We start from the raw sequence: 55,621 nt of genomic DNA, 5'->3' as shown, positions 1-55,621 counted from the left end.
AATTTCTTTTTACTACTTAAATAGGCTTTTACAATTGGTTTTAGTACTTCAATATTTGTCGTATTGTTTAGTCGCTCAATAAGTATATTGAAAGTGTTTATCTTCAAATTCTCATAATTTTTTGAAGAATTTTCTTTTTTTATCTCAATTATTTTTTCTAATTTGAGAGTTATTTTGCTTAAATCGTTATATTTTTGATGTTCAATTATAAAATGGGGCTTATTTTTGTAGTTTTCATATATTTTTTTAAATTCTGTTTCCAATTGTTTTGGATTATATCCGTTTTTTTCTAATTGTTTTTTAGTATTTTCTAGAATTTCTTTTAATTTGTTTTGCTTTTCTTTGAAAGAAATTTTGTTAAAATGTATATTTTTACTTTTTGTTGTTTTAATTTCAAATCTTTTTAAAGCTTTAATTAGTTCAATTTTTTTATCTTTACTAATATCTAAGTTTAATAAAACTAGAAGAAATTCTTTATTTTTAAAGTTACATTTATTGTAATAGTTTATTACTTGAAAATTTTCTATCTGCTTATTTCTTTCTTCTTTTTTATTATTATTTTTATTACTTAAACACTCCTTAAAATCTACACTCCTATTTTTAATAAATCTCTCTTTAAGGCCTATTTTAACCCTTTTTTCAAATCTTGATTGTTTTTTTTCTTCAAAGAATTTGTTTATCTTAAAGTAACACTCTTTTTTTGAAAAATTAAGTTGATAGTATATTTCAGTCCCACAATTTACTCCCATGTGTTTGTGATAATTAGTTGTGACTTTAAATTTTTTTTCTAATTCGTAAAGATAATTTTGCAGTGTTTTTAGCTTAACGGGCGCCAGACCATTTCGTTTTAGGTTTTTATTAAAGTAATAGAGTATGTTGCTTTGTGTATATTTCTTATATGTGGTGTTTATGTATTCTAGTGTTGAAATAAGAACAATTAATTTGTGCTGGTGTTTATTGTAGCAATTTGTGCTTTTTTTATTGGTTAAAACTTCTGTCATTTTAAGTTTTCTCCTTCTTATTGATATTAATAATTAATATTATAATGCAAAATTTTGATTTAAAAGTAAAGACTTTTCTAAAAAATATTAAATTTAATTATTAATTTTGTTAATTAAAGGCACTTTTTGTAATTTAAAGAAAATAATTTGATTTTAATGATAAGTTAGTCTATACTACAAGTATCGTGGTGAAACTTTTTATGGGTTTTCCTACCTTATTATTGAAATTTGCAAAAAATGTAATGTAAGGGTTTAGCTTAGTTCTTTGGTAAAGAGAATCTAGCTAAGCCCTCATTTTTTGTTGTAAGGCTTAAAATTGATTTTAATTTCAAATTGGGATACACTACAAATAACGTAGTTATTTGAACGTGTTTCAGTATGACTACCTTATTTTGTTAATTTACAAAAAAATAATTGAAAGGGCTTAGCTTAGTTCTTTTAGAAAGAGAATCTAGCTAAGCTCTATTTTTTTGCAAAAATTTTTGTAAAAAACTTGGTAAAAATAGTTTTTGCTATATAATGATTATTAATCAATAATAAGGAGTACATTATGAACAATGTGTCACACAAAAATAATAATTTAAATATTCAAGATATGCAAAATAATATTCAAGCAAAAATTCAATTCAGAAAAGATATGCAAACCCTAAGAATGAATTTGCCGGGTATTGACAAAAGTCTTATAAATAAAGGATATGGATACAAATATCAGAATTTCAATGACATAGTAGAAGAAATATACAACGTTATTAAAAAGCATAATTTGGAGCTTGATTTTGAGCAAAATCCAATTTCTAAAGAGGGTCAATACGGTATATTTGATTATATTAGGACCACATTCTACAGCACAAGTGCTGAGTATGAAGAGTCTTTTGATACACGAATTCATATAGATGGGTCTAAAAATAATTCAATACCACAACAAGTTGGCTCAGCTATTACTTATTTCAAAAGGTACGCTTTAGTGGGACATCTTAACATAAAAAGTGAAGTTGATACTGATGCAGCGCCTATTTACAATAATTATGAAAACAGAAATTCTATGCCCAACAAGCAAATTAATATTAATCAAGAACAAGAACAAAAAAAGGAACAAAAACAAGAGATTAATCAAATTCAAAAAAATAACACTATTCAAAATCAGAAAAAAGATATTAAGCAAGAACAAAAAAAAGATAGGTTTTATTATTATAGTGTTTTTAAAGAAGCGTTGTCTAATATAAAAAATTGGGTAAATAGCCCCACAACAAAAAATAATATAAACTCAATTATTCAAAAAATAAACTTTATTCAGAATATAGACCCCAATAATATTGATGATATCAAGAAAATTGAAGCCGATTTAATTGCGTATTTTGAGAAAAATAGTGATTTTAAGAGTATAAACTATTGGGCAGGGATTATAAAAGACTATTTCAAGAGAAATAATAGATTAAAGGATTTACAAGATTTTGAAAAGTTTATGTCGTTTAAGCAACCTATTTATGGTGCTAGCCCGCTAATATTCTTTAGTGTCTTGAAAAAAGATAAACAATTTGATTATATATTTGTAGCATAGCAATATGTTTAAAGCCCCCAAATAAGGGGGCTAGTATATTATTAATTGCCTTGTGCATCACATGTGCTACTTGAATTAGTTGTAAAATCATCTATACCGCCTTTAAGAGCCCCTTGAACCACTTGCTTGAAAGTAGTTTTCTGATTTTCTGCATTATCCCCAGTGCATTTATCAAGTTCACTTTTTATATGATTAAGTGCTGTTTTTATTTTACTTTCATCATATCCTAAAAATTTATCAAATTCTCCATCATCAGTTAAAGCGGTTTTTAACCAGTCAAGTTGTGTTTTTTGATCATCATCCAACTTTTCTCTAAGTAATTCTTCTTTAGATTTAGGCTTTTCTTTTTGTGTTTCTTGTTGGTCTAAATCACGCTTTTTTCTACCCTTTTGAAGTTGAGCATTATTTTTCTTAAAAGCATCATTATCACTAGAATTACAGCTATTTAGAACAAGTAAAAATAAACAAAATAATACATTGATAATTTTCATTTTTATTCCTTTTTTATTATTAACCACCATTGTTGCATGTACTATTTGTTTGATCTGTAAAATTATCTATACCCTCACCAAGCGCACCTTGAACCACGGTTTTGAAAGTATTTTTCTGTTGATCAGCATTATCTCCAGTACATTTATCAAGTTCACTTTTCATATGATCAAGCGCTGTTTTTATTTTACTTTCATCATATCCCAAGAATTTATCAAATTCTTCATCACCAGTTAAAGCGGTTTTTAACCAGTCAAGTTGTGTTTTTTGATCATCAGTTAGCTTTTCTCTAAGAAGTTCTTCTTTAGATTTAGGTTTTTCTTGTTGTGACTCTTTTTGTTCTAAATCACGTTTTTTTCTACTTTTTACTTGCTGAGTATGAGTATCATTAGAATTACAGCTATTTAGAACAAGTAAAAACAAACAAAATAATATATTTATAATTTTCATTATTACTCCTTTTTTTTATCTTCAGTACAATACATTAAGTTACAAAAAAGTTTATTCTTGTAAGTATATATCCTATTTTTTAAATATTACTAATTTATAAGGGTTAAAAAAGAGTGTTTAATAATTTCTGGTTTTAAGGGGAGTATTTAAAAATGAAAAATTATATATTATGAATTCTTGTTAAGTTTTATTTGAAAAACCGAGTAATTAGCGATAGAACAACGGTTGTTATGATAGATATAGCAATAGGGACTACTACTATTGCTGCAATAGTTATTATTCTATTGCTCACCTTTAGTTTTTCTGATAATAACTGATTGTTAATATCCATTTTTTCTAATAAAATTTGATTGTTAATTTGAATATCTTTTTTCAGATCTTGTGCCAAAGTAGACATATCTCTTTTTAGATCTTGTGCCAAAGTAGACATATCTTTTTTCAGATCTTGTGCCAAAGTAGACATATCTTTTTTTAGATCTTGTGCCAAAGTAGACATATCTTTTTTCAGATCTTGTGCCAAAGTAGACATATCTTTTTGTAAATTCTTCTCTACAGTATCTATCTTAAACTCAAGATTATCAAACTTTAAACCAAATTGTTTTTCTAAATTTTCTAAATCTCTATACGTGAGTTCATTGTGATAATATCTTTTAGATAAATCTTGTGCTATTAATTGTTCCATTCCCAATCTTATAAATTCGTTATATATTTGTTCTTCACTTACAGTATTTGTTAGCACGGGTTTCATAATATTTTTCCTTTATAGTTCTATTGTACACTATTTTGGGTTAATAGGGGTTGTCTATTAACAATATAAAGTATAATTTCTTGCAAGAAAAAACTTTTTGTAATTTACATTTTTAATCTTGAATACTGATTATAGACTTTTTTTGCTATGGGTTTTGTTTTTTGAATGTACTCTAAAAGTAGTTTGATATTATGTTTTACTGAAGTCATTGTGTGTTCGTCTTTTAGTGTTGATAAATCTGGATAAGTAAATTCTGGATAATTTGGATCATTAACTTTAACTTTTGTTTTAGCTAAAAATGTTACAAGGTACATAACATAATCTGATAATTGAGCCTCATATTTAGCTAAAGCGCCTAGTGTTTTAATAATTGGTGGTTTTGGCTCATCAGGTAGGCTAGCAATGGTACTACAACATAGTAGTAAAGTAAGTAATAAGTAGCTTACTAGTTTAAGCATTATCACCCCTTTTAAGTATATTTACGTATTCCCGCATGATTTTGTTGCGTTTTGCTTTTAATGAGGAGATAATTTTATTACTTTTACTGCTAGAGATAGCTTCTATTATCTCAAGATTGTATTTTAAGATATCTTGTATTTCTTCAAATATTTTCGTTGATTCGGCCGTTTCCATAGATTTTAATGTTCCAATATATGTTTTATAGAAAAAATCTATTACCCTATTAAAAGTATTAATGTAATTATGATCTATGTTTGTATCAGTTTTAGCTATGTTAGTTAAGTTGGATAGTAAATTAAGTCCTAAACCAATAGTGTTATTTTGCATTATTTGTTCTTTCCTTATAGATAGGTTTTCCTTCTTGATTGAATTTTAGATTATTAGATATTTTTAGATTTTTTTCATCAGAATTAACTAGATCAATACATTGATTGATTTTCTCATTTATTGGGGCCAGTGTTTTTAATATTGTTGGAGTTAATGCACTTTCAAGTCTTTCCATATTTGCTGTATATATTAATTGATAATGAGAATATAGTTCATAAACCAAAAAGAATCCCTTATGTGCCATTTCATCAAATTCATCTTCAAATTTAGAAAATATATCAATAAGGTTTGATAAAGACGTAAGTCCAAGCTCAACATTATCTTTAGATAATTTCATAAATTAATCTCGTTTTTTAATATGATTGTTGCCATTTCCATTTTTAAAAATCTTGCCTATTGCTATAGATAATATGTCTTTTAGCAACGGCTTGAGAAGAATTAACACCCCTAAAACTATTACTGTTACAAAAATCATTACGGCTATTAGTTTAATTTCATTTAGATTAATAAGAAGTTCGGTTATTTTAATATCCATTTTTCAATCCCTCATTTTAATTTTTGATATATATATTATATATCAAAACTGTAATTTTTGCTAAAAAATTTTACAGCTTTAATAGAACTGGGACGTTCACCCATCTTTTTTGGACATACCATCCTTTGTACAGTGAGATTACACCAGTGAAAGTTTCGCTTGAAAAAACTAAATTTCGGTTATTTGTACTATCAGGTTCATCTGAATATCTTAGATATAAGGATCTACCTTCTCCTTTGTTTTGATCTATGTCAAGTTCTATATCAAGATAAATGGGGGTATCGTCATAGCTTTTATAAAAAATAAGAGTTGCACCTCTTGATTGGTCCAAATCTACTTGCAGTCTTTGATTTTTGTAGTCAGACGGATACAGTATGGTGTCAACAGGAGTGCTCAGATAAGCACTAAAGTCTGACGGCACCCCAAGGAACTGTTTTGGAACAGGTGTTTTTTGAATAGTTGAAGAAGACATTATCAAAAGATCGTCATATTTAGATAGAGTGGCTGATGATATGCTACTTGTTAGGCGCGATTTAATTTTGCTAAAAAGGTTAGAAAGCTTATCAGAATCATTGCCAATTAGCTTGTCTATTACTTTAGCGTAAATTTTTTTTACAAACTCTTCATCAGCTGCAAGTTCAGTAGCGATTGTGGACTTAATTATCTCTTTAAACTCGCCCAGCTCTTCCCCTTTAAATGTTTGATGGTTTACGGTTTTCAAAAAGTTTTTAAAGGTGATAGCGTTGCTACTTGCAACTCCATCATCAAGTAGTAAAAGATCAGTGTTTTTAACAGTCGTAACCTTATTTAAATCTTTGATTTGGACTGTTTCTTCCTCATCAATTAATAATTTTTCTTCTTCTCCAGCCATATAACCTCCTTAATTGTTAAAAGTAATAATATTGTTACCAGTTTCATTATTAATTTTGAGAACTCTACCAATAGGAATAATCCCCTTTATAAAAGCATAAATTGAATGATCATAGCCTTTGGGAAGTGAGTTGAATACTAAAGCCTTTTTAGATGCAGCGTATCCTTTTTTCTTTTCTCTAATTAGTATCTTTTTAGGCCTTTTCCCTTTTGCAGTACTGGGTGTAATGAATGCAGTAAAGTTTGTCTTTATTGCCCCTTTTAAAGAGATATCAATAACACCAGCTTCAGGTGTAGTAACTGAAATATCCACATTCAAAAAAGCCTTAAAAATCAGTCTAAATGACTCGTCAGTGCCAATATGACGTAAAGCAAAAATCACACTATTGATATTGCTTGTAATACTTTGTAGAGTTTGAGTTTTTGCATAAAAAATTGATAAGACTTGAGATATCCATATGGCAATATATCTTGATTTTATATTTTCTTTTGCATCAATGGATATGAAATTGGAATTAAGTGCTTTAAGCTCATTAAGAAGTTTTTGTGCGTACTCAGTTTCTGTACTTATAAATTTTTGAACTTCAGTGGTTTTTAAAAAATTAGGTATTTTCATACTTTTTAAGTATCAATGTCAATAAGTAGTCGATCAGTTGTATTGAAAAGCAGCATTGTATCATCAGTGATAGCAATATCTTGATTTGTTTGTAAATCGCCATCACTGATTTTTGAGATACTTTCAGTGTCTGTATCTTTAACACAAACTTTAATTTCCATAAACTTAATCCCTTTTACTTCATTGACTGGAGCAAAAAAGTCTTGATATTCAAAGCTAATGCCCATATCAGAATAGTTATTTGAAATAATCCTAGAATATATGTTTCTAATTTGAGAGTCTATGTTTAAGTAGAGATAGTTTTTAAGATCAAGTTTGTACTTTACTTTCATATAAACATATTTTCTTTTTCCCAGTGATATTTTGTAGGATTTAAGTTGCCCGGTTGGGTTGAGTCCATCAATTTCTATGTCTCCATCAAGTAAAGTACCACTAGGAGTTGTTAGATATAATGTTTCCCAAAGTTTAGCTTTAAATTCAGGATTGTTAATATTAGTCTTAGCAGTGTCTAATAAATCTTCTTTAAGAATTAGATATATATTAGCTTTACCAGCTGAACTTTTAATATTAGCGTGTTCCACTCCATTAAGATTAAGTAAAGCAGCTCGAACTGCGTTGTAAGTTGTGCTTTTAGAGGAAATATGTTCTTCAATTGCAGTCCAATAAGTACCACCCGGTTTCATTTTAGAAAAAAAGAGATTAAGCTCATTAATTATTTCTTCTTCAATTAATGCTAAAGAAGATGCAATAATGTTGTAAATCGAGCTATTACTATCATCAATGTTAATTCCATAATTTATGCGTAAGTATTCTCTTTTGGATCGTACTATATCCCCAATTGTGCGCTTTAGAATACCAAAATCAGAATCAAAAACAATACTCATAAAGTAAACTCCATATTCAAAACATCACCAGAGAAAAAAAAGGATATATTTGCTTTACGGTCTTGTATTGCAATTGAAATATTGATTATATCTAAGTTAAGATCTTTAGATATTTCATAAAAATAGTTTTTTACAGCTTGAAGATTATTAATTTTTAAAAGTTTCAAAAGCAAGAAATAGTCCAGGCCCCAATTAGGAGCATAGCTTAAACTACCCCTTAAGGTTTTTAGGAATATAAATAATTTTTGTTTTTGCTCGTCAATTCCATCAACAAGCGAAAAATCATTATTAAATACCAATTCAAAATTATTTCCAATTCTTAAATCCATACTAATAATTATACCATATTTAGCAAAAATTACTTAAACAAACTGTTGATATTAGCAGAAATTCTAGCGGTCACCGCTTGTAATGCTGGATAGTTAATAGTTGTTTTTTTGTCTCCTATGATAGTTATACCGTTGATAGCACTTACAATACTTTCCAGGATTTCTTTCAAGCTAGTTGTTTGGTTGACTATTTCAATTCTACTATTTGCTTTAATCTTAACAGTATCAGAAATTAAATTTAAAGTTTTTGGACTAATTGCGCTAAGTATGTAAAAATGATGTTTGTCGAAATGAATATCGTCATTTTTATCAAAAATGTTAACGCTTGATTGAAGTAGTAAAACAGAATCGCCTTTTGATAGTTCAAAATTGATATTAGATATATTTTTTGTGTGAATTTCTAAGTCTTCAAATTCTGGTATTATAACTACAGCTTCTTGTGTTTGCTGTTTAAATTCCTTTACAGTGCCAAGTCGAGTTATGAAAATATTTGAATAAATCCAATTTTTTACGTCTTCTTGTGTTAATGTATTTCCATAAATACGCTTGTTCATTTTGTAAATTATATGCTCTAAGTCCATTTTACCCCCTTTATTATCTCATTGGTGCAAAATTAGAGGCGTCATATAGCTTAAGTGATAATGAACAATCTCCTGTATTGCTAAGCCCCGCACTTGTTTCTTGTATGGTATTTTTTATAATGTTCCCTAGTCCGTCTATAAATGAAACTTTATCACCAACTCTTAGTTTATGTGTATAAAATATTTTAGCGTTCCAATATATACGCCTTGTCTTAAATTCATGCTCGATATCAACTTCTTGTTGTGGTATAAATTCAAGCCCATAATCTTCTAATGCCTCATAGTGGGTATTTTCACCTTCCTGTTCGTAATTAGTAAATACGAAATTGCATTCAATTTCGTAATCATGATAGCCAGTATCAGTTATTACGTTATGAACGTATTTTCCTTTTATTATTTTTTCAATAAACTCTTTTGGAGTTGAGGCATAAATATTTTTGTCGATTACTTTAAGTTTATCTTTATCATTCATGTTAATGATATTGCGATTAGGAAATACAGACTCTATCGCATCTTGCACCGTCATGCCCTTAAAGTTTTTACCCACTTTTCCCTCTTTGTCCTTCAATTTGCGATTGAAGAAGTTGCTATTAGTTAATAATTTAACTTCGAGCTCGACACTAAAATCTCCACCAGGATAATCAGTGCTCATGGGGTGCTCTAAAGTGCCCGCCATTATAAAATCAAATTTTTTCTCATGAGCAAATTTCTTATAATATATTTTTACTATATCTCCAAATTTTATGTGGTCGGTAAAGTCTAGTGGCAAGTTCCAAAGTACAATTTTTGCTTGTTTGGAACTTACAGTATTTAAGTCTGCTGATAATCTATTAAATATGGAAATATCAACATGAATTCTGTCTTGTGTATTGATTATAATTTTAGGAATTTTTTTCGGAAAAGGAGTTCCATCAGTTGATTTTTTTGATTCATCTACATTGTAAAACTCAATTTTAAAATCATAACTTAGTAGTACTGTTTTAGAATCATGAGTTACTAACATATATTATCCTTTATATTTTTCTAATTTAAATGTTTTCACTACCTCCATTGACAGACTAACTTCAACTTCATCGATGAAGGGAGTGTCCTTAAACGAAAGATTTGTAATTATAGCTAATTCTTTAAATCCAAAAGTTGGACTGTAGATAGTAAAAGGAACTTGAGCCTGCAGTCTATTGGATAGTTGTTCTTTTACAAGGTGAGAGTCAAAGCGGAACAAAAAATTCTCAAAAACAGTGGTTTTAAATATTGAAAGCATATGTTTGTACATAGAAGTTAATATCCCACCACTTAATGAGATATGTTCTCCTGTCATTACGGGGTTGTAGCTTACATATTGCGCTTTTCTATCATAATAGTTGATAACTGGTCGTTTAGAATAACTAGTATTATAAGACCGTGAGATTAGCTGGGTTTTTGGTTTTATAAAAAACAATTGTGGCACATATCCAAAACCTCTAAAATCTGGTCGTGGGTATAGCAATAAAAAGTTATCTGCTCCAAAAAGAGCAAGTAGTTGAGTCCCTATATCTTTTATTAATTGAGAAGTCTCTTCACACGACATTTCCCCTTCTTTTTTATTTTCGCAATTGTCACTATTTGCATTTATAATACCCGTAGAATCCTCTTTTTCTGCAGGCGATATTGTTTTATTATTAATAATATTTTTATTGTTAATGTCCATAAGTAATTACCTTTTACTACAACTTAATTCCAACAAGCCCTGCCAATAACTTCAGAGCGGCATATGCGACTTTTGCCGCCCCTGAAGATAATCCAGATAATGAGCCTATTGCACTTTGGAACGCATTGGAAATTGCAGAACCTATAGAACTTGCAACACTTGTAGCCATTTTGCTTATAATTCCGGTAATGCCCCCTGTATTATATGTTTTTATTAAGTCTTCGACCCAATCAATTATTCTTGAAGCACCCTCAAGCACCGGTTGCATACCCGCAGCAGTCACATTCATAAGAGATTGTTCAAGTTTGGTTAAATTGCTATCAATCTTTTCTTTCTCATCAGAAAATTTTGTAAGGCCGAAACTTGCGTAATCACGATGCATTTCTGCAAGTTTCTTAAATCTAAAGTTATAATCATTGCCCCGAGCGTCTCTTTCATAGTTATCTTTTGCTTGTACCGTATATTTTTCGCCTTTTATTGTGCCCTCCATTGTATTATAAAGGTTCCCATATCCTCTAATATGCGCGTCAACAAGTGCTGCAGCCTCTTTCATGCTAGCATGACCGCTAGATACAAGATCGGCCATCATTTCCCCCGTAAGTTTTAATCTCTCTGGAGTCAATTGTTTCATACTTGTTAGAGTGCCCTTAATAAGAGAAAATTGCCGCAGAAACTCTTCTTTTTCTAAGTCACGCTCAAATCCTTTCCTATTATTAAGAATTCCCCCGGTAATATTCCCTTCCTTATCTTTAGTTCCCATAAATAATGCCCGTTGTTTTTCTGTATAAAATGCGCTATTGAGGTGTTGTGCTTTTTTCTGTTGAGAAATTGCTTCAACTGATTTTTTAATCCAGCCGAACACAAAACCAAAAATCCCACCACTTACTCTACTAACAGCGTTGCCAATAACAGTTCCTAGAGCGCTACCTATAGCAATTTTGGCAACAAGTCCTTTCCCTTGAGAAGCCGCTAGCATTTTACTTTTTGCTTTTGATTCTTTTGCAAGCTCTTTATACTCAAGGCGCCTTTTATCTCTATCAGACATTAAAGACCTTTTGAAAGCTTCTTTTCGAGCTTTTTCAAAACCCATGCCTTGTTTCATAAGCTTTTTAGTTTGTGTAAGTCTATATTTCTCAACACGCTCTCTTAAGCTTTCAAATTTAGTTTGTTTGCTTAATTCTTTTTTCTTATCCGACAAATTACTTTTTACAATATCTTTAGTACTACCCAAACTAGATTTTTTAGGCTTAAGATATTTTTCCATTTTGGTAATATCTTGTTCGATAGCTTTTTTTGTTGCTGCATGATCAAGAACGCCCTTAAATTTAATGGTGAATTTGTCGCTCATTAATCCCTCATTTACTTAAAATTAATTCATACAATTCTTTTTCTAATTTAAGATCAGCAATACGGTTAACTTCTAAAAGCTCATCATAAGGCATTTTCTTAACATCATCGTATGAGCAAATATTCATAATTACTGGAAAATAGTATTTATCGTTTTTTATCTCTTCAATCAAGTTGAAATACTTTTTTCTAGTCTCATTAAGACTTGCAATAGCTTTGTCAATATCTTTATTTATTTTCCTCATTTAGCAACTAGTTCATTAGAATTTGATGTAAGTGAAGCAGCTACTTTTTCATAATCAAAATTATCATCGATATAATCAAAAGTAACAAAATCGCCAACATTATTTTCGTATTCACTCAAATATGCTAAAGCGGGTTTTTTAAGGTCATTATCTGCGTGAAAAGTATTGAATTGCGCGGTGTAGATAATAGCAACAAGATAGTCCTTATAATAAGAGATAAATTCTCTATTTGCATCTAGAATTACATAAAATTCGTCTAAAAACTTTGGACTTATCATTAAGCTTGTAATTTCTCTTAAGTATTTAACTTCATTAAGCTTATAAATAGCGTCGCTTTGATTAAATCCTAGTACTCTATCCCATTCGTAGACTGGTAATACTCTAAGTGGGTATTCATAGGTTTTATTTTTGGTTAAAATTTTCATTTTATATCTCATTATCATGGAAAGATTCTCCTTTTAGCTTTTATTTGGGTGTGTTTTTTGGCAATTAATAGCCCTAATCTCAAAAGTCACTTTTTCAGCTTCTGCTGAATAACTTCTTGAGGGTTCTTCAGTGAAAATTGCATGGTTAGAAATAATTTTGGTAGCAATTCTATCATTGAATGCTAAATCAAGCATTTTATCATATTTGCTAACATCCATGTTATAAAACTGATCGTCTGCAATTTCAGTTAACGCAATATAGTCATGACTGCCTAGAGTGACTTCAATGTTGAAAATATAAGTTATAGTTTTAGGGTCACGTAAGCTTATTACAGGAAATCCTTTGTCTTCAGTACTAACAACTGCTCTTGTAGTAGGCTCGCTTGTAAGCTCTAGTTTACCACTGTGCAGTTGTATACCACCGATTGAAAAGTAAACTTCCCTTAAATCATAAAATTGCATAATTTTTAACTCCTTATACGTTTAAACTATTTTGATAATCAACTATATCTTGAGAAGTAATCACTAAAGTAGCTGCATTAATACTAAAGTTGTAAGTAATATTCACGCTAAGTTCCAATTTAAGCTGTTTGGTGCCTGATAGGGTAAGCTTTAAGTCCTTGTATTCTACAAGTAGTCCCCTATCAATAAACCGTTTGAGTAGGCATTCAATTGCTGAAGTATAGGCATTATCTCTAGCGCCACTAAGTTGTAGTGCAGATAATTTACTATTTTGTCTATTGTTTTTATTCCAAATTCGAATAAGCTCAACAATAGCCTCATTTTTTATGTAGTGGTAAGTAAAAATCTCGTCTATTGCTTTACCAGAAAGATCAACACCCTCCTTAAAAGCAGATATACCGTCAAGACCAGTCTCGTTAAGAAGTGAGTAAAAGTTAATTTTTGCATCCCTTAACTTTTTAATTACAGCATCGTCAAGAAGTGGTGTAGTAGCTAATGGCATACCATATGGATTAACAGAGTGGAAAATGCTTGCTTGATGCAAATATGCACTTATAAATTTAAGGTGTAAATTATCTCTATTATTGCTATAAACAACAATATTTCTTTCTTTCTCAAGATTGCTTTTATCCTTAAATAGTTCTTTTATCTCTTGCTCTTTAGTTGAGAATACAAAAAAAGTTGAAGACATTTTAAACTTGGCATAGTCATCTTTATAAACAGTTAGTCCATCATCTGAATTGTCCCCTTCAGTATTAATAAGCACAACAAAAGAGTGCCTATACGCTTTAAGATAGTTTTTAAGTTCCTCGGGCTTATCCTTATAAATGAAAAGAACAACTGATTTTAAGGACTCTTCAGTTGAATTGAAAAAATTTGACATTGCGGTTTTCAATAGTGTTTTTTCTTTTCCAAACTGATCTTGTCCATTTCCATTATCTTTTTCTAAAGTTTCAATTTCTTTTTCATAGTTATTAACAGTCAAACTCAATGTTTTATAGTTAGCAGCATCTTTGTTAACTTTAATTTTGGCTGTTTTGTAGACCAAAAGTGGATTGTAATAGTTGGGTGTATTAGCTTGAATGCTAGAGTCTACCAAACTTACACTAATTGTATTTTCAGGCAATTACGTACTCCTCCTTTAAAATTTCAATTGCTTTTACACTAGCATTAAATGCTACAGATGCACTGTATGCATGATTGCTATATTTTGTACCTAAATTTATTAGTCCAACTGTTTGCATATTAGATGTTGGATAAATGTAAAAGTTGATTTTATTTACATACTCGGGTTGAGATTGATTTTCTAAAGCATACTTATGGACTCTATTATGTAGAAACTCGCTAAGCATACCATAAAGTATTAGCATACGCGAATTAGCATCAAAATCTTTAGCATTTAATACTACTGCAATAATATATATTTGGAAATTCACACTAAATTCCAAAGCATTTTCATAAAATGCACCAGTTTTGCAGTCATGATCAAATAGATGTTCTGTACCATCAAATTTCAATGCTATTATATTGGGGCTAGCAGCTGTAATTTTTGAAAGGTACGGATGATTGTAAGTATTTATAATATCGCATTCAAAATTATTTTCAGTTGCATAGACCTTAAAGCCTTTAAATATTTGGATTAAATGATTTAAAATCGAATCTAAAGTTACAATCATTCAAGCACCTTATAAGTTAGTTCTGATAACATTTTTGATGTATCAACAAGTGGGATTGATGCAGTGCTGCTACCTTTTCTTAATTTGCTTTTGATTGTACTATCCTTTAAACCCGGTGTAACTTGCCCTGAGAGTACATAATTCTTATAGTATCTTACAAAAGCTTCTCCAATAGCACTCATTCCTAATTTAGGCTCAATATTGAACTTAGAATTTATATAACTATTGTTGATATATTCTCTAAATTCAGAACTACCAGCAATTTTAGTTAAATGTTTTCTTACTGGCAATTTAGCGCCGCCTTTTTCGTGCATTCTAGCAATATTAGAACGACCGCCAAACCAACCAATTTCCAATTCAATTGTAAAGTCTAGTCCGTCCATATAAATTCCTTTAAAACCAGCGTAAAGTATCCTATTGAAGAGTCAATGCTAAATATTTCAAAGTAAATCAAATCTGAAATTGATATTCGGTCTTTTAGTTCAAAGTTAAGATCTTGATATGTGTAAAGTTTAGAATATCCTTGAATATCAGATATATTGGAGTCATAAAGCATTGCAAGTTCTTGTGGTTTTATGTCAATAATTACTCCAGCAAATTCGGTGTACTTATTCTTATCAAATACTCTTTGATAAGAATCGTCATTTTCAAGTTTTACAACAGTGCCTTTATAAAATCTTAAAGGGCTAGGATCCTTAAAAACGTTGATCATACGTGTAGACATATCTGAAAGTCTTTTTCTAACGCCACTCACTATACAACTCCCACACAAGAGGGTGTTGAAGTTTCTCTTTTTAGTTTTTCTAAAAATGCATCAAGTTGTGAACAAAAGTTCTTATTTGACCCACAACTTTCTCCACCACCTTCTTCGCCTCCACCACTGCTAGGATAATAATCAAGTTCAAGCTCATTGAATTTCTCTTTTTTAATCCTCTCAAATTCAAATTCTCGAACAACCCCTTGCTTTCTTAATTGACAACCCATATGATAAAAGGTAAGTAAAAATATTTGTTCATATGTAAGTGAACTAGCGTCAATACCACGTGTTACCAAAATAGCTTGAAGTAAAGATAAGTGAAGTAGAAAATTTTGCCTACTTAGTGCTAGTTGATCTATTCCTAATAGCAATAACACTTGAGAATGAAGTTTTGTTGTTAAGAGTTCTTCTTCATTTTCAGCTTGTACTTGCAAGTCCTTTTGTTCGCTCATTTTATTTGCCTTATCTTATTAACTTTGTTTAATGTTCACTTGCAAAATAGTCTTCTTGGTAGCAAGTAGACCTCCTAAAACAAAATCAATGTATGAATGCGCAATATCAGTTGAATCCTTATCAACTTGTTCATTTGGTGTAGGCAACATGTACTTGCTAGGCTTAAATTTAATAAGCGCTGAGTTTAACGGATAAATGAGTATTTGATGTTTTAGCAAATTTGAAGTTTCAATATAAACATCTTCTCGATTATTAATAGCTTTAATAGTTTGGATCAAAACATCTTCCCATTTTTCACAACTTGATGTAACAGCTTGGCCTACTGCATATGGTTTTACCAATTTCAATGAAGTTGCGGGGTCAACTATCACCATCATGGGTGTAGAAAATTCGTCGCCTAACTCTAATTTTGAAAGTCCTGCTTCAATTTTTTCAAATATTTTATCCATCTTATCCTTATCACCTTGTGCAACTTCTTCTTTTATCTGTTCCGGCATATTAAGTAGTCCGTACATATTAGGAAGTAAACGTTTTTGATTTTTTCCGTCCTTTTGAATTGAAACAGTTCCTGTTAGTACAAAGTGATTAATAAGTTTGATAATTTCACTACTTGCAAGCTTATAAGCTTGAGCAAAAGGCAATAAATTATTATTAATGTCGCCAATATATGAGTCTGAAGTGTAAAATTTTTCAGAAGTCTGCTTTAAATGTCTAAATTTGTATTGTAATTTTAAATAGTTCAGTCTAACTACTTCAGAACTAAACCCAATAGTTGAGATAGTATTAACCTCATTAGCAATTGTTGTAGGATTAGCATTTAAAAACGCGTCCCATTTTACAGTTCTTTGATATCCCATTTTAAGATCAACATCTTCAATCTGATCAGGTAAAAACCATTTATACATAATGGGGTCTTTAACTTCTCCTATAATATTAGCTACAGATTTTGCATAATAATTTTCATCGTAAAGTTCCATTTAAAACCTCCTTAATTTTTTTAATTTTTACTTACAGCTTTATTTCCAAACACTGCTACTTTTATTAAATAAACATCATTACTAATTTGCTTTGCATCAGATAGCGCTATTGCATTAACAGTTGTCTTATTTTGTCCCGTGGGCTTTTCTAGAGCGCCGTCTTTATTAAAAATAAGCTTGTCTTTTGCTTTAGGTGTAGAATCTTTTGCAACCAGGTAACCCTCAAAATTATTTGTAATTGGAACAATAGTAGCTGTTTTGCTAAACTCGTCTACATCAATGCATATTCCGTATAAGTCTTCACCGCCTCCGGCCTCAACATGGGGCTCATAGTGAATTTCATCCTTTTTTTCTTCTTGAATAACTCTTTTTACTCCGCGCTTATAGGGATACCCCGAATATGGATGATTTTCCAACTTATCAAAACTACTAGTTCTAATGCCTCCAGAAGCAAAAAATTGTACGTTTTTGTCCCTAAACTCAATAGAATTGCCTAGTAAACTAGTATAATGTTGTGGATTTTTCATAAACTTTTCTAGTTTACTGCGCTTTTCTTGATACTCTTTTACTAATTGCGTTGTATCTGCCATTAACTTTCCTCCTTTTAAATTCTTTAGTCTTAACCACCAGCAGCAACTACTGTTTTCTCAAGGCCTCTATTGCCAAAAATTGTAACTTTTATTAAATTAATTGAATAATCTTGTCTTATGTTTTCAGCTTGTTTATCCTTATCTTCTGATGCAAACTTGATTGTAAATGAATCAGAAAGTGCATAAGCATTAATTAATGTTGGGGGCCCACCATCAGCCTTGATAATAACTCCATCTGAATTAATGTCTAATATTTGACCCGATTTTATACTAGGATTTCTTGTAACAAGGTACCCCTCAAAGTTATTTGTAATTGGCAAAACATACGCAGTACAACTAAATTCGCATACATCAACACATATGCCATACATATCATTATCAGCACCAACCTCAACATATACGGAGTTCTCTTTTGGAACAAGTTTAACCCCACGCTTATATGGAAAACTCTTTTTGGATCGTAGAAATATTCTTCTATTTTGTCCGTATAACTTGAACATGCAAATGTATAAGCATCAACTAGCTCATTCTTAGACTGAAAACAACCACTTGAACTGCTAAAAACCTTATTTTCAACAGAACTCATTGATTTTGCATATTTTTTGAATTTCAAAAGAATATCATCAAGTTCTTTAACCGACTCAAGATATGGGTCCATTACTGCATCATCTTCAGCTTGTCTTGCTTGACGCCTAGCTCTAGGAGCAGCTGGAATTTCTGCCTGCAGACCTAATTGTGGATTATCATCAACACCATCCGGAACTTGCTCTTTACCTTTTAAAGCCATTTAATTACCCTTTTAAAGCTCTATTTCCAAAAACGCTAGCAAGTCCTATATATAATTCTTCAGTCAATTTATGTGTCTTTGAAAGTGCTATGGCATTAATAGTTTTATCAGAACCACTAGTCTTTTCAAGTTCTCCCTGCGCATTAAAATGCAGCTTCTCACCCGGCTTTATATCAGTTCCTGGTTTCTTAAATACTAAATATCCTGTAAAGTTGTTTGTAATTGGAATTACAGTTGCCATACCAGTAAACTCGTCTATATCAGTGCATACTCCATACAAATCATCACCACCTCCAGCCTCAACTTCAAGTTCTGATGTACCATCAGCACTAAAACTAAACTTTACTCCGCGCTTGTAGGGATACCCTTTAGCAGGATAATTTTCTATTTTGTCTTTACTACTAGTCCAAACTCCATCAGAATTAGAGTAAATTAAATTTTTATCCCTAAACTCAATAGAATTGCTAAGTAAGCTAGCATTTTGCTGGGGATTTTTCATTAATGCTTTAATTTCCTCAACTTTTTTATCAAACTCTTGTTTAATTTTTGTAATATCACTCATTAAAAACTCCTTTAAGCAATGTTTCTTCTGTTATCTCTTTTTAGATTTTCATAAAATTGAACTCGTCTTTGCTTGTAAGTATTGCTTAAAGCTTGCACAAACTCTGTGAAATTAATTGGTACAAAATTAGGATCAAGCAAACTTACTCTCTCTTCTGATTTAGCAATAATATTTCCTTTAATAACCTCAACAGAAGATGAATTGCTATTAGCATTTTTTCTTAATTTGATATTCACTTTAGCCAAAGAAACAAGTTGTTCTAGTATCTCTCCATCAATATGGCTTATGTCTGATACTTTGGAAATAGCTTTAACTTGCTCAATTGGAACAAACTTGCGAACAAGTTCTCTGCGTTGTGCCTGCATAATGTCTTTTAGAGTATATCCTTTTGCAAGTAGTACCTCTTTATTGAAATGACTGCTAAGATGCGCTTTTGCAAGTGTATCAATTTCATTAATGCGCTCTGCCTCCAGTAATAATTGCTTTTCAACACGCTCTCTCTCTTCAACTTCAGCAAGTTCTTTTGTTATTCGCTCATTTATACTTAAATCACGAGTTGTTTCTTTAGGTTTTGCATTACTTGCTTGTTCTTTTAAGCTCATATACTCTTCAAATTCCTGGGTGCTTATAACTTTAGTATCAGATTTAACTTGATGTTCTTCTTTAACTTGATCCTCAATTATTTCTTTCTTTTCATTTTCAATCACTTCTTAACTCCTTTTCTCAAAATGAGAATAATTTTTCTTTTAAAAAAGCTCGTTCCTCGTTATTGAAAGAACTGCTCTGTATAAGATCGTTATATTTGCTATAAAGCTCAATTAGCTTAATATCTCTTTCCACCTTTTGATCATCACTCAACATCACTAATGAATTGAACTTCATATCAAGTCCAAAATACTTATTAAGCTTTAAATTACAAGCATTCTGGATTTGTTCTTGTACACCTTTTAGAAAATCATAATAATTGCTCCTATCACCTTTACCATCATTTCCAAGTCCTTTAGCTTGCTCGTTGAAACTTCTTGTTAAAGGCTCCTTAGTATCAGCACCAATTTTTGCTTTAATTAATGCTAAGGCCTCTTTTAAATAGGTAAGATCGTATTTAATAACTTCTAAACTAGCACTCGGAGTAGCTGTGTAAAACATCCCCTCATTACTTAGATTGCTCTTAAGCCTAGCAAGTTCACTTGCCAATGAGTCATTAAGACTGCGTAAATTAGAAATATCTTTACTATGATTATTTGAGTTTTGTTTTCTTAGAAAGGATGATAAAAAGCTATTGCCTTTTTCATTATTACTACTCTGAGTTAGCGCACTCAAAGACGTTGTTGCGCTAGAAAGCGCGTCTTGTAGCTGCACTAAAGACTCGTCTTTGTAAAACAAAAAATTGTGGTTTTCAATACGTTTTTCTATTTCAACGTATATCTTCTCAAATAGGTAAATATCTAGCAAAAAACTTTCCGTATAACACGGAACATATCTTTTTAAGATATAATCAAAGTTTTCGTATATTATAAGTCGATTTTTGTGTATTTTGACCGTATCAAAAGAATTGCTTCCATTATTAGTTCTTACTTTGTAAGTTACATAATCAAAGTCAACCCCCAAGTCTCTTACAGATTCATAATCAAGGTATTCAAATCCAATAGGTAGCTCTATATTAACAGGTCTTTCAAGGTCTACTAGTGTATCTTTAGTTTTTACTAAAATGTATCCAATTCCATGAAAACGGAAGCTTATAATACAATTTAGTAAAGCATTTTTAAGTTGCACTTTTAATCTAGCAAGCTCGAGCTCACTAACATGACTAGTAGTATACTCAAGAATAATTCCGTTCTTAAGACAATCTTCTGCTACATTTTCTATGTAATTTCTAAAAAATATTGAATATCTATATAGTTCCAGTGAACTTATTTTATCTATCAGTTTTGCTTTTCTTAAATCATACATTTTTTACTTCTTATTCTTAATTTTCTTAATTAAATTAAATGTATAATAGCAAAAACTAATATTTTTGTCAATAAAATTTACAAAAATCTTTGATTGCCAAAATGAACACTTCTATCTCTATATCCTAAAGACAACATCAAATATGCAGCAGATATTGCATCAAGCGCGTCATCGGGAGTTTTATTATCCCCTTTATAAGCGTAAATATCGCTAAATACAGTAGAACTACTATACTTTGCAATATAAAGTTTTTTGTAGGTAATAGGTGTAATTAGCGATGCTATTCTACTAAACTTATTAGACTTTGGCTTTACTGGGGCAATTCTAAAATATTGACTCATATTCTTTCTAAGAGTCATATATTCACGCGTCAATCCTCCAGCGCCTTTAGTATTGTCTCTATCTTCTATGTAAAGCGTGTGTACATTGAAATTTTGTAAAACAGTCTTGACCATATTCATAATATAAGGGTCAATAGCCGGTCGTTGATCTTGAAATACAAAAGCATAGTACTTATCATCGACTCTCTCCATAACACATAACGCAGTATTATCACCTCCAATACTAAACGCTGGGTCTAAATATGCTATCGGGCTAGTAAATACATAGTCTTGCATAATATTAATTTGTGTGAAAATTGAGTCGGTGCTTGCTATCCACTCTCCTAGCAAAACTCTTGCCTTGTATGCTGGTATATCTTTATAGAGTTTCTCTTGAGTTTTGATAAATTCTTTACTTAGGAGAACATTATCGTAAGTTGTAAAATTATATGTCTTAAAAGTAGCTGTATTATTGATATAATCAGTTTTGAAATAATGTTCTGGATGATCTGGATTGGTATCAAAAATAATAGTTTCTTGCGCGCACCTAAGTCTTTTTAATACTTCCTCTAAAGTTTGCTTATGTAAAGTAGTAGCCTCATTTACAAAAATGAGTGCTGAATTACTACCCCTAAACCTTTCAAAATCACTTGCCTTGTCCCCTCCATATAAATTAATCCGTAGTGAATCAATCAGTATATATGAATTATTCCTATGTCTTGGAATATATGAAATATTAAGAAGTTTGCATAGCTTTTCAAATTGCCCCAAAACATTAACTTCAACTGAACGTTGAGAATTGCCTATGATGAAATTATTAGTATCACTGGAATATAACTTTTTATTTGCAATTAAACTTTTAATAAACAGATAACACGCAAGATACGTTTTGCCGCTAGCTATACCGCCACTGAGTATAATTTTCTTTTCGTTGTTCTTTTGGATACTTTTTATAACCCTATTTTGCTTTACGGTTAAATATTTCTCTTCAAACTGAGCAAAATTAACCAAAGAGTTTGTTGTTCCAAAAAATTTAGATATATCAACTCCAAACTGATTTTTGTATTCCTTTTGAAGTGTTGTAAAAAATTTTGTTTGATATAAATTCACTTGTACCCTTTACTACTTTTGTAGTTACTTTTACTCTCAACTTCATGAGCAGAAGTTAGCTTTTTCATACATTCATAGTAAAGCTCCATTTCCCTTATTGAACACTCCTTTATCAGGTCATTAAGCTCACTCTTTAACAAACTAATTTTTTCATTAACATTATTTTTCTTGTTACATTTTTTATTCAAAAAGGCAATTTCGGATTGTAAATCTTCTATTTTTAAATGCATTTTGGCTAGTTCAATGCTTGCATATTGTTTAAATGCTCGTATAAATCCTAATTCTAAATTAGAGCGCTCTAAATCTAATTCTCCCTTAATTTTTCTAGCTTTAGCTTCTGATTTAAAAGTTTGGGCTACAAGATGTTCAAAAGTATCTTCACTAATTATTACTCTAGAATTATCACCAACAGAAGTTTCCCCACTCTCCCATTTTTGTCTCATTCTCCATACATTTACTCTAGAAACTCCAAGTTTAGCTGCTATTTCTTTATCATCCAATAATCCTTCTCTAAAGTAGGCAACATAATCATCAAAAGAACGTTTAACTTTTTTCAAAAAATTTCTCTAAAGTAACAAAATTAACAAATTGTTACTCTAAATAGTAAAGCAATTTAATGAATTGTTAACATAAACTGTTAACTTCTTTATACCTATTGACGGGTGTTTAATATTTATTGGCTTTTATTGATTTAGCTCACTGTTATTTCTAAATCAAAGATTATGGAAATAGCAGTTCACTAATTTATTGTATTTTATACCTTTTATTTAAATCCTTAATATATACTTGAAAATTTGAAAGGAATCCATCAACAAACTTCTGAGAATTCACAATACAATCATAAAAATAATGTACCTCTCTAAAAGTAAACAATCTAAATCTTTCAACTTCACTATCCCGTTTTTCTTTTGGCACATGTTTCAGCTTTGTAGGCACAAGATATATATATCCAAAAAATTCCATAATTTTACCATATAATTTCAACTCTTGTATGATTGTATCCATCATATTTTCCTTATAATCATAATTTGGAATTTTTCTTCTTTGATCTGGATTAGTAGTATTAAATACTTGTATATACACCCTATCTTTAAGAATGTCATCTAAAAATTCAATCGCTTTTTTATTATTTTTAATAACTACATCATCCAAAGAATTTCCATAAATATTAGATACAAATATAATAAAAACAAACAATATCTTGAATAATAATTTCTTCACTTTTACTCCTTGAAAAATATAACTTAAATAAGAAAACAAGACTGGTTATTAGTCTTGTTTTTAATAATTTATGCTTTTGAAAACCATTTTTTATTACTTTTTCTTTTCTGAATTTTGAGCCTCTTCTCCAATATTTTTAAGCTCTTCATCAATTTGCTTAATCGCATTTTCTATTATTTCATTTGACATATTACCGGTATTTGTACCATCACTACTAGAATACCTTACACTTAAACCGAATTCTTTAGCCTTAGTCCAAGCTTGCCCTCCAATTTGCCCTTGTCCTCTGACTTGCTCACCTTGAGTTACTCCATCAGCAGAACCAACTTTGCTTTTAAGCTCTTCAAATTCTTTCTTGGCCTCGTCTAATTTTTGTTTCCTATCTTCTTTTTTCTTTTTTAAACTTTCTTCAAGTTCTTTTAATTTTCCTTCAAGTTCTTTCTTGTCTTTTAATTTTTCTTTTATTTTTTTTATTTTTTCTTCATACTCAGAATATGTTTTAAGAGAAGTTGTTTTAGCATCAGATTTATCTACTTTATCCTTTAAATCCTTAATTGTTTTTTCAATCTCTGATGTATCTAATGTGGATAAATCTTTTGTCTCTAAAATATTTAACAATCCGTTAAATTCTTTTTTTATCTCTTGTTCTATTTGTTTTGGAATTTCTAAAATTTGTTCTGAAATTTCTAAAGCTTTACCATTTACATCATTCTTGCAAGAACTTATCAGTGCAAAAATAATACAAATAATAAACATTTTTTTCTTCATAATTATCCTATCTTTTACTTTAATTTCTATTTTAAATTCTTCTTAAGCTCTTCTAGTGCTATTGCATATTCAGCGATTTTATTTACTTGGTCTTTAATTTTATCTCCTGAAAATGTAATATGTTCAGAATCATTAATTTTCTCTATCTTTGTTATTATCTCCTTATTTTTGATACCATTTGCATCACTTTGTTCATTATTATATCCATAATACAAACTGGTTTTAAACGCTCCACCTTCAGTCATTGCTTTAACAAAGTTATTAACTTCTGACTCTTCTAATGAAAAGAATGTAGATGTATGTCCTATTCCAGCATTTAAACCTATTGCAATGCTGTCTTCTTCTTTTCTTATAACTAAAGTCCCTAAGTCGCTCCAATTGCTACTATTGTCTTTATTTTTAATTTTCACAGTAAATTCCGAGAATTTTATTGTATCACTACTTACTTGCCCACTTAAACTACTTGTACTTGTAAAATTTCCACAAGAACTTATCAGTGCAAAAACAAAACAAATAATAAACATTCTCATATTTTTATTCATATTATTCATAAGTTACTCCGTAAGCCTAAACATAATGCAACCTCCAATAAATTCAATTTTTTAAAGATTTAACTAATTAATTTTGTTACATTTTGCGTTACAAAGTAACAAAACTCAAATGTAATTTTAATCAAACTTAGAAAATCTCTCCATTGCAAATGTTATACTCATTACAAAAGACTACAAAACACATACAAATCAAATTTCAGAGTCTTTGCTATATATCACCCAAAGTATAGTATCTTTCTTATCCGACCTCCTTAGAAATTGACACTTCTGTTTATTACAGCTACTCTAAACACCAAATTCTGCTTGCAATGAGAGACACCAAAATTTGACTAAAATTTTACGTTTTTGATAAAATATAAATTGCAATTTTTATCTATTTTTATTACTTTTACTTAATTTAAAAGTAACACTTATAAGGAGGGGATATTATGGACTTTAATAATTATCTTAATTTAAATAAAGACACTTCGGATTTTTTCCTCAAACTCATAAAAGATTATCAAAATCTACTAAATGAAAATAAAATTCTTAAAAATTCTCTAGAAAATTCATCTAAAACTAAAAAAGAAACTCTAAAACCCAGTCCTAAGTTTTACTTAACTCCAAAAACTAGCAAACTAATTGAAAAATGTATAAAACAACTAAAACAAATTGATCCAATATCTGGATGGTTTGTATATTTGCTTTCAATAACTGGGTGTAGGGGCACTGAAATTCAAAAAGTAAAAATGCAAGATATTACCCAGTTATCAAACAAAACTGGAGAAATTTATTACAATATCAAAGTAAATGTAGCAAAAAAAAGAAGTGTCGCTTGTATTAGAGAAATTGTTATTGACGCTAAGGAGTTTGACGCTATTCAAACAGCTCACAAAAATCATTTCGAAGAAAAAAATCTTGATACAAGGCGTACTTATCTTTTCCAAAAAACCAAACATAAGTTTAAAGATAATCAAATTAGCATTATCAATATTTCTAGAAAATTCAAAAATCTTCTTAAAAAGTCGGGCTTTAAGGCAAATAAATCACTTCATTTGTGCAGAAATTTATTTATTTCGAATTTGAAGTCCAATGGTTATAATTCTTTCCAAATTAAAGAACTTATGAAATATTCTTCAACCCATGAAATTGATAATATCTACGGACTCTCTTCTGCTAACAAAATTCAAGCTTACAAATTAGCCAAAAATAGCTTAAAGCTGTAGCAAGACTATCTAAGTTTAAATATGCGCTTTGAAGTTACTTTAAATAGTTTTCCATTAAGCTTTAAATCAAGTGAATCATATAATATTTCTTTCTCTTTTGTAGCAATAAAGTGTGACCCATTAACACCCTCAATTTTAACTTCACTTATTTCAAATTCATTAGCAGCCACAAAGTAATTGGAAGATTCATACCTAACACTAGTTCTAATTCCATAATAATTAAGTATCATACAAGGATCATTAATAAAACAATTTTTCTTGATGTACCCGAGTCCTAAAAATCTGCGATACGCCACATTTATTCCAAAAGCATTAAATTCAATATTCTTCAACAAACTTGTATAATAATGCAAGCATAAAAAATAACACCCCCATCTTTGTATCTCTCCAAGTAAACTCCTATTTTTTTGTTTTATTTTACTAATAAGCATTAATTAATCCTCCAATGTTAAATATTTTTTTTAATTTTTTTAGTGCCCCCATTCAAAATGGGACACTATTTGCATACGACATATTGCTTATATTGCTCGGCAAGTAAAATTTATTATTTGTTGTCGAAAGTTCCGTAAATCTATCTGCTATTGCCCTTTTCTTAGGATCGTAATTGAACACAAATTGCTTGAATCTGTAATTTACATGATTCATTAGTGGATATTTATCTAAAATTTCATTAATTTTAATTTTGAGTAGTTCTTTAATGGGTTTTTCTCTCCTTTTGTTTTCATTTTGAATTTTATCTAGTTCTGATTTTAGATTGTCAATCTCAATCAGCTTACACTCAAGATTAGCAGCAGACTCTTCGGTTTTAATCTCAAGGTCAGTGCACTCAACATACTCTACAAATTCATTTATCCAATCAAACTCAACTCCAGATCGATAAAACTCACTCTTTACTACCAACTCCTCAATCTCTTCAATGAACTTAATAAACGTATCATTATCATAATCACTTGCAATTAATAAATTAGCCCCATTCTTTTCAATAATTTCGTTTCTTGCGTTGAAAACTTCCCATTCACATTTTTGAACAAATTCTAAAACTTTTGATATCAAAGAGTTATTTCTTTTTATCTTACAGTTAACCGGTGCAGCGTCTATTAAAAAGAATAAATTACAATACTCAAGTCCAGTACATGCTAGCTGCATTTGTGCTTGCACATAGTATTTGAAAAAATACTTGCTACTTAAAAAATTGCCATTTTTATTGTACTCGGCTATAGCACTACTCATATAATTAGAATCACTACTCTTAATCTCTAAAAGCTCTATATCACCATCCTTATTTATAAACCATCCATCAATCGTTGAGCCTACTAAAGTTGTAAAACCATCCATTTTTTTGAAATAATTATATTTATCAACACCGTTGGCATATTTATTTTTATACAAAACATCAATATTATCACCGTGAGCTTTAACAAATTCTCTAAATCCTAAATTTTCTAACTCTTTACCTTTGAGCATATACAAATTCTCTTCAAAAGGCATACTCATACCAAAATATTTAAGCACTCTGTTTATCATCAAGTCTTTAAGTCCAACTCCACCAATCAGAACAGTACCCACTTCACTAGCTCCATATTTATTGAGTTTGTTTCTCTGCACGCTAAAATCAATATTTCGATTAAACTTAAAACATTCTTGACTACTTATTCCTGGTAATTTTTTGCCTATCTTGCTTAATTTGCTTTTTTCTTTAATGGGAGAGGATTTTTCCTCAAATATTTCACAACCAATAAAACTTTGTTGCTCAAAATTCATCATGTTGGATACTCCGTTTTGTATATCTTGAATATTTAAATTATTATTTGTTGAACCATTGTTCATATTATTGTTTGTCATTTTAAGTTTCCTCCTTATTGGTAATAAATAAATATATAGCAAAAACTATTTTTACCAAGTTTTTTACAAAAATTTTTACAAAAAAAAGTGGGACTTAACGAAATTCTTTTATTAGAAAATCTGTTAAGTCCCAACCTAATTAAATTGATTTTTGATTTATGATACTAACATTTTTTTAGCTATACCTATTATATAATAATATATGTTTTTGTCAACTTTTACACAAAATTTCTTGTAAATAAAAATATGGAGAACTTATAAAAAATCTCTTACGAAAGAAATTCTATAAATTCCCACTAATGATTTTTGGAAAATTCTAAATAATTAACCTTCGTTGGTGTTTATGCAATCAACGTTATCTGACAATAATATAGCAAAAACTACTTTTGTCAAGTTTTTTAAAAGTTAAGTTTGGCTGCCAATTTAGAATTAAAATCAATTTGTCTTTTTATAACAAAAGAACTTATTTAAATTCTTTTGTTATAAACTTCAAATAAGTTCTAATTTAAAACAGATCTAAAATAGAATATTTCTATTCACAAAATAAGCTTATACTACCTTGATATTTTGAAAAATTTCACTCATTTTCAACTGAAGAAATACTTATTGAATATAGAGTAAATAATTGGAGCAAGTGTTATTCCCGCTATTAGCATTACTTGTATTGTTCTATTACTTGCATTAAGTTCATTTTTTAAACTAGATATATCCTTTTGTAAGGTCTTTTCCACACTATCTATTTTCGAGTTTAAACTTTTCTCTACACCATCTATTTTAGCGTTTAAACTCTTCTCTACATTATCTATTTTAGTATCTAAACTATCTATTTTCGCATTAAGTTCGTTTTTTACACTATCTATTTTCGCATTAAGTTCGTTTTTTACACTATCTATTTTAGTATCTAATCTAGATATATCTTTTTGAAAGTTCTTTTCTACATTAATTATTTGTTGTTCCAAAGAATTCATTTTCTCTTTTAAAACTTCAAAGTTGTAATTATCATTGTGAAGAAAAACAAAATCTATTGCCTCCTCACTAAACCCTTTATTTAAAAATTCATTTTTTATGCTTTCTATGTTATATGTTCTGTACGCTAAATTACTCATAAAATTCCTTTATTATCCTTTTAATTGTTTATATTTTTTAAAAATTTTATTAAGAAAATCCTTTTGATTTTCAAAAATCTCATGCATCATAAAACTTGTGAATTTAGCATTTTTTTTATAAAAATCGTAACTCTCCTGAGTTTTAAGCTGAAATCTTAACGGTTTTATTGGATTTTGTTTAGATTTTTTTACTGTTTCATTCGTTTTACTCTTAATATATCTTATTGAGGCCCTTATTCCGTTACTAGTGATATAATTCTCTTCTAATAATCCTGCTTCAACTGCAGTCGCCAACTTTATATATTCATAAGATTGTGTCTTTGCTAATCTAAAATCAGATAAAAAATCGTTAAAATATTTATATCCTCCTTCTACATAAAGCTTCTTATCATTTATTTTTTTAAGGATTTTCATGGTATCAATAATATTATATATTTCTGATTTAATATTATTTTTTAATTGCGTAATTAATTGTTCAAATTCTTCTTTTCTTTGATTTTCATCACTTTGATCAAGAATGTAATTTAAATTATTTTCTGAAATTCTTTTATTAATTTTTAAATTAATATTTTTTTTATCCATATTTACTCCTTTATGCTCAACAAGTTCGTCACGATGAACTTGTTGAGCTTGTTGATTTTTATAACTTCTCTAAAAAAGTTTTCAATATTTTTCTATATTCAATAATATAATCTTTTGAAAAATCAAATTTTTCATTACATCCTATTCTTTTGTTTAAATCTTCTCTTTCACTTATACATCCTAAAAACCCACTTTTCATTCTTACTATTTCCATTAATTGCTTGTGTGTAACATTTTTTTTGAACCTTGTTATAACAATAAACACTGGTATTCCAGCCACTTCTTTTATAAATTTCCTCAATGTTTCAAATCCTTCAACTGCCCACTTTTCTGCCGTCATTGGAGATATTACATAATGACTACTAATTAAAGAACTCTTTAATGTAAAATTCCTTTTAGGATTAGTATCAATTATCACATAATCATAATCATTAATTATGGAATTTAATTTTGTTCTCAATGAAAATTCGATAGGTAAATGTCGATTGTCATAATAATAATCCCCATTTAGATCATCAACTGTTATGTAGCTTGGTATTAAAGCTAAATTATTATCAACATTAATAATGCTTTTATTGATGTCTATATCATCTTTTATAACATTTCCTATATTTATCTGAGAAACATCAAAATTTTTTATTTCTAATTCATTATAATAATAGCTAGTAGCAGCAGCTTGATCGTCTGTATCAATTAGGAGTACTTTGTAATTCTGTGACAATAAATTTGCAAGTATTATTGAAGTTGTGCTTTTACCAACACCTCCTTTAAGACTTGCAATCGTTATTATTTTAGGTTTTTTATTATCCATTTTGTTAGTGGTCCTTGTTCGGGGTATTTTTTCCCATAAAATTCATATATCTGTTTTTCTAAATCTGTAAACATACTAAATAATATTTTATTGTAGTGGTTATTCATTCTCTCTTTATATAATAAGCGATATAATCCCTTGAAATAAAAAAACACGCTACCTGCTTTAAATCTAACTTCCATATAATATGCCCTTGCAAAGCCGTAGGATTTTCTAGTTCCGTTTTTTTCATACTTTATAATTGCCTTTTTTATTGGTTTTCTAAACCCGTAATAAATTCCTAAAAATTTATCCCCTTCTTTAATAGGGTATAAATGTGTTTCTTCAACAATTCTTTCTCCATTAAATAAGGCCCTCAGTGATACTCGGAATTCATTTTTTTTCTTTTTTTTATTCTCATAAACTCCAAATTTATAAACATCCATCATTATTTTTGTATGGTACATTGCTTTACCATTTTCTTTTTGAATCAAAATAAACCGTTCTTTATTTTTGCACTCAACTTTACATTTACCTTTTTTTATTGGCTCAGGTGCAGTTTCCATATTTAATCCTTATATAACCTTTTTACTAAATTCTTCTATCGTTAAAGAATTTCTTATTATCTCTAATAAATCATTATAATACGTGTTAAATACTTTATTGAATTCTAATTTCTTTTTACTACTTAAATAGGCTTTTACAATTGGTTTTAGTACTTCAATATTTGTCGTATTGTTTAGTCGCTCAATAAGTATATTGAAAGTGTTTATCTTCAAATTCTCATAATTTTTTGAAGAATTTTCTTTTTTTATTTCAATTATTTTTTCTAACTTACGTTTTATACTGTGTAAGTCATTATATTTTTGATTTTCAATTATAAAATGGGGCTTATTTTTGTAGTTTTCATATATTTTTTTAAATTCTGTTTCCAATCGTTCAGTATTGTATCCGTTTTTTTCCAATTCTTTTTGAGTATTTTCTAGAATTTCTTTTAATTTGTTTTGCTTATCTTTTAAAGAATTTTTGTTAAAATGTATATTTTTATCTCTTGTTAATTTAATTTCAAGCATTTTTGCAATTCTAAGCATTATAATCTTCTCATTTTTACTGATATCTAAATTTAAGATAATATGAAGAATTTCTTTATTTTTAAAGTTGCATTTATTGGCATAGTTTATTACTTGAAACTTTTCTATCTGCTTATTACTTTCTTCTTCTTTTTTATTATTTTTATTACATAAACATTTCTCCAACTCTACATTACCCTTTTTTGGAGATTTGTCTTTAAGATAGTTATTAACTCTCGATTTAAATCGAGAGTGTTTTTTTTCTTGAAAGTATTGATTAATTTTAAAGTGGCATTCATTTTTTTCAAAATTAAGGTGATAGTAAATTTCAGTGCCACAATTTACCCCCAAATGTTTGTAGTAGTTGGTTGTTACTTTTATATCTTTTTCTAATTTGTAAAGATATTTTTGCAATGTTCTTAATGTAGTAGGAGCTTGACCATTTCTTTTTAAATTTTCATTAAAGTAATAGAGTATGGTTTTTTGTGTATATTTCTTATATTTGGTGTTTATGTAGGCTAGTGTTGAGATAAGAACTATCAATTTATATCGATGCTTGTTGTAGCAATTTGGACTTTTTGTGTTATTTGGAAAATCTTCCATGTTTTTTCTCCTTATTGGTAATAATTAATATTATAATGCATAATTTTGATTTAAAAGTAAATACTTTTCAAAAAAATATTATATTTAATTATTAATCTCATTAATTAAATACACTTTTTGTAAATTGGTACAAATAAATTGATTTTAATTCTAAATTGGGCTACACTACAAACAGCGTAGTTATTTGAATATTTTCAGTTTGACTACCTTATTGGTAATTTGCAAAAAAATAAAAGAAAGAGCTTAGCTTAGTTCTTTTAGAAAGAGAATCTAGCTAAGCTCTATTTTTTTGTAAAAATTTTTGTAAAAAACTTGGTAAAAATAGTTTTTGCTATATATTTATTTATTACCAATAAGGAGGAAACTTAAAATGACAAACAATAATATGAACAATGGTTCAAAAAATAATAATTTAAATATTCAAGATAATATACAAAATAATATACAAGCAGAAATTAAATTCAGAAAAGATATGAAAACCCTAATCACGAATTTACCACGTATTGATAAAAGTCTTCAGGGACATAAGTATAAGTATCAGGATTTCAATGACATAGTAGAGGAAATTTATAACGTTATTGAAAAGCATAATTTGGATCTTATGTTTACTCAAGATCCAATTTCTAAATATGTAGATGGTCAAAAGGAACATGTTATTAGGACCACATTCTACAGTACAAGTACTGGGTATAGAGAGTCTTTTGATACGCCAATGCTTACAGAAAATTTACAATGGAACAGTGAAACTGGGTCTAAAGTTGTAAGTACAGCGCATCAACTGTTTGGCTCATCTATTACTTATGTCAAAAGGTATGCTTTAGTGGGGCATCTTTGTATAAAAAGCGAAGTTGATATTGATGCAGCGCATATTAACAATAATTATGAAAACGAAAATTCTACACCTAATAGACAAGTTAGTTTTAATCGCAAGCAAGAACAAAAACAAGAGATTAATTACAATCAGAAAAAAACAATAATTCAGAACAACAAAACTACACCATTCAAAAACCAGAAAAAAGATAGGTTTTATTATTACAGTGTTTTTAAAGAAGCGTTGTCTAATATAAAAAATTGGGTAAATAGCCCCACAACAAAAAATAATATAAACTCAATTATTCAAAAAATAAACTTTATTCAGAATATAGACCCTAACAATATTGATGATATCAAGAAAATTGAAGCCGATTTAATCTCGTATTTTGAGGAAAATAGTGATTTTAAGAGTATAAACTATTGGGCAGAGATTATAAAAGACTATTTCAAGAGAAATAATAGATTAAAGGATTTGCAAGATTTTGAAAAGTTTATGGAGTTTAAGAAGACTACTTATGGCCCTAGCCCGCTATTATTCTTTTGCACGTTAAAAGAAGATAAACAATTTGATTATATATTTGCAGCATAGCAATAGACCATAGCGATATCCTTCCATAGCAAGCCCCCCTATATTGGGGGGCTTGCTATGGATATAATTTGGGTGTTTATGCTTAAGTACTATTTTAATTATCCCAATTGCCTGTAAGACCACCGTAATGGTTGTCTTCGTTTAAAAGTTCACTTTTAAGGCACTGATAAATTTCATCATTAGAATTTTTATTATTAAATATACTCCCGGCTACGCCTCTAAAATATTGTTCTATTTCGTTAGTATCGGCGTCACTCCCATATTTATTATCTTTATTACAGTCTTTTTGGTTGTTAGTTTTACAATCAATAGCTTCTTTAATATAAGTATCAAAGTCTTTATCTTTTTCTTTTGATTGTCTTTTAGACTCTAAAAAGTCATAAACTTTAGTAAAAGCATCGGCTAATTCTTTTTGCTTTTGAATATCTTTAGAAAGCCAATCAAAGAAGTCGGTACATTTACTTTTGTTTCCATTATTGCACCCTTGTACTTGATCGGATAATTTTTCAATTGTGTGTTTAAAAGCAGTCGTTAATGACTTAAACTTTTTTTCTTCTTCGGAAGTTAGAGTGATTTTTTCTTTTTCTTCTTGAGGCTCTTGTGTATCTAAATCACGTTTTTTTCTACTTTTTTCTTGTCGTGCATTATTTTTATTTAAAGTGTCGTTATCGTCAGAATTACAGCTGTTTAATACGAGTAAAAACAAACAAAATAATATATTTATAATTTTCAATTTCATTTACTTTCCCTATTATTACTGATTACATGTAGCAGTCGCTTGACTTGCAAAGTTATCTATATCCCCACCGCTAAAGAAGCCCCCAACTACGGTTTTGAAAGTATTTTTCTGATTTTCAGCATCATCTCCAGTACATTTATCAAGTTCACTTTTCATATGATCAAGCGCTGTTTTTATTTTACTTTCATCATATCCCAAGAATTTATCAAATTCTCCATCACCAGTTAAAGCGGTTTTTAACCAGTCAAGTTGTGTTTTTTGAGCATCAGTTAGCTTTTCTCTAAGAAGTTCTTCTTTAGATTTAGGCTTTTCTTGTTGTGACTCTTTTTGTTCTAAATCACGCTTTTTTCTACTTTTTACTTGCTGAGTATGAGTATCATTAGAATTACAGCTATTTAGAACAAGTAAAAACAAACAAAATAATATATTTATAATTTTCATTATTACTCCTTTTTTTTATCTTCAGTACAATACATTAAGTAACAAAAAAGTTTATTCTTGTAAGTATATATCCTATTTTGAGAAATATTGCGGGTTTTTAGGGGATTGTTTGGAAATGATAAATTATATTTTGAGGATTATTTGTAATTTCTATTTAGAAAACCCATTAATTAGCGACGTAATAATATTTGCTATGCTAGATATAGCAATTGGAGCTATTATTATTGTAATAATAATTATTAATCTGTTGCTTATATTAAGTTTTTCTAATAAAAATTTTTCATGAATTTTGAGCTTTTCGTCAAGATTTTGTTTAAGATTTTGTTCCAAATTAGACATATCTTGTTTTAAATTCTTTTCTACGGTGTCAATCTTAGCGTCTAAATTATCTATTTTGATATTTAAATTCTTTTCTACGAAATCCATCTTAGTATCTAAATTCTTCTCTACAGTATCAATTTTGGCATCTAAGTTAGCTATATCCTTTTGTAAATTCTTCTCTACAGTATCTATCTTAAACTCAAGATTATCAAACTTTAAACCAAATTGTTTTTCTAAATTTTCTAAATCTCTATACGTGAGTTCATTGTGATAATATCTTTTAGATAAATCTTGTGCTATTAATTGTTCCATTCCCAATCTTATAAATTCGTTATATATTTGTTCTTCACTTACAGTATTTGTTAGCACGGGTTTCATAATATTTTTCCTTTATAGTTCTATTGTACACTATTTTGGGTTAATAGGGGTTGTCTATTAACAATATAAAGTATAATTTCTTGCAAGAAAAAACTTTTTGTAATTTACATTTTTAATCTTGAATACTGATTATAGACTTTTTTTGCTATGGGTTTTGTTTTTTGAATGTATTCTAAAAGTAGTTTGATATTATGTTTTACTGAAGTCATTGTGTGTTCGTCTTTTAGTGTTGATAAATCTGGATAAGTAAATTCTGGATAATTTGGATCATTAACTTTAACTTTTGTTTTAGCTAAAAATGTTACAAGGTACATAACATAATCTGATAATTGAGCCTCATATTTAGCTAAAGCGCCTAGTGTTTTAATAATTGGTGGTTTTGGCTCGTCTGGTAGGCTAGCAATGGTGCTACAACATAGTAGTAAAGTAAGTAATAAGTAGTTTGCTAGTTTAAGCATTATCACCCCTTTTAAGTATATTTACGTATTCCCGCATGATTTTGTTGCGTTTTGCTTTTAATGAGGAGATAATTTTATTACTTTTACTGCTAGAGATAGCTTCTATTATCTCAAGATTGTATTTTAAGATATCTTGTATTTCTTCAAATATTTTAGTTGATTCGGCCGTTTCCATAGATTTTAATGTTCCAATATATGTTTTATAGAAAAAATCTATTACCCTATTAAAAGTATTAATGTAGTTATGATCTATGTTTGTATCAGTTTTAGCTATGTTAGTTAAGTTGGATAGTAAATTAAGTCCTAAACCAATAGTGTTATTTTGCATTATTTGTTCTTTCCTTATAGATAGGTTTTCCTTCTTGATTGAATTTTAGATTATTAGATATTTTTAGATTTTTTTCATCAGAATTAACTAGATCAATACATTGATTGATTTTCTCATTTATTGGAGCGAGTATTTTTAATATTGTTGGAGTTAATGCACTTTCAAGTCTTTCCATATTTGCTGTATATATTAATTGATAATGAGAATACAGCTCATAAACCAAAAAGAATCCCTTATGTGCCATTTCATCAAATTCATCTTCAAATTTAGAAAATATATCAATAAGGTTTGATAAAGACGTAAGTCCAAGCTCAACATTATCTTTAGATAATTTCATAAATTAATCTCGTTTTTTAATATGATTGTTGCCATTTCCATTTTTAAAAATCTTGCCTATTGCTATAGATAATATGTCTTTTAGCAACGGCTTGAGAAGAATTAACACCCCTAAAACTATTACTGTTACAAAAATCATTACGGCTATTAGTTTAATTTCATTTAGATTAATAAGAAGTTCGGTTATTTTAATATCCATTTTTCAATCCCTCATTTTAATTTTTGATATATATATTATATATCAAAACTGTAATTTTTGCTAAAAAATTTTACAGCTTTAATAGAACTGGGACGTTCACCCATCTTTTTTGGACATACCATCCTTTGTACAGTGAGATTACACCAGTGAAAGTTTTGCTTGAAAAAACTAAATTTCGGTTATTTGTACTATCAGGTTCATCTGAATATCTTAGATATAAGGATCTACCTTCTCCTTTGATTTGATCTATGTCAAGTTCTATATCAAGATAAATGGGGGTATCGTCATAGCTTTTATAAAAAATAAGAGTTGCACCTCTTGATTGGTCCAAATCTACTTGCAGTCTTTGATTTTTGTAGTCAGACGGATACAGTATGGTGTCAACAGGAGTGCTCAGATAAGCACTAAAGTCTGACGGCACCCCAAGGAACTGTTTTGGAACAGGTGTTTTTTGAATAGTTGAAGAAGACATTATCAAAAGATCGTCATATTTAGATAGAGTGGCTGATGATATGCTACTTGTTAGGCGCGATTTAATTTTGCTAAAAAGGTTAGAAAGCTTATCAGAATCATTGCCAATTAGCTTGTCTATTACTTTAGCGTAAATTTTTTTTACAAACTCTTCATCAGCTGCAAGTTCAGTAGCGATTGTGGACTTAATTATCTCTTTAAACTCGCCCAGCTCTTCCCCTTTAAATGTTTGATGGTTTACGGTTTTCAAAAAGTTTTTAAAGGTGATAGCGTTGCTACTTGCAACTCCATCATCAAGTAGTAAAAGATCAGTGTTTTTAACAGTCGTAACCTTATTTAAATCTTTGATTTGGACTGTTTCTTCCTCATCAATTAATAATTTTTCTTCTTCTCCAGCCATATAACCTCCTTAATTGTTAAAAGTAATAATATTGTTACCAGTTTCATTATTAATTTTGAGAACTCTACCAATAGGAATAATCCCCTTTATAAAAGCATAAATTGAATGATCATAGCCTTTGGGAAGTGAGTTGAATACTAAAGCCTTTTTAGATGCAGCGTATCCTTTTTTCTTTTCTCTAATTAGTATCTTTTTAGGCCTTTTCCCTTTTGCAGTACTGGGTGTAATGAATGCAGTAAAGTTTGTCTTTATTGCCCCTTTTAAAGAGATATCAATAACACCAGCTTCAGGTGTAGTAACTGAAATATCCACATTCAAAAAAGCCTTAAAAATCAGTCTAAATGACTCGTCAGTGCCAATATGTCGTAAAGCAAAAATAACACTATTGATATTGCTTGTAATGCTTTGTAGAGTTTGAGTTTTTGCATAAAAAATTGATAAGACTTGAGATATCCATATGGCAATATATCTTGATTTTATATTTTCTTTTGCATCAATGGATATGAAGTTAGAATTAAGTTCTTTAAGCTCATTAAGAAGTTTTTGTGCGTACTCAGTTTCTGTACTTATAAATTTTTGAACTTCAGAATCTTTTAAGAAATTGGGTATTTTCATACTTTTTAAGTATTAATGTCAATAAGTAGTCGATCAGTTGTATTGAAAAGCAGCATTGTATCATCAGTGATAGCAATATCTTGATTTGTTTGAAAATCGCCATCACTGATTTTTGAGATACTTTCAGTGTCTGTATCTTTAACACAAACTTTAATTTCCATAAACTTAATCCCTTTTACTTCATTGACTGGAGCAAAAAAGTCTTGATATTCAAAGCTAATGCCCATATCAGAATAGTTATTTGAAATAATCCTAGAATATATGTTTCTAATTTGAGAGTCTATGTTTAAGTAGAGATAGTTTTTAAGATCAAGTTTGTACTTTACTTTCATATAAACATATTTTCTTTTTCCCAGTGATATTTTGTAGGATTTAAGTTGCCCGGTTGGGTTGAGTCCATCAATTTCTATGTCTCCATCAAGTAAAGTACCACTAGGAGTTGTTAGATATAATGTTTCCCAAAGTTTAGCTTTAAATTCAGGATTGTTAATATTAGTCTTAGCAGTGTCTAATAAATCTTCTTTAAGAATTAGATATATATTAGCTTTACCAGCTGAACTTTTAATATTAGCGTGTTCCACTCCATTAAGATTAAGTAAAGCAGCTCGAACTGCGTTGTAAGTTGTGCTTTTAGAGGAAATATGTTCTTCAATTGCAGTCCAATAAGTACCACCCGGTTTCATTTTAGAAAAAAAGAGATTAAGCTCATTAATTATTTCTTCTTCAATTAATGCTAAAGAAGATGCAATAATGTTGTAAATCGAGCTATTACTATCATCAATGTTAATTCCATAATTTATGCGTAAGTATTCTCTTTTGGATCGTACTATATCCCCAATTGTGCGCTTTAGAATACCAAAATCAGAATCAAAAACAATACTCATAAAGTAAACTCCATATTCAAAACATCACCAGAGAAAAAAAAGGATATATTTGCTTTACGGTCTTGTATTGCAATTGAAATATTGATTATATCTAAGTTAAGATCTTTAGATATTTCATAAAAATAGTTTTTTACAGCTTGAAGATTATTAATTTTTAAAAGTTTCAAAAGCAAGAAATAGTCCAGGCCCCAATTAGGAGCATAGCTTAAACTACCCCTTAAGGTTTTTAGGAATATAAATAATTTTTGTTTTTGCTCGTCAATTCCATCAACAAGCGAAAAATCATTATTAAATACCAATTCAAAATTATTTCCAATTCTTAAATCCATACTAATAATTATACCATATTTAGCAAAAATTACTTAAACAAACTGTTGATATTAGCAGAAATTCTAGAGGTCACCGCTTGTAATGCTGGATAGTTAATAGTTGTTTTTTCGTCTCCTATGATAGTTATACCGTTGATAGCACTTACAATACTTTCCAGGATTTCTTTCAAGCTAGTTGTTTGGTTGACTATTTCAATTCTACTATTCGCTTTTATCTTAACAGTATCGGAAATTAAATTTAAAGTTTTTGGACTAATTGCGCTAAGTATGTAAAAATGATGTTTGTCGAAATGAATATCGTCATTTTTATCAAAAATATTGATGCTTGATTGAAGTAGTAAAACAGCATCGCCTTTTGATAGTTCAAAATTGATATTAGATATATTTTTTGTGTGAATTTCTAAGTCTTCAAATTCTGGTATTATAACTACAGCTTCTTGTGTTTGCTGTTTAAATTCCTTTACAGTGCCAAGTCGAGTTATGAAAATATTTGAATAAATCCAATTTTTTACGTCTTCTTGTGTTAATGTATTTCCATAAATACGCTTGTTCATTTTGTAAATTATATGCTCTAAGTCCATTTTACCCCCTTTATTATCTCATTGGTGCAAAATTAGAGGCGTCATATAGCTTAAGTGATAATGAACAATCTCCTGTATTGCTAAGCCCCGCACTTGTTTCTTGTATGGTATTTTTTATAATGTTCCCTAGTCCGTCTATAAATGAAACTTTATCACCAACTCTTAGTTTATGTGTATAAAATATTTTAGCGTTCCAATATATACGCCTTGTCTTAAATTCATGCTCGATATCAACTTCTTGTTGTGGTATAAATTCAAGCCCATAATCTTCTAATGCCTCATAGTGGGTATTTTCACCTTCCTGTTCGTAATTAGTAAATACGAAATTGCATTCAATTTCGTAATCATGATAGCCAGTATCAGTTATTACGTTATGAACGTATTTTCCTTTTATTATTTTTTCAATAAACTCTTTTGGAGTTGAGGCATAAATATTTTTGTCGATTACTTTAAGTTTATCTTTATCATTCATGTTAATGATATTGCGATTAGGAAATACAGACTCTATCGCATCTTGCACCGTCATGCCCTTAAAGTTTTTACCCACTTTTCCCTCTTTGTCCTTCAATTTGCGATTGAAGAAGTTGCTATTAGTTAATAATTTAACTTCGAGCTCGACACTAAAATCTCCACCAGGATAATCAGTGCTCATGGGGTGCTCTAAAGTGCCCGCCATTATAAAATCAAATTTTTTCTCATGAGCAAATTTCTTATAATATATTTTTACTATATCTCCAAATTTTATGTGGTCGGTAAAGTCTAGTGGCAAGTTCCAAAGTACAATTTTTGCTTGTTTGGAACTTACAGTATTTAAGTCTGCTGATAATCTATTAAATATGGAAATATCAACATGAATTCTGTCTTGTGTATTGATTATAATTTTAGGAATTTTTTTCGGAAAAGGAGTTCCATCAGTTGATTTTTTTGATTCATCTACATTGTAAAACTCAATTTTAAAATCATAACTTAGTAGTACTGTTTTAGAATCATGAGTTACTAACATATATTATCCTTTATATTTTTCTAATTTAAATGTTTTCACTACCTCCATTGACAGACTAACTTCAACTTCATCGATGAAGGGAGTGTCCTTAAACGAAAGATTTGTAATTATAGCTAATTCTTTAAATCCAAAAGTTGGACTGTAGATAGTAAAAGGAACTTGAGCCTGCAGTCTATTGGATAGTTGTTCTTTTACAAGGTGAGAGTCAAAGCGGAACAAAAAATTCTCAAAAACAGTGGTTTTAAATATTGAAAGCATATGTTTGTACATAGAAGTTAATATCCCACCACTTAATGAGATATGTTCTCCTGTCATTACGGGGTTGTAGCTTACATATTGCGCTTTTCTATCATAATAGTTGATAACTGGTCGTTTAGAATAACTAGTATTATAAGACCGTGAGATTAGCTGGGTTTTTGGTTTTATAAAAAACAATTGTGGCACATATCCAAAACCTCTAAAATCTGGTCGTGGGTATAGCAATAAAAAGTTATCTGCTCCAAAAAGAGCAAGTAGTTGAGTCCCTATATCTTTTATTAATTGAGAAGTCTCTTCACACGACATTTCCCCTTCTTTTTTATTTTCGCAATTGTCACTATTTGCATTTATAATATCCGTAGAATCCTCTTTTTCTGCAGGCGATATTGTTTTATTATTAATAATATTTTTATTGTTAATGTCCATAAGTAATTACCTTTTACTACAACTTAATTCCAACAAGCCCTGCCAATAACTTCAGAGCGGCATATGCGACTTTTGCCGCCCCTGAAGATAATCCAGATAATGAGCCTATTGCACTTTGGAACGCATTGGAAATTGCAGAACCTATAGAACTTGCAACACTTGTAGCCATTTTGCTTATAATTCCGGTAATGCCCCCTGTATTATATGTTTTTATTAAGTCTTCGACCCAATCAATTATTCTTGAAGCACCCTCAAGCACCGGTTGCATACCCGCAGCAGTCACATTCATAAGAGATTGTTCAAGTTTGGTTAAATTGCTATCAATCTTTTCTTTCTCATCAGAAAATTTTGTAAGGCCGAAACTTGCGTAATCACGATGCATTTCTGCAAGTTTCTTAAATCTAAAGTTATAATCATTGCCCCGAGCGTCTCTTTCATAGTTATCTTTTGCTTGTACCGTATATTTTTCGCCTTTTATTGTGCCCTCCATTGTATTATAAAGGTTCCCATATCCTCTAATATGCGCGTCAACAAGTGCTGCAGCCTCTTTCATGCTAGCATGACCGCTAGATACAAGATCGGCCATCATTTCCCCCGTAAGTTTTAATCTCTCTGGAGTCAATTGTTTCATACTTGTTAGAGTGCCCTTAATAAGAGAAAATTGCCGCAGAAACTCTTCTTTTTCTAAGTCACGCTCAAATCCTTTCCTATTATTAAGAATTCCCCCGGTAATATTCCCTTCCTTATCTTTAGTTCCCATAAATAATGCCCGTTGTTTTTCTGTATAAAATGCGCTATTGAGGTGTTGTGCTTTTTTCTGTTGAGAAATTGCTTCAACTGATTTTTTAATCCAGCCGAACACAAAACCAAAAATCCCACCACTTACTCTACTAACAGCGTTGCCAATAACAGTTCCTAGAGCGCTACCTATAGCAATTTTGGCAACAAGTCCTTTCCCTTGAGAAGCCGCTAGCATTTTACTTTTTGCTTTTGATTCTTTTGCAAGCTCTTTATACTCAAGGCGCCTTTTATCTCTATCAGACATTAAAGACCTTTTGAAAGCTTCTTTTCGAGCTTTTTCAAAACCCATGCCTTGTTTCATAAGCTTTTTAGTTTGTGTAAGTCTATATTTCTCAACACGCTCTCTTAAGCTTTCAAATTTAGTTTGTTTGCTTAATTCTTTTTTCTTATCCGACAAATTACTTTTTACAATATCTTTAGTACTACCCAAACTAGATTTTTTAGGCTTAAGATATTTTTCCATTTTGGTAATATCTTGTTCGATAGCTTTTTTTGTTGCTGCATGATCAAGAACGCCCTTAAATTTAATGGTGAATTTGTCGCTCATTAATCCCTCATTTACTTAAAATTAATTCATACAATTCTTTTTCTAATTTAAGATCAGCAATACGGTTAACTTCTAAAAGCTCATCATAAGGCATTTTCTTAACATCATCGTATGAGCAAATATTCATAATTACTGGAAAATAGTATTTATCGTTTTTTATCTCTTCAATCAAGTTGAAATACTTTTTTCTAGTCTCATTAAGACTTGCAATAGCTTTGTCAATATCTTTATTTATTTTCCTCATTTAGCAACTAGTTCATTAGAATTTGATGTAAGTGAAGCAGCTACTTTTTCATAATCAAAATTATCATCGATATAATCAAAAGTAACAAAATCGCCAACATTATTTTCGTATTCACTCAAATATGCTAAAGCGGGTTTTTTAAGGTCATTATCTGCGTGAAAAGTATTGAATTGCGCGGTGTAGATAATAGCAACAAGATAGTCCTTATAATAAGAGATAAATTCTCTATTTGCATCTAGAATTACATAAAATTCGTCTAAAAACTTTGGACTTATCATTAAGCTTGTAATTTCTCTTAAGTATTTAACTTCATTAAGCTTATAAATAGCGTCGCTTTGATTAAATCCTAGTACTCTATCCCATTCGTAGACTGGTAATACTCTAAGTGGGTATTCATAGGTTTTATTTTTGGTTAAAATTTTCATTTTATATCTCATTATCATGGAAAGATTCTCCTTTTAGCTTTTATTTGGGTGTGTTTTTTGGCAATTAATAGCCCTAATCTCAAAAGTCACTTTTTCAGCTTCTGCTGAATAACTTCTTGAGGGTTCTTCAGTGAAAATTGCATGGTTAGAAATAATTTTGGTAGCAATTCTATCATTGAATGCTAAATCAAGCATTTTATCATATTTGCTAACATCCATGTTATAAAACTGATCGTCTGCAATTTCAGTTAACGCAATATAGTCATGACTGCCTAGAGTGACTTCAATGTTGAAAATATAAGTTATAGTTTTAGGGTCACGTAAGCTTATTACAGGAAATCCTTTGTCTTCAGTACTAACAACTGCTCTTGTAGTAGGCTCGCTTGTAAGCTCTAGTTTACCACTGTGCAGTTGTATACCACCGATTGAAAAGTAAACTTCCCTTAAATCATAAAATTGCATAATTTTTAACTCCTTATACGTTTAAACTATTTTGATAATCAACTATATCTTGAGAAGTAATCACTAAAGTAGCTGCATTAATACTAAAGTTGTAAGTAATATTCACGCTAAGTTCCAATTTAAGCTGTTTGGTGCCTGATAGGGTAAGCTTTAAGTTCTTGTATTCTACAAGTAGTCCCCTATCAATAAACCGTTTGAGTAGGCATTCAATTGCTGAAGTATAGGCATTATCTCTAGCGCCACTAAGTTGTAGTGCAGATAATTTACTATTTTGTCTATTGTTTTTATTCCAAATTCGAATAAGCTCAACAATAGCCTCATTTTTTATGTAGTGGTAAGTAAAAATCTCGTCTATTGCTTTACCAGAAAGATCAACACCCTCCTTAAAAGCAGATATACCGTCAAGACCAGTCTCGTTAAGAAGTGAGTAAAAGTTAATTTTTGCATCCCTTAACTTTTTAATTACAGCATCGTCAAGAAGTGGTGTAGTAGCTAATGGCATACCATATGGATTAACAGAGTGGAAAATGCTTGCTTGATGCAAATATGCACTTATAAATTTAAGGTGTAAATTATCTCTATTATTGCTATAAACAACAATATTTCTTTCTTTCTCAAGATTGCTTTTATCCTTAAATAGTTCTTTTATCTCTTGCTCTTTAGTTGAGAATACAAAAAAGTTGAAGACATTTTAAACTTGGCATAGTCATCTTTATAAACAGTTAGTCCATCATCTGAATTGTCCCCTTCAGTATTAATAAGCACAACAAAAGAGTGCCTATACGCTTTAAGATAGTTTTTAAGTTCCTCGGGCTTATCCTTATAAATGAAAAGAACAACTGATTTTAAGGACTCTTCAGTTGAATTGAAAAAATTTGACATTGCGGTTTTCAATAGTGTTTTTTCTTTTCCAAACTGATCTTGTCCATTTCCATTATCTTTTTCTAAAGTTTCAATTTCTTTTTCATAGTTATTAACAGTCAAACTCAATGTTTTATAGTTAGCAGCATCTTTGTTAACTTTAATTTTGGCTGTTTTGTAGACCAAAAGTGGATTGTAATAGTTGGGTGTATTAGCTTGAATGCTAGAGTCTACCAAACTTACACTAATTGTATTTTCAGGCAATTACGTACTCCTCCTTTAAAATTTCAATTGCTTTTACACTAGCATTAAATGCTACAGATGCACTGTATGCATGATTGCTATATTTTGTACCTAAATTTATTAGTCCAACTGCTTGCATATTAGATGTTGGGTAAATGTAAAAGTTGATTTTATTTACATACTCGGGTTGAGATTGATTTTCTAAAGTATACTTATGGACTCTATTATGTAGAAACTCGCTAAGCATACCATAAAGTATTAGCATACGCGAATTAGCATCAAAATCTTTAGCATTTAATACTACTGCAATAATATATATTTGGAAATTCACACTAAATTCCAAAGCATTTTCATAAAATGCACCAGTTTTGCAGTCATGATCAAATAGATGTTCTGTACCATCAAATTTCAATGCTATTATATTGGGGCTAGCAGCTGTAATTTTTGAAAGGTACGGATGATTGTAAGTATTTATAATATCGCATTCAAAATTATTTTCAGTTGCATAGACCTTAAAGCCTTTAAATATTTGGATTAAATGATTTAAAATCGAATCTAAAGTTACAATCATTCAAGCACCTTATAAGTTAGTTCTGATAACATTTTTGATGTATCAACAAGTGGGATTGATGCAGTGCTACTACCTTTTCTTAATTTGCTTTTGATTGTACTATCCTTTAAACCCGGTGTAACTTGCCCTGAGAGTACATAATTCTCATAGTATCTTACAAAAGCTTCTCCAATAGCACTCATTCCTAATTTAGGCTCAATATTGAACTTAGAATTTATATAACTATTGTTGATGTATTCTCTAAATTCAGAACTACCAGCAATTTTAGTTAAATGTTTTCTTACTGGTAATTTAGCGCCGCCTTTCTCGTGCATTCTAGCAATATTAGAACGACCTCCAAACCAACCAATTTCCAATTCAATTGTAAAGTCTAGTCCGTCCATATAAATTCCTTTAAAACCAGCGTAAAGTATCCTATTGAAGAGTCAATGCTAAATATTTCAAAGTAAACCAAATCTGAAATTGATATTCGGTCTTTTAGTTCAAAGTTAAGATCTTGATATGTGTAAAGTTTAGAATACCCTTGAATATCAGATATATTGGAGTCATAAAGCATTGCAAGTTCTTGTGGTTTTATGTCAATAATTACTCCAGCAAATTCGGTGTACTTATTCTTATCAAATACTCTTTGATAAGAATCGTCATTTTCAAGTTTTACAACAGTGCCTTTATAAAATCTTAAAGGGCTAGGATCCTTAAAAACGTTGATCATACGTGTAGACATATCTGAGAGTCTTTTTCTAACGCCACTCACTATACAACTCCTACACAAGACGGCGTTGAGGTTTCTCTTTTTAGTTTTTCTAAAAATGCATCAAGTTGTGAACAAAAGTTCTTATTTGACCCACAACTTTCTCCACCACCTTCTTCGCCTCCACCACTGCTAGGATAATAATCAAGTTCAAGCTCATTGAATTTCTCTTTTTTAATCCTCTCAAATTCAAATTCTCGAACAACCCCTTGCTTTCTTAATTGACAACCCATATGATAAAAGGTAAGTAAAAATATTTGTTCATATGTAAGTGAACTAGCGTCAATACCACGTGTTACCAAAATAGCTTGAAGTAAAGATAAGTGAAGTAGAAAATTTTGCCTACTTAGTGCTAGTTGATCTATTCCTAATAGCAATAACACTTGAGAATGAAGTTTCGTTGTTAAGAGTTCTTCTTCATTTTCAGCTTGTACTTGCAAGTCCTTTTGTTCGCTCATTTTATTTGCCTTATCTTATTAACTTTGTTTAATGTTCACTTGCAAAATAGTCTTCTTGGTAGCAAGTAGACCTCCTAAAACAAAATCAATGTATGAATGCGCAATATCAGTTGAATCCTTATCAACTTGTTCATTTGGTGTAGGCAACATGTACTTGCTAGGCTTAAATTTAATAAGCGCTGAGTTTAACGGATAAATGAGTATTTGATGTTTTAGCAAGTTTGAAGTTTCAATATAAACATCTTCTCGATTATTAATAGCTTTAATAGTTTGGATCAAAACATCTTCCCATTTTTCACAACTTGATGTAACAGCTTGGCCTACTGCATATGGTTTTACCAATTTCAATGAAGTTGCGGGGTCAACTATCACCATCATAGGTGTAGAAAATTCGTCGCCTAACTCTAATTTTGAAAGTCCTGCTTCAATTTTTTCAAATATTTTATCCATCTTATCCTTATCACCTTGTGCAACTTCTTCTTTTATCTGTTCCGGCATATTAAGTAGTCCGTACATATTAGGAAGTAAACGTTTTTGATTTTTTCCGTCCTTTTGAATTGAAACAGTTCCTGTTAGTACAAAGTGATTAATAAGTTTGATAATTTCACTACTTGCAAGCTTATAAGCTTGAGCAAAAGGCAATAAATTATTATTAATGTCGCCAATATATGAGTCTGAAGTGTAAAATTTTTCAGAAGTCTGCTTTAAATGTCTAAATTTATATTGTAATTTTAAATAGTTCAGTCTAACTACTTCAGAACTAAACCCAATAGTTGAGATAGTATTAACCTCATTAGCAATTGTTGTAGGATTAGCATTTAAAAACGCGTCCCATTTTACAGTTCTTTGATATCCCATTTTAAGATCAACATCTTCAATCTGATCAGGTAAAAACCATTTATACATAATGGGGTCTTTAACTTCTCCTATAATATTAGCTACAGATTTTGCATAATAATTTTCATCGTAAAGTTCCATTTAAAACCTCCTTAATTTTTTTAATTTTTACTTACAGCTTTATTTCCAAACACTGCTACTTTTATTAAATAAACATCATTACTAATTTGCTTTGCATCAGATAGCGCTATTGCATTAACAGTTGTCTTATTTTGTCCTCCTGAGACCTTTTCTAGAGCGCCGTCTTTATTAAAAATAAGCTTGTCTTTTGCTTTAGGTGTAGAATCTTTTGCAACCAGGTAACCCTCAAAATTATTTGTAATTGGAACAATAGTAGCTGTTTTGCTAAACTCGTCTACATCAATGCATATTCCGTATAAGTCTTCACCGCCTCCGGCCTCAACATGGGGCTCATAGTGAATTTCATCCTTTTTTTCTTCTTGAATAACTCTTTTTACTCCGCGCTTATAGGGATACCCCGAATATGGATGATTTTCCAACTTATCAAAACTACTAGTTCTAATGCCTCCAGAAGCAAAAAATTGTACGTTTTTGTCCCTAAACTCAATAGAATTGCCTAGTAAACTAGTATAATGTTGTGGATTTTTCATAAACTTTTCTAGTTTACTGCGCTTTTCTTGATACTCTTTTACTAATTGCGTTGTATCTGCCATTAACTTTCCTCCTTTTAACTTCTTTAGTCTTAACCACCAGCAGCAACTACTGTTTTCTCAAGGCCTCTATTGCCAAAAATTGTAACTTTTATTAAATTAATTGAATAATCTTGTCTTATGTTTTCAGCTTGTTTATCCTTATCTTCTGATGCAAACTTGATTGTAAATGAATCAGAAAGTGCATAAGCATTAATTAATGTTGGGGGCCCACCATCAGCCTTGATAATAACTCCATCTGAATTAATGTCTAATATTTGACCCGATTTTATACTAGGATTTCTTGTAACAAGGTACCCCTCAAAGTTATTTGTAATTGGCAAAACATACGCAGTACAACTAAATTCGCATACATCAACACATATGCCATACATATCATTATCAGCACCAACCTCAACATATACGGAGTTCTCTTTTGGAACAAGTTTAACCCCACGCTTATATGGAAAACTCTTTTTTGGATCGTAGAAATATTCTTCTATTTTGTCCGTATAACTTGAACATGCAAATGTATAAGCATCAACTAGCTCATTCTTAGACTGAAAACAACCACTTGAACTGCTAAAAACCTTATTTTCAACAGAACTCATTGATTTTGCATATTTTTTGAATTTCAAAAGAATATCATCAAGTTCTTTAACCGACTCAAGATATGGGTCCATTACTGCATCATCTTCAGCTTGTCTTGCTTGACGCCTAGCTCTAGGAGCAGCTGGAATTTCTGCCTGCAGACCTAATTGTGGATTATCATCAACACCATCCGGAACTTGCTCTTTACCTTTTAAAGCCATTTAATTACCCTTTTAAAGCTCTATTTCCAAAAACGCTAGCAAGTCCTATATATAATTCTTCAGTCAATTTATGTGTCTTTGAAAGTGCTATGGCATTAATAGTTTTATCAGAACCACTAGTCTTTTCAAGTTCTCCCTGCGCATTAAAATGCAGCTTCTCACCCGGCTTTATATCAGTTCCTGGTTTCTTAAATACTAAATATCCTGTAAAGTTGTTTGTAATTGGAATTACAGTTGCCATACCAGTAAACTCGTCTATATCAGTGCATACTCCATACAAATCATCACCACCTCCAGCCTCAACTTCAAGTTCTGATGTACCATCAGCACTAAAACTAAACTTTACTCCGCGCTTGTAGGGATACCCTTTAGCAGGATAATTTTCTATTTTGTCTTTACTACTAGTCCAAACTCCATCAGAATTAGAGTAAATTAAATTTTTATCCCTAAACTCAATAGAATTGCTAAGTAAGCTAGCATTTTGCTGGGGATTTTTCATTAATGCTTTAATTTCCTCAACTTTTTTATCAAACTCTTGTTTAATTTTTGTAATATCACTCATTAAAAACTCCTTTAAGCAATGTTTCTTCTGTTATCTCTTTTTAGATTTTCATAAAATTGAACTCGTCTTTGCTTGTAAGTATTGCTTAAAGCTTGCACAAACTCTGTGAAATTAATTGGTACAAAATTAGGATCAAGCAAACTTACTCTCTCTTCTGATTTAGCAATAATATTTCCTTTAATAACCTCAACAGAAGATGAATTGCTATTAGCATTTTTTCTTAATTTGATATTCACTTTAGCCAAAGAAACAAGTTGTTCTAGTATCTCTCCATCAATATGGCTTATGTCTGATACTTTGGAAATAGCTTTAACTTGCTCAATTGGAACAAACTTGCGAACAAGTTCTCTGCGTTGTGCCTGCATAATGTCTTTTAGAGTATATCCTTTTGCAAGTAGTACCTCTTTATTGAAATGACTGCTAAGATGCGCTTTTGCAAGTGTATCAATTTCATTAATGCGCTCTGCCTCCAGTAATAATTGCTTTTCAACACGCTCTCTCTCTTCAACTTCAGCAAGTTCTTTTGTTATTCGCTCATTTATACTTAAATCACGAGTTGTTTCTTTAGGTTTTGCATTACTTGCTTGTTCTTTTAAGCTCATATACTCTTCAAATTCCTGGGTGCTTATAACTTTAGTATCAGATTTAACTTGATGTTCTTCTTTAACTTGATCCTCAATTATTTCTTTCTTTTCATTTTCAATCACTTCTTAACTCCTTTTCTCAAAATGAGAATAATTTTTCTTTTAAAAAAGCTCGTTCCTCGTTATTGAAAGAACTGCTCTGTATAAGATCGTTATATTTGCTATAAAGCTCAATTAGCTTAATATCTCTTTCCACCTTTTGATCATCACTCAACATCACTAATGAATTGAACTTCATATCAAGTCCAAAATACTTATTAAGCTTTAAATTACAAGCATTCTGGATTTGTTCTTGTACACCTTTTAGAAAATCATAATAATTGCTCCTATCACCTTTACCATCATTTCCAAGTCCTTTAGCTTGCTCGTTGAAACTTCTTGTTAAAGGCTCCTTAGTATCAGCACCAATTTTTGCTTTAATTAATGCTAAGGCCTCTTTTAAATAGGTAAGATCGTATTTAATAACTTCTAAACTAGCACTCGGAGTAGCTGTGTAAAACATCCCCTCATTACTTAGATTGCTCTTAAGCCTAGCAAGTTCACTTGCCAATGAGTCATTAAGACTGCGTAAATTAGAAATATCTTTACTATGATTATTTGAGTTTTGTTTTCTTAGAAAGGATGATAAAAAGCTATTGCCTTTTTCATTATTACTACTCTGAGTTAGCGCACTCAAAGACGTTGTTGCGCTAGAAAGCGCGTCTTGTAGCTGCACTAAAGACTCGTCTTTGTAAAACAAAAAATTGTGGTTTTCAATACGTTTTTCTATTTCAACGTATATCTTCTCAAATAGGTAAATATCTAGCAAAAAACTTTCCGTATAACACGGAACATATCTTTTTAAGATATAATCAAAGTTTTCGTATATTATAAGTCGATTTTTGTGTATTTTGACCGTATCAAAAGAATTGCTTCCATTATTAGTTCTTACTTTGTAAGTTACATAATCAAAGTCAACCCCCAAGTCTCTTACAGATTCATAATCAAGGTATTCAAATCCAATAGGTAGTTCTATATTAACAGGTCTTTCAAGGTCTACTAGTGTATCTTTAGTTTTTACTAAAATGTATCCAATTCCATGAAAACGGAAGCTTATAATACAATTTAGTAAAGCATTTTTAAGTTGCACTTTTAATCTAGCAAGCTCGAGCTCACTAACATGACTAGTAGTATACTCAAGAATAATTCCGTTCTTAAGACAATCTTCTGCTACATTTTCTATGTAATTTCTAAAAAATATTGAATATCTATATAGTTCCAGTGAACTTATTTTATCTATCAGTTTTGCTTTTCTTAAATCATACATTTTTTACTTCTTATTCTTAATTTTCTTAATTAAATTAAATTTATAATAGCAAAAACTAATATTTTTGTCAATAAAATTTACAAAAATCTTTGATTGCCAAAATGAACACTTCTATCTCTATATCCTAAAGACAACATCAAATATGCAGCAGATATTGCATCAAGCGCGTCATCGGGAGTTTTATTATCCCCTTTATAAGCGTAAATATCGCTAAATACAGTAGAACTACTATACTTTGCAATATAAAGTTTTTTGTAGGTAAAAGGTGTAATTAACAATGCTATTCTACTAAACTTATTAGACTTTGGCTTTACTGGGGCAATTCTAAAATATTGACTCATATTCTTTCTAAGAGTCATATATTCACGCGTCAATCCTCCAGCGCCTTTAGTATTGTCTCTATCTTCTATGTAAAGCGTGTGTACATTGAAATTTTGTAAAACAGTCTTGACCATATTCATAATATAAGGGTCAATAGCCGGTCGTTGATCTTGAAATACAAAAGCATAGTACTTATCATCGACTCTCTCCATAACACATAACGCAGTATTATCACCTCCAATACTAAACGCTGGGTCTAAATATGCTATCGGGCTAGTAAATACATAGTCTTGCATAATATTAATTTGTGTGAAAATTGAGTCGGTGCTTGCTATCCACTCTCCTAGCAAAACTCTTGCCTTGTATGCTGGTATATCTTTATAGAGTTTCTCTTGAGTTTTGATAAATTCTTTACTTAGGAGAACATTATCGTAAGTTGTAAAATTATATGTCTTAAAAGTAGCTGTATTATTGATATAATCAGTTTTGAAATAATGTTCTGGATGATCTGGATTGGTATCAAAAATAATAGTTTCTTGCGCGCACCTAAGTCTTTTTAATACTTCCTCTAAAGTTTGCTTATGTAAAGTAGTAGCCTCATTTACAAAAATGAGTGCTGAATTACTACCCCTAAACCTTTCAAAATCACTTGCCTTGTCCCCTCCATATAAATTAATCCGTAGTGAATCAATCAGTATATATGAATTATTCCTATGTCTTGGAATATATGAAATATTAAGAAGTTTGCATAGCTTTTCAAATTGCCCCAAAACATTAACTTCAACTGAACGTTGAGAATTGCCTATGATGAAATTATTAGTATCACTGGAATATAACTTTTTATTTGCAATTAAACTTTTAATAAACAGATAACACGCAAGATACGTTTTGCCGCTAGCTATACCACCACTAAGTATAATTTTCTTTTCGTTGTTCTTTTGGATACTTTTTATAACCCTATTTTGCTTTACGGTTAAATATTTCTCTTCAAACTGAGCAAAATTAACCAAAGAGTTTGTTGTTCCAAAAAATTTAGATATATCAACTCCAAACTGATTTTTGTATTCCTTTTGAAGTGTTGTAAAAAATTTTGTTTGATATAAATTCACTTGTACCCTTTACTACTTTTGTAGTTACTTTTACTCTCAACTTCATGAGCAGAAGTTAGCTTTTTCATACATTCATAGTAAAGCTCCATTTCCCTTATTGAACACTCCTTTATCAGGTCATTAAGCTCACTCTTTAACAAACTAATTTTTTCATTAACATTATTTTTCTTGTTACATTTTTTATTCAAAAGGCAATTTCGGATTGTAAATCTTCTATTTTTAAATGCATGTTGGCTAGTTCAATGCTTGCATATTGTTTAAATGCTCGTATAAATCCTAATTCTAAATTAGAGCGCTCTAAATCTAATTCTCCCTTAATTTTTCTAGCTTTAGCTTCTGATTTAAAAGTTTGGGCTACAAGGTGTTCAAAAGTATCTTCACTAATTGTTACTCTAGAATTATCACCAACAGAAGTTTCCCCACTATCCCATTTTTGTCTCATTCTCCATACATTTACTCTAGAAACTCCCAGTTTCGATGCTATTTCTTTATCATCCAATAATCCTTCTCTAAAGTACGCAACATAATCATCAAAAGAACGTTTAACTTTTTTCAAAAAATTTCTCTAAAGTAACAAAATTAACAAATTGTTACTCTAAATAGTAAAGCAATTTGTTAATTTATTAACACAAACTGTTAACTTCTTTATACCTATTGACGGGTGTTTAATATTTATTGGCTTTTATTGATTAAAAATATCAGTTTATTAAAGTTAATTTTCCATTTTCATCCGGTCCATAGATTTCTATTATTTCTATATTAATAATGCCTTCTTGAACTTCAAAAAACTTTAATTTTAATAAATATTGTGTATTTTTTGTAAGTTTATTAATAATATTTTTAATATCTTTGCTTTCACGGTTTTTAACCTTAAATACAACTCCTCCGTCAAGATCTCTACTATGAGGATTATTCCGAAACTTTAAATTTGAGGCTTTAATCTCGTAAAAATATCCTTCAAAATAAATTATGTCATTATTTTTAATGTCGCCTTTCTCTTCAAAAGAATAACGAATACTTTGTATAGAAAATGGATTATTTTTAACACGTCCATGGGATTTCTCATATTCCATTTTCTTTTTCTTTACTTTATTTTCAATTATTTCTAAACTTTCTTGTTGAAATTTATATTGTTTAATACTTTGATTGTTAACTCTAACTAAATAATATACGGGTATATGATCTATATAATCCATATTTTGATATCGCAAAAAAATATAACCATATTTATCAAAATCTTTCGTGACAAGTTCATGATTTTGTAAAATTCTGATCATAGTTTGCTTTTCAAATAAATATAGATATGTAGAATGAATATTGTGTTCATATTCTTTGGCAAATTCATCTAAATTAAATTTGTAAATTTTAGATATGTTGCCTCTATAGTATTCATACTCTTCTTTAGATAATTCTTTTTCGGTCAATTCCTCTTTCAATTTGTAGTCTTCTGTGATTGATTTAACTGGCTCTTCTTCAAATATCAATGCTAATAAAAAACATGATTGAAATAATATTATTATAGGAATAAAAAAGTATAAATTAAATTTTGTTTGATAAGTTGGTTTAAATGCAATAAAACAACTTATTTTTTGGTAATTTACGCTTTTGAAAACCATTTTTATTCTTTTTTATCTTCTCTAAAATCTTCTATACTATTGTTAAGTTCTTCTTCAATCTTTTTAAGTGCACCCTCTATTATTCCACTTGACATATCACTAGTATCAGTATCATTAGAATAACTTACATTTAAACCTAAATCTTTAGCTTCTTTCCAAGCTTGTTGCCCACCGCCCCTTTGATTTCCAACTTGTGCACCATAAGTTTCTCCAGTTGCACTATCAACTTGCCTTTTATACCCTTCAAATTTTGTCTTAGCATCTTCTAAAGCCTTTTTCTTTTCTCTTTTTTATCTTTTAAAGTTTTCTCAAGTTCTTTAATTCCTTTTCAAGTTTTTCTTTATCTTCTTTTTTATCTTTAAGTTTATCTTCTAATTCTTTTTCTAATTTCTCTAATTCTTCTTCATAACCAGAATATGTTCCAAGAGTAGTTTTATCATCAGTTTTTTCTATTTTCTTCTTTAAATCCTTATTTTTTCTCTAATTCTTCTACTTATTTGATTTTTGTGATTTTCATATAACATCTTGACCTACTTGTCTTGAACTTGCCCTTGTGGTCATCAGCTTGCATTATTCTTCTTTAACTTTTGAAGAAACTTCTGATCCGAGCTTTTTAATGCCTTCAGTCAACTCTTCTTTTTTTGTATCTAAAAATCCCTTAACTTGTTGTTTTGCACTTTCCACTGAACTTTCTAAATCTTTACTACTTGCATAATTCTTGCAAGAACTTATCAATGCAAAAACAGCACAAATAATAAACATTTCTATCTTTTTATTCATAAGTTACTCCTACTCCATAAGCCTCAAAGATAATGCAACCTCCAATAAATTCAATTTTT

At 29.8% G+C, this 55,621-nt stretch carries 74 protein-coding genes and 4 pseudogenes (1 of these 78 cut by a window edge); 3 read left to right on the top strand and 75 right to left on the bottom strand.

All coding sequences use genetic code 11. From position 1 onward, the window contains the following. Positions 1-1,001 carry the 5' portion of a plasmid maintenance protein gene (locus tag QIA21_RS07005; RefSeq protein WP_418905810.1) on the bottom strand. The gene continues 97 nt to the left of window position 1, outside the view, so the window shows 1,001 of its 1,098 coding nt (coding positions 1-1,001); it begins with the start codon at positions 999-1,001; its stop codon lies off the left edge, out of view. 550 nt (positions 1,002-1,551) lie between these two features. On the opposite strand from QIA21_RS07005, the gene QIA21_RS07000 reads away from it, so the two are divergent. Continuing rightward, complete coding sequence (locus tag QIA21_RS07000; RefSeq protein ID WP_418905809.1) at positions 1,552-2,559, top strand: ERF family protein; 1,008 nt, start codon at positions 1,552-1,554, stop codon at positions 2,557-2,559. Positions 2,560-2,600: 41 nt separating this feature from the next. On the opposite strand, the gene QIA21_RS06995 is transcribed toward QIA21_RS07000, so the two are convergent. The 34 genes and pseudogenes from QIA21_RS06995 to QIA21_RS06830 form a co-directional block, all read right to left on the bottom strand. After that, complete coding sequence (locus tag QIA21_RS06995; RefSeq protein ID WP_418905808.1) at positions 2,601-3,050, bottom strand: Mlp family lipoprotein; 450 nt, start codon at positions 3,048-3,050, stop codon at positions 2,601-2,603. A 19-nt stretch (positions 3,051-3,069) separates the two neighbouring features. Beyond that, the gene (locus QIA21_RS06990) at positions 3,070-3,498 is read right to left on the bottom strand and encodes an Mlp family lipoprotein (RefSeq protein ID WP_418905807.1); all 429 of its coding nucleotides are present in this window, start codon (positions 3,496-3,498) and stop codon (positions 3,070-3,072) included. 187 nt (positions 3,499-3,685) lie between these two features. Then, a complete protein-coding gene (gene bdr, locus QIA21_RS06985) occupies positions 3,686-4,246 on the bottom strand; it encodes a Bdr family repetitive protein (RefSeq protein WP_418905806.1) in 561 nt (186 codons plus the stop codon). A gap of 104 nt (positions 4,247-4,350) precedes the next feature. Beyond that, complete coding sequence (locus QIA21_RS06980; RefSeq protein WP_418905805.1) at positions 4,351-4,704, bottom strand: BBA14 family lipoprotein; 354 nt, start codon at positions 4,702-4,704, stop codon at positions 4,351-4,353. Beyond that, entirely contained in the window at positions 4,697-5,032 is a 336-nt protein-coding gene (locus tag QIA21_RS06975; RefSeq protein ID WP_418905789.1) for a BlyB family putative holin accessory protein, read from the bottom strand. Before QIA21_RS06975 ends, QIA21_RS06980 begins: the two co-directional genes overlap by 8 nt. After that, positions 5,022-5,369, bottom strand: coding sequence for a BlyB family putative holin accessory protein (locus QIA21_RS06970; protein ID WP_418905767.1), 348 nt, complete (start codon positions 5,367-5,369; stop codon positions 5,022-5,024). Before QIA21_RS06970 ends, QIA21_RS06975 begins: the two co-directional genes overlap by 11 nt. Positions 5,370-5,372: 3 nt before the next feature. Then, positions 5,373-5,567, bottom strand: coding sequence for a BlyA family holin (locus QIA21_RS06965; RefSeq protein ID WP_418905746.1), 195 nt, complete (start codon positions 5,565-5,567; stop codon positions 5,373-5,375). Positions 5,568-5,637: 70 nt separating this feature from the next. Beyond that, positions 5,638-6,438, bottom strand: coding sequence for a DUF685 domain-containing protein (locus QIA21_RS06960; RefSeq protein ID WP_418905745.1), 801 nt, complete (start codon positions 6,436-6,438; stop codon positions 5,638-5,640). Positions 6,439-6,447: 9 nt separating this feature from the next. Then, positions 6,448-7,053 (bottom strand): DUF735 family protein, encoded by a 606-nt coding sequence (locus QIA21_RS06955; RefSeq protein ID WP_418905744.1) that lies wholly within the window; start codon positions 7,051-7,053, stop codon positions 6,448-6,450. 5 nt (positions 7,054-7,058) lie between these two features. Then, positions 7,059-7,937 (bottom strand): DUF276 domain-containing protein, encoded by an 879-nt coding sequence (locus QIA21_RS06950; protein ID WP_418905804.1) that lies wholly within the window; start codon positions 7,935-7,937, stop codon positions 7,059-7,061. Then, positions 7,934-8,266 (bottom strand): contractile injection system sheath initiator, encoded by a 333-nt coding sequence (locus QIA21_RS06945; protein WP_418905666.1) that lies wholly within the window; start codon positions 8,264-8,266, stop codon positions 7,934-7,936. Before QIA21_RS06945 ends, QIA21_RS06950 begins: the two co-directional genes overlap by 4 nt. Before the next feature lie 29 nt (positions 8,267-8,295). Beyond that, complete coding sequence (locus QIA21_RS06940) at positions 8,296-8,847, bottom strand: DUF777 family protein (RefSeq protein ID WP_418905803.1); 552 nt, start codon at positions 8,845-8,847, stop codon at positions 8,296-8,298. Positions 8,848-8,860: 13 nt separating this feature from the next. After that, positions 8,861-9,850 (bottom strand): DUF693 family protein, encoded by a 990-nt coding sequence (locus QIA21_RS06935; protein WP_418905741.1) that lies wholly within the window; start codon positions 9,848-9,850, stop codon positions 8,861-8,863. Positions 9,851-9,853: 3 nt separating this feature from the next. After that, the gene (locus QIA21_RS06930) at positions 9,854-10,534 is read right to left on the bottom strand and encodes a DUF792 family protein (RefSeq protein ID WP_418905740.1); all 681 of its coding nucleotides are present in this window, start codon (positions 10,532-10,534) and stop codon (positions 9,854-9,856) included. Positions 10,535-10,550: 16 nt separating this feature from the next. Continuing rightward, positions 10,551-11,882 carry a DUF759 family protein gene (locus tag QIA21_RS06925; RefSeq protein ID WP_418905785.1) on the bottom strand — a complete coding sequence of 444 codons (1,332 nt, stop codon included), beginning with the start codon at positions 11,880-11,882 and terminating at the stop codon, positions 10,551-10,553. 7 nt (positions 11,883-11,889) lie between these two features. Continuing rightward, positions 11,890-12,126 carry a DUF1322 family protein gene (locus tag QIA21_RS06920; RefSeq protein ID WP_418905738.1) on the bottom strand — a complete coding sequence of 79 codons (237 nt, stop codon included), beginning with the start codon at positions 12,124-12,126 and terminating at the stop codon, positions 11,890-11,892. Then, positions 12,123-12,569, bottom strand: a complete 447-nt coding sequence (locus tag QIA21_RS06915) for a DUF1473 family protein (protein WP_418905737.1) — start codon at positions 12,567-12,569, stop codon at positions 12,123-12,125. Before QIA21_RS06915 ends, QIA21_RS06920 begins: the two co-directional genes overlap by 4 nt. 15 nt (positions 12,570-12,584) lie before the next feature. Further along, positions 12,585-13,013 carry a DUF1463 family protein gene (locus QIA21_RS06910; RefSeq protein ID WP_006434231.1) on the bottom strand — a complete coding sequence of 143 codons (429 nt, stop codon included), beginning with the start codon at positions 13,011-13,013 and terminating at the stop codon, positions 12,585-12,587. A 13-nt stretch (positions 13,014-13,026) separates the two neighbouring features. Then, positions 13,027-14,139 (bottom strand): DUF787 family protein, encoded by a 1,113-nt coding sequence (locus QIA21_RS06905; protein WP_418905802.1) that lies wholly within the window; start codon positions 14,137-14,139, stop codon positions 13,027-13,029. After that, positions 14,132-14,689: a DUF764 family protein gene (locus QIA21_RS06900; protein WP_418905735.1), complete on the bottom strand. Its 558-nt coding sequence runs from the start codon at positions 14,687-14,689 to the stop codon at positions 14,132-14,134. Before QIA21_RS06900 ends, QIA21_RS06905 begins: the two co-directional genes overlap by 8 nt. Then, positions 14,686-15,072 carry a hypothetical protein gene (locus QIA21_RS06895; RefSeq protein ID WP_418905734.1) on the bottom strand — a complete coding sequence of 129 codons (387 nt, stop codon included), beginning with the start codon at positions 15,070-15,072 and terminating at the stop codon, positions 14,686-14,688. The genes QIA21_RS06900 and QIA21_RS06895 overlap by 4 nt, the downstream gene beginning before the upstream one ends. Continuing rightward, the gene (locus QIA21_RS06890; protein WP_418905801.1) at positions 15,060-15,443 is read right to left on the bottom strand and encodes a DUF1506 family protein; all 384 of its coding nucleotides are present in this window, start codon (positions 15,441-15,443) and stop codon (positions 15,060-15,062) included. Before QIA21_RS06890 ends, QIA21_RS06895 begins: the two co-directional genes overlap by 13 nt. Further along, positions 15,443-15,898, bottom strand: a complete 456-nt coding sequence (locus tag QIA21_RS06885; protein WP_418456171.1) for a DUF3890 domain-containing protein — start codon at positions 15,896-15,898, stop codon at positions 15,443-15,445. The genes QIA21_RS06890 and QIA21_RS06885 overlap by 1 nt, the downstream gene beginning before the upstream one ends. A gap of 18 nt (positions 15,899-15,916) precedes the next feature. Continuing rightward, entirely contained in the window at positions 15,917-16,876 is a 960-nt protein-coding gene (locus QIA21_RS06880; RefSeq protein ID WP_418905732.1) for a hypothetical protein, read from the bottom strand. A 20-nt stretch (positions 16,877-16,896) separates the two neighbouring features. Then, entirely contained in the window at positions 16,897-17,466 is a 570-nt protein-coding gene (locus QIA21_RS06875; RefSeq protein ID WP_418905731.1) for a DUF228 domain-containing protein, read from the bottom strand. A 29-nt stretch (positions 17,467-17,495) separates the two neighbouring features. Continuing rightward, positions 17,496-18,253 (bottom strand): annotated as a pseudogene (locus tag QIA21_RS06870) (DUF228 domain-containing protein). Positions 18,254-18,257: 4 nt separating this feature from the next. Further along, complete coding sequence (locus QIA21_RS06865; protein ID WP_418905729.1) at positions 18,258-18,815, bottom strand: DUF228 domain-containing protein; 558 nt, start codon at positions 18,813-18,815, stop codon at positions 18,258-18,260. An 11-nt stretch (positions 18,816-18,826) separates the two neighbouring features. After that, positions 18,827-19,522 carry a DUF1357 family protein gene (locus QIA21_RS06860; protein WP_418905728.1) on the bottom strand — a complete coding sequence of 232 codons (696 nt, stop codon included), beginning with the start codon at positions 19,520-19,522 and terminating at the stop codon, positions 18,827-18,829. Between the two features lie 16 nt (positions 19,523-19,538). Then, positions 19,539-20,765 carry an anti-CBASS protein Acb1 family protein gene (locus QIA21_RS06855; RefSeq protein WP_418905727.1) on the bottom strand — a complete coding sequence of 409 codons (1,227 nt, stop codon included), beginning with the start codon at positions 20,763-20,765 and terminating at the stop codon, positions 19,539-19,541. Positions 20,766-20,842: 77 nt separating this feature from the next. After that, on the bottom strand, positions 20,843-22,195 hold the full coding sequence (locus tag QIA21_RS06850; RefSeq protein WP_418905800.1) for a PBSX family phage terminase large subunit: 1,353 nt from the start codon (positions 22,193-22,195) through the stop codon (positions 20,843-20,845). Continuing rightward, positions 22,192-22,752: a DUF603 domain-containing protein gene (locus QIA21_RS06845; protein WP_418905799.1), complete on the bottom strand. Its 561-nt coding sequence runs from the start codon at positions 22,750-22,752 to the stop codon at positions 22,192-22,194. Before QIA21_RS06845 ends, QIA21_RS06850 begins: the two co-directional genes overlap by 4 nt. Positions 22,753-22,939: 187 nt before the next feature. Beyond that, on the bottom strand, positions 22,940-23,416 hold the full coding sequence (locus QIA21_RS06840) for a hypothetical protein (RefSeq protein WP_418905798.1): 477 nt from the start codon (positions 23,414-23,416) through the stop codon (positions 22,940-22,942). Positions 23,417-23,509: 93 nt separating this feature from the next. After that, on the bottom strand, positions 23,510-24,184 hold the full coding sequence (locus QIA21_RS06835; RefSeq protein WP_418905797.1) for an ErpL protein: 675 nt from the start codon (positions 24,182-24,184) through the stop codon (positions 23,510-23,512). Positions 24,185-24,210: 26 nt separating this feature from the next. Further along, positions 24,211-24,726 (bottom strand): Erp family outer-surface lipoprotein, encoded by a 516-nt coding sequence (locus QIA21_RS06830; RefSeq protein WP_418905841.1) that lies wholly within the window; start codon positions 24,724-24,726, stop codon positions 24,211-24,213. 437 nt (positions 24,727-25,163) lie between these two features. Between QIA21_RS06830 and QIA21_RS06825 the strand changes: the two genes are divergently transcribed. Then, positions 25,164-25,940, top strand: a complete 777-nt coding sequence (locus QIA21_RS06825) for a site-specific integrase (protein WP_418905796.1) — start codon at positions 25,164-25,166, stop codon at positions 25,938-25,940. Positions 25,941-25,945: 5 nt separating this feature from the next. Here the strand turns inward: QIA21_RS06825 and QIA21_RS06820 are convergent, their stop codons facing one another. From QIA21_RS06820 to QIA21_RS06790, 7 genes are all read right to left on the bottom strand, one after another. After that, positions 25,946-26,371, bottom strand: a complete 426-nt coding sequence (locus tag QIA21_RS06820; protein ID WP_418905722.1) for a DUF261 domain-containing protein — start codon at positions 26,369-26,371, stop codon at positions 25,946-25,948. Between the two features lie 52 nt (positions 26,372-26,423). Beyond that, positions 26,424-27,767, bottom strand: a complete 1,344-nt coding sequence (locus QIA21_RS06815; protein WP_418905840.1) for a DUF244 domain-containing protein — start codon at positions 27,765-27,767, stop codon at positions 26,424-26,426. 602 nt (positions 27,768-28,369) lie between these two features. Next, complete coding sequence (gene bdr, locus QIA21_RS06810) at positions 28,370-28,888, bottom strand: Bdr family repetitive protein (RefSeq protein WP_091973966.1); 519 nt, start codon at positions 28,886-28,888, stop codon at positions 28,370-28,372. Between the two features lie 12 nt (positions 28,889-28,900). Continuing rightward, positions 28,901-29,470, bottom strand: coding sequence for a chromosome replication/partitioning protein (locus QIA21_RS06805; protein ID WP_418905795.1), 570 nt, complete (start codon positions 29,468-29,470; stop codon positions 28,901-28,903). A 58-nt stretch (positions 29,471-29,528) separates the two neighbouring features. Further along, the gene (locus QIA21_RS06800) at positions 29,529-30,281 is read right to left on the bottom strand and encodes a ParA family protein (protein ID WP_418905794.1); all 753 of its coding nucleotides are present in this window, start codon (positions 30,279-30,281) and stop codon (positions 29,529-29,531) included. Next, positions 30,257-30,826 carry a DUF226 domain-containing protein gene (locus tag QIA21_RS06795; RefSeq protein WP_418905793.1) on the bottom strand — a complete coding sequence of 190 codons (570 nt, stop codon included), beginning with the start codon at positions 30,824-30,826 and terminating at the stop codon, positions 30,257-30,259. Before QIA21_RS06795 ends, QIA21_RS06800 begins: the two co-directional genes overlap by 25 nt. Before the next feature lie 9 nt (positions 30,827-30,835). Further along, on the bottom strand, positions 30,836-31,933 hold the full coding sequence (locus tag QIA21_RS06790) for a plasmid maintenance protein (RefSeq protein ID WP_418905792.1): 1,098 nt from the start codon (positions 31,931-31,933) through the stop codon (positions 30,836-30,838). Between the two features lie 385 nt (positions 31,934-32,318). Between QIA21_RS06790 and QIA21_RS06785 the strand changes: the two genes are divergently transcribed. After that, positions 32,319-33,335 carry an ERF family protein gene (locus tag QIA21_RS06785; protein ID WP_418905839.1) on the top strand — a complete coding sequence of 339 codons (1,017 nt, stop codon included), beginning with the start codon at positions 32,319-32,321 and terminating at the stop codon, positions 33,333-33,335. A 94-nt stretch (positions 33,336-33,429) separates the two neighbouring features. Here QIA21_RS06785 and QIA21_RS06780 read toward each other — a convergent pair whose 3' ends face one another. The 33 genes and pseudogenes from QIA21_RS06780 to QIA21_RS06620 form a co-directional block, all read right to left on the bottom strand. Next, positions 33,430-34,068 carry an Mlp family lipoprotein gene (locus QIA21_RS06780; protein WP_418905838.1) on the bottom strand — a complete coding sequence of 213 codons (639 nt, stop codon included), beginning with the start codon at positions 34,066-34,068 and terminating at the stop codon, positions 33,430-33,432. A gap of 21 nt (positions 34,069-34,089) precedes the next feature. Beyond that, positions 34,090-34,515, bottom strand: coding sequence for an Mlp family lipoprotein (locus QIA21_RS06775; protein WP_418905791.1), 426 nt, complete (start codon positions 34,513-34,515; stop codon positions 34,090-34,092). A gap of 150 nt (positions 34,516-34,665) precedes the next feature. Then, positions 34,666-35,214, bottom strand: a complete 549-nt coding sequence (gene bdr, locus QIA21_RS06770; RefSeq protein WP_418905790.1) for a Bdr family repetitive protein — start codon at positions 35,212-35,214, stop codon at positions 34,666-34,668. A 104-nt stretch (positions 35,215-35,318) separates the two neighbouring features. Next, positions 35,319-35,672 carry a BBA14 family lipoprotein gene (locus QIA21_RS06765; RefSeq protein WP_418456339.1) on the bottom strand — a complete coding sequence of 118 codons (354 nt, stop codon included), beginning with the start codon at positions 35,670-35,672 and terminating at the stop codon, positions 35,319-35,321. Continuing rightward, positions 35,665-36,000, bottom strand: a complete 336-nt coding sequence (locus tag QIA21_RS06760; protein ID WP_418905789.1) for a BlyB family putative holin accessory protein — start codon at positions 35,998-36,000, stop codon at positions 35,665-35,667. The genes QIA21_RS06765 and QIA21_RS06760 overlap by 8 nt, the downstream gene beginning before the upstream one ends. After that, positions 35,990-36,337, bottom strand: coding sequence for a BlyB family putative holin accessory protein (locus QIA21_RS06755; protein ID WP_418905712.1), 348 nt, complete (start codon positions 36,335-36,337; stop codon positions 35,990-35,992). The genes QIA21_RS06760 and QIA21_RS06755 overlap by 11 nt, the downstream gene beginning before the upstream one ends. Positions 36,338-36,340: 3 nt before the next feature. Beyond that, complete coding sequence (locus tag QIA21_RS06750) at positions 36,341-36,535, bottom strand: BlyA family holin (RefSeq protein ID WP_418905746.1); 195 nt, start codon at positions 36,533-36,535, stop codon at positions 36,341-36,343. 70 nt (positions 36,536-36,605) lie between these two features. After that, a complete protein-coding gene (locus QIA21_RS06745) occupies positions 36,606-37,406 on the bottom strand; it encodes a DUF685 domain-containing protein (protein WP_418905788.1) in 801 nt (266 codons plus the stop codon). 9 nt (positions 37,407-37,415) lie between these two features. Beyond that, positions 37,416-38,021: a DUF735 family protein gene (locus QIA21_RS06740; RefSeq protein WP_418456421.1), complete on the bottom strand. Its 606-nt coding sequence runs from the start codon at positions 38,019-38,021 to the stop codon at positions 37,416-37,418. A gap of 5 nt (positions 38,022-38,026) precedes the next feature. Continuing rightward, positions 38,027-38,905 (bottom strand): DUF276 domain-containing protein, encoded by an 879-nt coding sequence (locus QIA21_RS06735; protein ID WP_418905787.1) that lies wholly within the window; start codon positions 38,903-38,905, stop codon positions 38,027-38,029. Further along, positions 38,902-39,234, bottom strand: coding sequence for a contractile injection system sheath initiator (locus QIA21_RS06730; RefSeq protein ID WP_418905666.1), 333 nt, complete (start codon positions 39,232-39,234; stop codon positions 38,902-38,904). Before QIA21_RS06730 ends, QIA21_RS06735 begins: the two co-directional genes overlap by 4 nt. 29 nt (positions 39,235-39,263) lie before the next feature. Further along, positions 39,264-39,815: a DUF777 family protein gene (locus tag QIA21_RS06725; RefSeq protein WP_418905742.1), complete on the bottom strand. Its 552-nt coding sequence runs from the start codon at positions 39,813-39,815 to the stop codon at positions 39,264-39,266. Between the two features lie 13 nt (positions 39,816-39,828). Continuing rightward, on the bottom strand, positions 39,829-40,818 hold the full coding sequence (locus QIA21_RS06720) for a DUF693 family protein (protein WP_418905741.1): 990 nt from the start codon (positions 40,816-40,818) through the stop codon (positions 39,829-39,831). A gap of 3 nt (positions 40,819-40,821) precedes the next feature. After that, entirely contained in the window at positions 40,822-41,502 is a 681-nt protein-coding gene (locus tag QIA21_RS06715; RefSeq protein WP_418905786.1) for a DUF792 family protein, read from the bottom strand. Positions 41,503-41,518: 16 nt separating this feature from the next. Next, positions 41,519-42,850 (bottom strand): DUF759 family protein, encoded by a 1,332-nt coding sequence (locus QIA21_RS06710; RefSeq protein ID WP_418905785.1) that lies wholly within the window; start codon positions 42,848-42,850, stop codon positions 41,519-41,521. A 7-nt stretch (positions 42,851-42,857) separates the two neighbouring features. After that, entirely contained in the window at positions 42,858-43,094 is a 237-nt protein-coding gene (locus tag QIA21_RS06705) for a DUF1322 family protein (protein ID WP_418905738.1), read from the bottom strand. Then, positions 43,091-43,537 (bottom strand): DUF1473 family protein, encoded by a 447-nt coding sequence (locus QIA21_RS06700; RefSeq protein ID WP_418905737.1) that lies wholly within the window; start codon positions 43,535-43,537, stop codon positions 43,091-43,093. The genes QIA21_RS06705 and QIA21_RS06700 overlap by 4 nt, the downstream gene beginning before the upstream one ends. A gap of 15 nt (positions 43,538-43,552) precedes the next feature. Beyond that, entirely contained in the window at positions 43,553-43,981 is a 429-nt protein-coding gene (locus QIA21_RS06695) for a DUF1463 family protein (RefSeq protein ID WP_006434231.1), read from the bottom strand. Positions 43,982-43,994: 13 nt separating this feature from the next. Beyond that, positions 43,995-45,106 (bottom strand): annotated as a pseudogene (locus QIA21_RS06690) (DUF787 family protein). Further along, positions 45,099-45,656, bottom strand: a complete 558-nt coding sequence (locus QIA21_RS06685) for a DUF764 family protein (RefSeq protein WP_418905784.1) — start codon at positions 45,654-45,656, stop codon at positions 45,099-45,101. Before QIA21_RS06685 ends, QIA21_RS06690 begins: the two are co-directional and overlap by 8 nt. Beyond that, positions 45,653-46,039: a hypothetical protein gene (locus QIA21_RS06680; RefSeq protein WP_418905762.1), complete on the bottom strand. Its 387-nt coding sequence runs from the start codon at positions 46,037-46,039 to the stop codon at positions 45,653-45,655. Before QIA21_RS06680 ends, QIA21_RS06685 begins: the two co-directional genes overlap by 4 nt. Further along, positions 46,027-46,410, bottom strand: a complete 384-nt coding sequence (locus tag QIA21_RS06675) for a DUF1506 family protein (RefSeq protein ID WP_418905733.1) — start codon at positions 46,408-46,410, stop codon at positions 46,027-46,029. Before QIA21_RS06675 ends, QIA21_RS06680 begins: the two co-directional genes overlap by 13 nt. After that, positions 46,410-46,865 (bottom strand): DUF3890 domain-containing protein, encoded by a 456-nt coding sequence (locus QIA21_RS06670; RefSeq protein ID WP_418456171.1) that lies wholly within the window; start codon positions 46,863-46,865, stop codon positions 46,410-46,412. Before QIA21_RS06670 ends, QIA21_RS06675 begins: the two co-directional genes overlap by 1 nt. 18 nt (positions 46,866-46,883) lie before the next feature. Next, on the bottom strand, positions 46,884-47,843 hold the full coding sequence (locus QIA21_RS06665) for a hypothetical protein (protein ID WP_418905732.1): 960 nt from the start codon (positions 47,841-47,843) through the stop codon (positions 46,884-46,886). Between the two features lie 20 nt (positions 47,844-47,863). After that, positions 47,864-48,436 (bottom strand): DUF228 domain-containing protein, encoded by a 573-nt coding sequence (locus QIA21_RS06660; RefSeq protein ID WP_418905783.1) that lies wholly within the window; start codon positions 48,434-48,436, stop codon positions 47,864-47,866. Positions 48,437-48,465: 29 nt separating this feature from the next. Further along, entirely contained in the window at positions 48,466-49,224 is a 759-nt protein-coding gene (locus QIA21_RS06655; protein ID WP_418905730.1) for a DUF228 domain-containing protein, read from the bottom strand. A gap of 4 nt (positions 49,225-49,228) precedes the next feature. Continuing rightward, positions 49,229-49,786, bottom strand: a complete 558-nt coding sequence (locus QIA21_RS06650) for a DUF228 domain-containing protein (RefSeq protein ID WP_418905729.1) — start codon at positions 49,784-49,786, stop codon at positions 49,229-49,231. 11 nt (positions 49,787-49,797) lie between these two features. Then, complete coding sequence (locus QIA21_RS06645) at positions 49,798-50,493, bottom strand: DUF1357 family protein (protein ID WP_418905728.1); 696 nt, start codon at positions 50,491-50,493, stop codon at positions 49,798-49,800. A gap of 16 nt (positions 50,494-50,509) precedes the next feature. Beyond that, positions 50,510-51,736, bottom strand: a complete 1,227-nt coding sequence (locus tag QIA21_RS06640; protein WP_418905727.1) for an anti-CBASS protein Acb1 family protein — start codon at positions 51,734-51,736, stop codon at positions 50,510-50,512. Between the two features lie 77 nt (positions 51,737-51,813). Then, positions 51,814-53,166 carry a PBSX family phage terminase large subunit gene (locus tag QIA21_RS06635; protein ID WP_418905782.1) on the bottom strand — a complete coding sequence of 451 codons (1,353 nt, stop codon included), beginning with the start codon at positions 53,164-53,166 and terminating at the stop codon, positions 51,814-51,816. Next, positions 53,163-53,722: pseudogene (locus QIA21_RS06630) on the bottom strand (DUF603 domain-containing protein). The gene QIA21_RS06635 and the pseudogene QIA21_RS06630 overlap by 4 nt, the downstream one beginning before the upstream one ends. Before the next feature lie 142 nt (positions 53,723-53,864). Further along, positions 53,865-54,650 (bottom strand): hypothetical protein, encoded by a 786-nt coding sequence (locus QIA21_RS06625; protein ID WP_418905781.1) that lies wholly within the window; start codon positions 54,648-54,650, stop codon positions 53,865-53,867. Positions 54,651-54,979: 329 nt separating this feature from the next. Next, a pseudogene (locus QIA21_RS06620) lies at positions 54,980-55,562 on the bottom strand (hypothetical protein); the annotation flags it as partial. Positions 55,563-55,621: the final 59 nt, after the last annotated feature.

The organism is Borreliella japonica (genome assembly GCF_030438115.2).
Taxonomy (GTDB): domain Bacteria; phylum Spirochaetota; class Spirochaetia; order Borreliales; family Borreliaceae; genus Borreliella; species Borreliella japonica.
The sequence above is the reverse complement of the archived record's forward strand: the minus strand, read 5'-3'. Positions and strand labels throughout refer to the sequence as shown.

Coding starts and splice junctions, on each gene's coding strand:
- QIA21_RS07000 (WP_418905809.1), top strand. CDS start 1,552: ATGAACAATGTGTCACACAAAAATAATAATTTAAATATTCAAGATATG.
- QIA21_RS06995 (WP_418905808.1), bottom strand. CDS start 3,050: ATGAAAATTATCAATGTATTATTTTGTTTATTTTTACTTGTTCTAAAT.
- QIA21_RS06990 (WP_418905807.1), bottom strand. CDS start 3,498: ATGAAAATTATAAATATATTATTTTGTTTGTTTTTACTTGTTCTAAAT.
- bdr (WP_418905806.1), bottom strand. CDS start 4,246: ATGAAACCCGTGCTAACAAATACTGTAAGTGAAGAACAAATATATAAC.
- QIA21_RS06980 (WP_418905805.1), bottom strand. CDS start 4,704: ATGCTTAAACTAGTAAGCTACTTATTACTTACTTTACTACTATGTTGT.
- QIA21_RS06975 (WP_418905789.1), bottom strand. CDS start 5,032: ATGCAAAATAACACTATTGGTTTAGGACTTAATTTACTATCCAACTTA.
- QIA21_RS06970 (WP_418905767.1), bottom strand. CDS start 5,369: ATGAAATTATCTAAAGATAATGTTGAGCTTGGACTTACGTCTTTATCA.
- QIA21_RS06965 (WP_418905746.1), bottom strand. CDS start 5,567: ATGGATATTAAAATAACCGAACTTCTTATTAATCTAAATGAAATTAAA.
- QIA21_RS06960 (WP_418905745.1), bottom strand. CDS start 6,438: ATGGCTGGAGAAGAAGAAAAATTATTAATTGATGAGGAAGAAACAGTC.
- QIA21_RS06955 (WP_418905744.1), bottom strand. CDS start 7,053: ATGAAAATACCTAATTTTTTAAAAACCACTGAAGTTCAAAAATTTATA.
- QIA21_RS06950 (WP_418905804.1), bottom strand. CDS start 7,937: ATGAGTATTGTTTTTGATTCTGATTTTGGTATTCTAAAGCGCACAATT.
- QIA21_RS06945 (WP_418905666.1), bottom strand. CDS start 8,266: ATGGATTTAAGAATTGGAAATAATTTTGAATTGGTATTTAATAATGAT.
- QIA21_RS06940 (WP_418905803.1), bottom strand. CDS start 8,847: ATGGACTTAGAGCATATAATTTACAAAATGAACAAGCGTATTTATGGA.
- QIA21_RS06935 (WP_418905741.1), bottom strand. CDS start 9,850: ATGTTAGTAACTCATGATTCTAAAACAGTACTACTAAGTTATGATTTT.
- QIA21_RS06930 (WP_418905740.1), bottom strand. CDS start 10,534: ATGGACATTAACAATAAAAATATTATTAATAATAAAACAATATCGCCT.
- QIA21_RS06925 (WP_418905785.1), bottom strand. CDS start 11,882: ATGAGCGACAAATTCACCATTAAATTTAAGGGCGTTCTTGATCATGCA.
- QIA21_RS06920 (WP_418905738.1), bottom strand. CDS start 12,126: ATGAGGAAAATAAATAAAGATATTGACAAAGCTATTGCAAGTCTTAAT.
- QIA21_RS06915 (WP_418905737.1), bottom strand. CDS start 12,569: ATGATAATGAGATATAAAATGAAAATTTTAACCAAAAATAAAACCTAT.
- QIA21_RS06910 (WP_006434231.1), bottom strand. CDS start 13,013: ATGCAATTTTATGATTTAAGGGAAGTTTACTTTTCAATCGGTGGTATA.
- QIA21_RS06900 (WP_418905735.1), bottom strand. CDS start 14,689: ATGATTGTAACTTTAGATTCGATTTTAAATCATTTAATCCAAATATTT.
- QIA21_RS06895 (WP_418905734.1), bottom strand. CDS start 15,072: ATGGACGGACTAGACTTTACAATTGAATTGGAAATTGGTTGGTTTGGC.
- QIA21_RS06885 (WP_418456171.1), bottom strand. CDS start 15,898: ATGAGCGAACAAAAGGACTTGCAAGTACAAGCTGAAAATGAAGAAGAA.
- QIA21_RS06880 (WP_418905732.1), bottom strand. CDS start 16,876: ATGGAACTTTACGATGAAAATTATTATGCAAAATCTGTAGCTAATATT.
- QIA21_RS06875 (WP_418905731.1), bottom strand. CDS start 17,466: ATGGCAGATACAACGCAATTAGTAAAAGAGTATCAAGAAAAGCGCAGT.
- QIA21_RS06865 (WP_418905729.1), bottom strand. CDS start 18,815: ATGAGTGATATTACAAAAATTAAACAAGAGTTTGATAAAAAAGTTGAG.
- QIA21_RS06855 (WP_418905727.1), bottom strand. CDS start 20,765: ATGTATGATTTAAGAAAAGCAAAACTGATAGATAAAATAAGTTCACTG.
- QIA21_RS06835 (WP_418905797.1), bottom strand. CDS start 24,184: ATGAAGAAAAAAATGTTTATTATTTGTATTATTTTTGCACTGATAAGT.
- QIA21_RS06830 (WP_418905841.1), bottom strand. CDS start 24,726: ATGAATAAAAATATGAGAATGTTTATTATTTGTTTTGTTTTTGCACTG.
- QIA21_RS06825 (WP_418905796.1), top strand. CDS start 25,164: ATGGACTTTAATAATTATCTTAATTTAAATAAAGACACTTCGGATTTT.
- QIA21_RS06820 (WP_418905722.1), bottom strand. CDS start 26,371: ATGCTTATTAGTAAAATAAAACAAAAAAATAGGAGTTTACTTGGAGAG.
- QIA21_RS06815 (WP_418905840.1), bottom strand. CDS start 27,767: ATGAACAATGGTTCAACAAATAATAATTTAAATATTCAAGATATACAA.
- bdr (WP_091973966.1), bottom strand. CDS start 28,888: ATGAGTAATTTAGCGTACAGAACATATAACATAGAAAGCATAAAAAAT.
- QIA21_RS06805 (WP_418905795.1), bottom strand. CDS start 29,470: ATGGATAAAAAAAATATTAATTTAAAAATTAATAAAAGAATTTCAGAA.
- QIA21_RS06800 (WP_418905794.1), bottom strand. CDS start 30,281: ATGGATAATAAAAAACCTAAAATAATAACGATTGCAAGTCTTAAAGGA.
- QIA21_RS06795 (WP_418905793.1), bottom strand. CDS start 30,826: ATGGAAACTGCACCTGAGCCAATAAAAAAAGGTAAATGTAAAGTTGAG.
- QIA21_RS06790 (WP_418905792.1), bottom strand. CDS start 31,933: ATGGAAGATTTTCCAAATAACACAAAAAGTCCAAATTGCTACAACAAG.
- QIA21_RS06785 (WP_418905839.1), top strand. CDS start 32,319: ATGAACAATGGTTCAAAAAATAATAATTTAAATATTCAAGATAATATA.
- QIA21_RS06775 (WP_418905791.1), bottom strand. CDS start 34,515: ATGAAAATTATAAATATATTATTTTGTTTGTTTTTACTTGTTCTAAAT.
- bdr (WP_418905790.1), bottom strand. CDS start 35,214: ATGAAACCCGTGCTAACAAATACTGTAAGTGAAGAACAAATATATAAC.
- QIA21_RS06765 (WP_418456339.1), bottom strand. CDS start 35,672: ATGCTTAAACTAGCAAACTACTTATTACTTACTTTACTACTATGTTGT.
- QIA21_RS06760 (WP_418905789.1), bottom strand. CDS start 36,000: ATGCAAAATAACACTATTGGTTTAGGACTTAATTTACTATCCAACTTA.
- QIA21_RS06755 (WP_418905712.1), bottom strand. CDS start 36,337: ATGAAATTATCTAAAGATAATGTTGAGCTTGGACTTACGTCTTTATCA.
- QIA21_RS06750 (WP_418905746.1), bottom strand. CDS start 36,535: ATGGATATTAAAATAACCGAACTTCTTATTAATCTAAATGAAATTAAA.
- QIA21_RS06745 (WP_418905788.1), bottom strand. CDS start 37,406: ATGGCTGGAGAAGAAGAAAAATTATTAATTGATGAGGAAGAAACAGTC.
- QIA21_RS06740 (WP_418456421.1), bottom strand. CDS start 38,021: ATGAAAATACCCAATTTCTTAAAAGATTCTGAAGTTCAAAAATTTATA.
- QIA21_RS06735 (WP_418905787.1), bottom strand. CDS start 38,905: ATGAGTATTGTTTTTGATTCTGATTTTGGTATTCTAAAGCGCACAATT.
- QIA21_RS06730 (WP_418905666.1), bottom strand. CDS start 39,234: ATGGATTTAAGAATTGGAAATAATTTTGAATTGGTATTTAATAATGAT.
- QIA21_RS06725 (WP_418905742.1), bottom strand. CDS start 39,815: ATGGACTTAGAGCATATAATTTACAAAATGAACAAGCGTATTTATGGA.
- QIA21_RS06720 (WP_418905741.1), bottom strand. CDS start 40,818: ATGTTAGTAACTCATGATTCTAAAACAGTACTACTAAGTTATGATTTT.
- QIA21_RS06715 (WP_418905786.1), bottom strand. CDS start 41,502: ATGGACATTAACAATAAAAATATTATTAATAATAAAACAATATCGCCT.
- QIA21_RS06710 (WP_418905785.1), bottom strand. CDS start 42,850: ATGAGCGACAAATTCACCATTAAATTTAAGGGCGTTCTTGATCATGCA.
- QIA21_RS06705 (WP_418905738.1), bottom strand. CDS start 43,094: ATGAGGAAAATAAATAAAGATATTGACAAAGCTATTGCAAGTCTTAAT.
- QIA21_RS06700 (WP_418905737.1), bottom strand. CDS start 43,537: ATGATAATGAGATATAAAATGAAAATTTTAACCAAAAATAAAACCTAT.
- QIA21_RS06695 (WP_006434231.1), bottom strand. CDS start 43,981: ATGCAATTTTATGATTTAAGGGAAGTTTACTTTTCAATCGGTGGTATA.
- QIA21_RS06685 (WP_418905784.1), bottom strand. CDS start 45,656: ATGATTGTAACTTTAGATTCGATTTTAAATCATTTAATCCAAATATTT.
- QIA21_RS06680 (WP_418905762.1), bottom strand. CDS start 46,039: ATGGACGGACTAGACTTTACAATTGAATTGGAAATTGGTTGGTTTGGA.
- QIA21_RS06670 (WP_418456171.1), bottom strand. CDS start 46,865: ATGAGCGAACAAAAGGACTTGCAAGTACAAGCTGAAAATGAAGAAGAA.
- QIA21_RS06665 (WP_418905732.1), bottom strand. CDS start 47,843: ATGGAACTTTACGATGAAAATTATTATGCAAAATCTGTAGCTAATATT.
- QIA21_RS06660 (WP_418905783.1), bottom strand. CDS start 48,436: ATGGCAGATACAACGCAATTAGTAAAAGAGTATCAAGAAAAGCGCAGT.
- QIA21_RS06655 (WP_418905730.1), bottom strand. CDS start 49,224: ATGGCTTTAAAAGGTAAAGAGCAAGTTCCGGATGGTGTTGATGATAAT.
- QIA21_RS06650 (WP_418905729.1), bottom strand. CDS start 49,786: ATGAGTGATATTACAAAAATTAAACAAGAGTTTGATAAAAAAGTTGAG.
- QIA21_RS06640 (WP_418905727.1), bottom strand. CDS start 51,736: ATGTATGATTTAAGAAAAGCAAAACTGATAGATAAAATAAGTTCACTG.